Genomic DNA, 57,671 nt, shown 5'->3' with positions numbered 1-57,671 from the left:
TACTTTGGTTAGTGCGCGTTGGTCTGCGGCCAATAATATTGAACAGCATAAGTTCATCGCATTAATTGCTGCTGAAGAGTTAATATGCTCCATAATTTGTTTAGCAAGTAAATTGGTTGTTGGTGTTAACCAACTAGGGCGCTGTGTACCAGTTGGTTCAATTTCATTTCGCCAATCAGGAACTTGTTGGTTTAAAAATTGATTCAAAGGTATAGGTTGGCCAAAATTAACATAGCCAAACCCTAATTTTTTTAATTTGAAAAATGCTTTAATTGTGCGTCCTAAACTCTCTTTTTCTTTTTTTGCACCACGGAGTTCATTAGCATAAGTTGCAACTTCTAAAACATGTTCATAACCAATATAAACAGGAACAACAGTAATTGGTCGTGAATCACCACGCAATAATGTTTGGATTGTCATCATCAACATGCCTGTTTTAGGATCGAGTAACCGACCTGTGCGTGAGCGTCCACCTTCAATAAAATACTCAACAGAATAACCACGGATAAATAGTTCAGCCAAATATTCACGAAAAACGGCAGTATAGAGCTTATTTCCTCTAAATGAGCGGCGAATAAAAAATGCACCTAATCGCCTAAAAATAGGACCTGCTGGCCAAAAGTTTAAATTAATGCCAGCAGCAATATGAGGAGGAACTAAACCTTGTCGATAAAGCACATAGGATAATAAAAGGTAATCCATATGACTACGATGACAAGGAGCATACACAATTTCGTGTCCGTTTTGCGCAAGCTCACGAACTGGATCTGCGTTTGTCACTTTAAGACCTTGATAGAGCCTATTCCATGCCCAAGTGAGCACAAAATCAGTTATTCTTAACATACGATAAGAAAAATTAGCGGCAATTTCGTTTAGCATTACTAAAGCATTTTTTTTCGCTTTATCAATATCAATATTTTTGCTTTTAGCCTCTTCTTGTATTGCTTCTGACAGTCCAGGATTATTTAATAATTTATTAAGCATTTCTTGGCGAATGGGTAGTTTGGGGCCGACAGAAGCTATCCTTTGCTTTGCAAAATGAATACGCGCAACGCGAGCCAATTTATGTGCTAACACTGAAAGATCTTGTTTATCGACATGAATATCTTTAAACGAAACAGTACGAGAAAAGCGTGTATAACAGTCTCTGCCTGATGTCATTATTTTTAATAATTTACTGGGTGCACCAAGTACTTGCAGTGAAAGTTTTTTTTCTCCTTCTTTATCAGGGCGGCGACCAAACATGACCGAAATAGGTAGCATCTGAATATCAAGATCATGATTTTGTTGATGTGCAGAAATATAATCCCTTAAAATTTCAATCGCTTTACTTTTTTGTTGATTGGATGCAAAAATACCAGGTCCTTTATCAATATAGATATAAGCTGGAATAACTTTACCATTAATATCTATGCCAACTAATGGATCAGGTAAACTATATTGCAAACAAAGAGATCGAACCACCATCAAATCGATTTGAGAGTTATAAGGAAGTACGTATAAAATTGGCTTGTTGGTATCGAGGTCTAATTCTGTTATTGGATCGGTAGGAATTGGTTTGCTTTTAACAAAAAGCTTCACCAAAATTTGGATTAGAAAAAAATAAACTTTAGTCCACCAAGAAAACATAAAAAAATAAACCTCATACGTTTTTATTAATTATCCATTTAACTAACTTAGATTCTGCACTTTCTAACTAAACTGAGAAATGAATGTTTAAATTAAAAATTTAAAGCAGTTTTGTTTTTAGTCTGCAAAAGCACTTAATACTTAGTGAAGTATATACTTCTTACTGCTTGACTGTTAGTAAATTTGCACAATCTTTAGTCCATGTAAGTAGCTGATAAAAACAACTTATATAACAATATTAAAGTCTAATATAAAGGTTTATTGATATCAACTAAATGGATCTCTCTGTTTTTTCTTCTTTAGCTAATTGATTAATAAAATAGTTTCAGTTGAATTAACTACGACTTTGGTATAATGCGTCTAAAATATATCGTAATTGTTTAACATCTAATTGACCTGGTGCCGATGGATTTTTAGCCGCTCCAAAAGTCATTGCTGAACCAAATGTCGAACCAGCAATACGACTAACAGTTCCAAGTCCAGCCATTGACATGGTAATAATCGGCGTAGTTGAATGTTTTGTGTTCATTTCTGTGGTGGCAGCCAACAAAGTTAATACGTCATCCTCGGTGTTAGGCATAACAGCAATTTTGGGAATGTCTGCGCCAAGTTCTTGCATTTTTTTTAGTCGATAGACAATATCGCTCTTAGATGGCGTTTTTTCAAAATCATGATTTGATACCACAACAAATACCTGATGTTTGTGTGCGACATCGATAATATCTTTTACATAGTCATCACCAATAAACATCTCAACATCAATCAGATCGATAAGCCCACTACAAGCCATTTCTTTATTCAATTGGACATAAGATGTTAATGGCCATGGCTTAGCTCCACCTTCGTTTGCGGTTCTAAAAGTGAATAAAATAGGTTTATTTGGTAGTAAATCTGCTATTTTTTTAGCGACTAACTTTACAGTATTAAGATTATCAACGTGGATAAAGTGATCAACACGCCACTCTAAAACGTCAAAATCAATTGATTGTAAAAATTGTACTTCATCAATTAATTCTGCTTCAGTTTTACCGATAATTGGCACAATAATTTTGGGTGCGCCTGAACCGATTTCAAGTTTTTTGATGGTTAGTGTTTTCATTTTGTATCCTGTTAGCTAAAAATTCCGTTAATAGACCATAATTTTATCTGGTTTTAATTTTGTATTAAATAAAACAGTAGCATGAAGTCATTAGCATAAGAAATTATTTATTAATCATTAAAACCCATTTGCTCTTTCACATAATCAATAGGGGCATCTTCGCCTGTCCAAATTTTTATTTGAGCTGCACCTTGCCATAACATCATGCCAATACCATTTAATATTTTACAACCTTGTTGCTCAGCTATTTCAAGTAGTTTTGTTTTACGCGGACTATAAATACAATCTGTAACAACAAGATCGGGGGGTAACATTGTTGGATCTGTAATTAAGCTTTTTCCTTCTAACGGTTTCATTCCGACACCTGTTGCATTGCAAAGTACAACACTATCTGAAATTTCTTTGCGTAGCTTATCTTTATCGGCCAGATCGATAACGCGTACATAACATTGAGTATTTTGATTTAATTTTTTCGAAATAGCTTCTATTTTTGTATAGCACTCATCCTTTTGATTAAAGACAGTGATCTCTTTTACGCCATCAAGAGCAGCTTGCACAACAATGGCTGTTGCAGCCCCTCCAGCGCCTAGGATGGTTATTTTTTTGCCTATCACATCAATGTTGGCTTCTTTGAGCATGCGCATGTAGCCCATTCCATCTGTGTTATAGCCTGTTAAAACACCATTATCGTTTGAAATAGTATTACACGCACCACTCATTTCCACTGCAGGTGTTAACTTATCAAGGTATTGGCAGACTAGTTGCTTGTTGGGCATAGACACGGCACTGCCACGTAATCCTAATGCTCGAATTCCTTTAATTGCGTCAGGGAGTTTTTTTTGGTCAACTTCAAATGCTAAATAAACATAAGGCACCTTTAGTTTAGAATAAATGGTATTTTGCATTTGAGGGGATAAGCTATGGCGAATAGGGTAAGCCATTAAACCAATCAATAGAAAATGTCCGTCGATGTTATTTCTCATTAGCAACTCTCCATAATAGCCCTACTGATTAGTAAGGGGGTATTTTTAGAATTCTTTATTAGAATATTTTTAATTTTATATATATTTATATATAGATGAAAGAGTGAGTATACACTATCGATTGCACTTTCAACATCTATCGCCTAGAATAATAAGTTTTCTTCTTAAATAAGAATTTATTTTATGAATACAGTGCTTGATTTGTTTTCTTCAATAAATGCGGTTGTAGTTGCGGTAATTTGCATGTTAATTTTATCTCTTTGCCGTGTTCATGTCGTTATTAGCTTAATAATTGGCGCATTTGTTGGTGGACTATTTAGCCATTTATCGTTAAAAGAAACCATTGATGCATTTAATACTGGGATCAGCAATGGAGCTAATATTGCACTTTCTTATGCTATGTTAGGGGCGTTTGCAGTGGCAATATCAAAATCTGGCTTACCCGAATTATTGGCTGATAAAGCTATTAAGCAACTTACATCAAGCGATGCAAAAAAACGTATCAAGTGGATTTTGATTGTTATTATTGGGTTAGTAAGTATTTCATCGCAAAATGTTATTCCTATTCATATTGCTTTTATTCCGCTTTTAATTCCACCGCTTTTATACGTAATGTCCCGTTTACAGCTTGATAGAAGAATGATTGCTTGTATTATGACATTTGGATTAATTACGCCTTATATGTTTTTACCAGTAGGATTTGGGAATATCTTTTTAAATCAAATTTTATTAAAAAATATTACCGCATCAGGAATGGATGTTAGCCATGTAAATGTAATGCATGCAATGGCAATTCCTGCATTAGGCATGTTTGCTGGTCTATTATGGGCTATTTTTGTTAGTTATCGTAAGCCTAGAGAATATAAAATTATTCGTGGAGAGGCAAATCAAGAAGCTTTAAAAGATGTGAATAAGCGTTCTCTTATTGTTTCATTATTGGCGATTGTTCTATCTTTTACTGTTCAACTTTATACTGGTTCAATGATTTTAGGTGCCTTAATTGGTTTTATTTGCTTTATTGTGTCGGGTTCGATTAAATGGGGCGAAGCTGATGGCGTTTTTACGGACGGCATCAAAATGATGGCTATGATTGGGTTTGTAATGATTTCAGCGCAAGGTTTTGCCGAAGTGTTAAAGCAGACTCATGAAATAGAACCTTTAGTTAACAACAGTGCAGCATTATTTGCTGGTAATAAAGTGATTGCCGCTTTTGTGATGATGCTAATTGGTCTGGTTATTACATTAGGTATTGGATCTTCATTTTCGACAGTCCCTATCATTGCCGCAGTATATGTACCACTTTGTGTACAACTCGGTTTTTCACCAATTGCCACCGTATGCTTAATTGGTGCATCAGGTGCGATAGGTGATGCGGGATCGCCACCATCAGATACTATTTTAGCGACCTCTTCTGGGCTAAATAGTGATGGGCAACATGATCATATTCGTGATAGTGTTATTCCAACATTTACCCATTTTAATATTCCATTATTTATTGCTGGTTGGATTGGCTCGTTAATTTTATAAGTTAATCCAATTAAATGAATTAAGGTCGTTATTCATTATGAATAAAAAATCATCCCAAAATATTAGAGCCATTTGTGCGCAAGCTATTTTTAATGTGCTAGAAGAAGGACAGTCATTAAGCGCTACATTGACAACTTTAAACCACAAAATAGCCGATAAAGATAAGGCGTTAGTACAAGAAATCTGTTTTGGTGTGATGCGAGTATTACCAGAACTCAACTTTTATATTCATACCTTGATGAGTAAAGTGTTAACGGGTAAAAATAGAATTTTACATGACCTATTGTTAGTGGGTATTTACCAGATTCTTTATACCCGTATTCCTGCACATGCTGCAGTTGGTGAGACAGTTAATGCGGTCAATACTCTCAAAAAAACACAGCTTAAAGGGGTTGTAAATGGTGTATTGCGTGAGTTTTTGCGCCAACAAACATCATTACAACAACAATTTATGCAAGACAGCAAGCAACAAAACCAGCAGACATTACACCCAAGTTGGTTGTTAACACGCCTTAAGCAAGCCTATCCAGAGCAGTGGCAAGCCATTGTTCATGCTAATAATCAAAAGCCACCAATGTGGTTGCGAGTTAATCTTAACCAATATTCAGTAAGTGATTACCAACAATTACTTGCTGAACAACAAATTGAGTCTGATAGCTTTCCAGAGTTACCTAGTGCTCTGCGATTATTGTCGCCTGTCAATGTAAATAAATTACCCTATTTTGATGAGGGTGCTGTCACGGTACAAGATCTGTCTGCGCAATATGCCGCTTATTTGTTAGCACCGCAAAATGGCGAGCTCATTTTGGATATGTGCGCAGCACCTGGTGGTAAAACCACACATATTTTAGAAGTTGCTCCAAAAGCACAAGTTTTAGCGGTGGACATTGAGCCTAGCCGAGTGAAGCGCATTCACGAAAATTTAACTCGATTAAACTTACATGCCGAAGTTAAAGTTGGTGATGGATTAACCCCAGAACGATGGTGTAAAGGGCAACAATTTGATCGCATTTTACTTGATGCGCCTTGCTCAGCAACAGGCGTTATCCGCCGTCATCCCGATATAAAATGGTTACGCCGAGATAGTGATATCATGCAGTTGACCGAATTACAATACGCTATTTTAACTAAAATCTGGGTTTATTTAAAAACTGGTGGTACTTTGGTTTATGCCACTTGTTCAATCCTACCAGACGAAAATAAATTACAAATTGAACGTTTTTTGCATGAAAACACCAGCGCCAAATTACAAGGTGAAATTAAACAATTTTTACCTACTGAAAATGGTGGTGATGGTTTCTTTTATGCAGTATTAAAGAAAGTATAATTTTCCCTTTTATTTTTGTTAAAAAGTTTCAGGTAACTATGTGTTTAAGTATAAAAAACTAAAAAAATCACACAATCCTGATTTGGACAATCTTTAGTAGTTGTGATAAATTTTGGGCTTGTTTTATCTTATAAAGATGTTCAGATATGGCTTATACTCTCACCTACAATGATTTACCTGAAAATATCCAACATTGGCAAGGTTTACCACTGTCATTAAATGGCTGTGAAGTGGTTCCTTTAGATTATAATGCAGGTAAAACAGGCTGGATTATTTATGGTAAAAAGTTAAATAAAACAGTCTTATCAAAATTCCAAGATCAACTTGCTATGCCAATGGTGATTGTTTCATCATGGAAAATCAAAACTTATCAGATTGTTCGTATTGCAGGGGTGATACCTAAAAAAGCTAAATCGATATCATTAGCATTAGGTATTGATGTTGCCCCAATCGATAATTTACCCACGCTACGCTCCCCGGGGTTACTTGTTATGGACATGGATTCGACAGCGATTGGCATTGAATGTATTGATGAACTGGCCAAATTGCATGGTGTAGGGCAGCAAGTTGCAGCGGTAACTGAACAAGCTATGCGTGGTGAACTTGATTTTGCCACAAGTTTGCGAAAACGTGTGGCAACCTTAAAAGGGGCGCATCAAGCTATTTTAGATCAAGTTAAAGATAATTTACCACTTACTCCTGGGCTTACTTATATAGTAAAAGAACTGCATAAAAAAAATTGGCATGTTGCTATTGCCTCAGGCGGTTTTACCTATTTTGCGGATCATTTAAAGCAAAAGTTAAAATTAGTTGACGTTTATGCTAATGAATTAGAAGTCAAACATGGAAAATTAACTGGTAAAGTTTCTGGTCAAATTGTTGATGCAAAATATAAAGCAAGGACATTACAACAACTAGCAGCATCGTTGGAAATTCCCATTGAACAAACTGTCGCAATTGGTGATGGAGCCAATGATTTGATGATGATTCGTATTGCTGGTCTAGGTGTTGCTTATCATGGTAAACCTAAAGTTGTCGAAAAAGCACGAATTAGTATTAATTATGCAGATTTAACAGGTTTATGGTGTATTTTATCCACTAGTTTATTAAGTGAAGGTTAGGAGATTAAATTGGCAAAAGCAGTGAAACGTGCTTATGTTTGTAATGATTGTGGAGCAGATTACCCACGTTGGCAAGGGCAATGTAGTTCATGCCATGCTTGGAACACCATTACCGAAGTTAGGCTTGCAAGTACCTCTTCACGTAACGACAGATTAACGGGTTATGCAGGTAGCGGGATTGGGCAAGCTAAAATTCAAAAATTGTCCGAGATCAGTTTAGAGGCACTGCCAAGATTTTCAACCGGTTTTTCAGAATTTGATCGTGTGCTTGGTGGTGGTGTCGTACCGGGGAGTGCCATTCTCATAGGAGGGAATCCCGGAGCAGGTAAAAGTACGTTGTTACTGCAAACCATGAGTAAACTCTCATCACAAATGAATACACTTTATGTTACTGGTGAGGAATCCCTCCAACAAGTTGCGATGCGTGCCCATCGATTAGGCTTACCTGCGGATAATATCAATATGTTGTCCGAAACCAGTATTGAGCAAATCTGTTTATTGGCTGAGCAGTCCCAACCTAAATTAATGGTGATTGACTCTATCCAAGTGATGCACCTTACTGATATCCAATCTTCGCCAGGTAGTGTTGCACAAGTACGCGAAACAGCGGCTTATTTAACTCGTTTTGCTAAAACAAAAGGCATTGCCATTATCATGGTGGGGCATGTTACTAAAGATGGCTCTCTTGCTGGTCCAAAAGTACTTGAGCACTGTATTGACTGCTCAATTTTATTAGATGGCGATGCCGACTCACGTTTTAGAACTCTACGTAGTCATAAAAACCGTTTTGGAGCAGTAAATGAGCTGGGTGTATTTGCTATGACAGAACAAGGTTTAAAAGAGGTTAGCAACCCATCAGCAATCTTTTTAAGCCGTGGAGATGAAATGCTACCAGGTAGTTCGGTAATGGTATTGTGGGAAGGTACTCGCCCATTACTGGTCGAAATCCAAGCACTAGTCGATCACTCGATGTATGGTAATCCAAGACGAGTGACTGTAGGATTAGATCAAAATCGGCTTGCATTATTGCTTGCAGTATTGCATAGGCATGGGGGATTGCAAATGGCCGATCAAGATATTTTTGTTAATGTTGTTGGTGGTGTAAAAGTTACCGAAACAAGTGCGGATTTGGCATTGATTGCAGCACTTGTATCAAGTTTTCGCAATCGCCCGTTGCCACAAGATATCGTTATTTTTGGTGAAATTGGTCTTGGTGGCGAAATTCGACCAGTACCAAGCGGACAAGAACGAATCTCTGAAGCGGCTAAACATGGTTTTAAAAAAGCAATTGTACCTATTGCCAATATGCCGAAGAAGAAGCCCGAAAATATGCAGATTTTTGCAGTTAAAAAAGTGTCAGAAGCACTAGATATTTTAGGTGATTTTTAAAAACCATATAAAATAGTAATAGTTAAAATTAATCCGCCAATAAGATTATCGACGGATTAAAGTTGGATTCAATTTTATTAAATGGGTTAATATTATTGTTTAATAACAAATTTCATAACAAGGTTGATAAGCGCTTCCTCCTGGCAATTTCATTCGGTTTTGTTTAACAAAACTACGCAATAAATTATCAAGTTGCTGCATAATTTCAATATCACCTTGTAATTTGTATCGACCTTTTTCGGCAATTTGCTTCATGCCAAACTCTTTAACATTTCCTGCAACAATACCAGAAAACGCACGACGCAAATCAGCGGCTAACAGCTCGACAGGTTGCTCACGATGAAGATTTAACGAGGCCATATTAGCGTGAGTAGGTTCGAAAGTATGTTGTAACGATTCATCGATTTTTAATAGCCAATTAAACCCATAAGCATCGCCTGTTTTTAAGCGTGAAGCTTTAACATGCTTAACACCCTCTTTCATAATACGAGCTACTTGTTCAGGTGAATCGATAATAATTTGATAAAGTTTAGTTGCCTCATCGCCTAATGTGCTACGAATAAAATTATCTATTGAAGCAAAATAATCTTCGCATTCTTTAGGTCCAGTCAGAATAAGAGGTAGGGTTTGGTGTTTATTTGCAGGGTTTAATAAAATACCCAGAATATAAAGCAACTCCTCAGCGGTGCCTGGTCCACCAGGGAAGATAATAATGCCATGAGCCATTCGCACAAACGCTTCAAGGCGTTTTTCGATATCGGGCATAATAATCAATTCATTGACTAATGCATTAGGCGGTTCTGCTGCAATAATTGACGGTTCGGTCATACCAATAAAACGGCTTTCTTTATAACGCTGTTGCGCATGACCAACGGCAGCTCCTTTCATTGGTGCTTCCATAACACCTGGACCACAACCAGTACAAATATTAAGTTCACGCAAACCAAGTTGCATACCTACTTGACGGGCATAATAGTATTCATTTTCGTTAATCGAATGTCCACCCCAGCAGACAACCAAATTTGGCTCTTCACCCACATGGAGCGCATTGGCATTGCGTAAAATAGAAAAAACAAGGTTTGTAATATAAAACGAATGATCCCTTTCAAATTTGAAATCGGAAATAAGCTCTTTAACTGCACTGATTTGACTATTCAAAAAAAGGATATCGCGTAACACTGCAAACAAATTAGCTTGAATTGAACGAATAATTCGACCATCAACAAAAGCGCTTTCTGGAGCATTAACCAACTCCAACTTGACACCTCGCTCTTTACTAATCACATTAATTTCGAAAGACTGGAATCTATCTAACAGATCTTTTGTATTATCGGTTTTACTACCTGCATTTAGTGTTGCTAACGAACAATTTCTATATAATTTATAAAGTTCGCTATTGGCAGATTTTTTCAGGATATCGACTTCTGCCTGAGCAAGTAAATCCATTGATCCTAATGGGCTAATATGAGTGATCATTACAACCTCCATTTGACTATTTTATCAGCAAGGCGACTATTATATACTTAAACTGACTGAATATGTAAAGTTGATAAATCTTCTTGATAACAGATTAAATTAGACTACCTAAAAGATAGAATAAAGAAAGAGACTTTCATCTTATATCCTTATTAATTTTTTACTAAAACACATAGTAACCTGAAACTTTTTGACAAAAAGTCAATTTATATTTATCCAATGTTTATTATTAATCAATTCGTTTAATAAAGTGTTTTATCTTAAATCCCATGGCAATCAATGATGCAAAATAGACTAAAATGCCCACAATAACCAATAAAAATAATCGCCCGATACGGATCAACATTGAACCAGTCGACCAGTCAGGTAATAACTGTGAACCGAACCACAATACCGCAGACATTAAAATTACTGCAATGACGATTTTACTTAAAAAGCAACGCCAACCAGGTTGGAGTTGATAAAGCTGTTTTTTACGCAATTGCCAATATAATAATCCAGCATTAAAGCAAGCGGCTAAGCCAATTGATAATGAAAGACCTGCATGTTGTAATGGACCAATAAAAGCAAGATTCATTAGCTGTGTTAAAATTAATGTAATAATTGCAATTTTAACTGGTGTTTTAATATCCTGACGTGAATAAAAGGCTGGAGCTAGCACTTTAATCAAAATCAACCCAAGTAGACCTATAGAATAAGCAACTAAGGCTCGCTGTGTCATTAAGGTATCATTTAAGGTAAATTGTCCATATTCAAATAGCGTTGATATAAGTGGGCGAGAAATAACCCCTAATGCAATTGTACTCGGTAGAGCCAATAAAAAACAAAGGCGTAACCCCCAATCTAACAATTCACAATATTGTTTATGATCACCTTTAGAAAAGCTTTTTGCTAATGATGGCAATAAAATGGTGCCTAATGCTACACCAAGCACCCCAGCAGGAAACTCCATTAAGCGATCAGCATAATACATCCACGAAACCGAGCCTGAAACTAGAAAAGAAGCAAAAATAGTATTAATAATTAAAGAGATTTGCCCTACAGACACCCCTAAAATTGCTGGTCCCATTTGTTTTAAAACCCGCCAAACACCACTATCTTTTAAGCTAATACGCGGTAATACTAGCATGCCAATTTTCTTTAAATAAGGTAGCTGGTAAAGCAATTGTAAAATCCCACCAACACCAACAGATACAGCAAGTGCCAATACTGGTGGATTAAAGTAAGGTGTTAAAAATAGGGTAAATACAATCATACTCACATTGAGTAGTGTTGGAACAAAAGCAGGGACAGAAAACCGATTCCATGTATTAAGGATGGCTCCAACAAGTGATGCCAATGATATAAAAAAGATATAAGGAAAGGTTATGCGTAGCATGGTAGTTGCAAGTTCAAATTTTTCAGTTGATTCTTGCATAAATCCAGGCGCAGTTAGCATAATGATAAAAGGTGCAGTGATAACTCCAATTAGCGTGACTAAAGCCAAGACTAAAGTTAATAATCCAGCAATATAAGCAATAAATGTGCGAGTTGCCTCAGTCCCTTGTTGATTTTTATATTCAGCTAAAATTGGTACAAACGCTTGTGAAAATGCCCCTTCTGCAAAAATACGGCGGAGTAAATTAGGAAGTTTAAAAGCAACAAAAAATGCATCGGTGGCCATACCTGCACCGAAAAAGCGTGCAATAATGGCATCACGCACAAAACCTAATACACGAGACACCATCGTCATTGAGCTGACAGTAGCTAAAGATTTTAAAAGATTCATATTCAAATTATATACAAAGTATACAGCCTAAAACTGATAATGAAGCATAGTCTACAAACTATTACTTTAAATAACCATGCTTTTTTAATAAACTTAATTTTATACATGCCGCCAGCAAATACTGGCGAATGTTTAGTTTAACGATCTTCATAAGGTGTAAACAGCACGAATTCAACGATATCTTTATAGGCAGGGCGAATAACTAACAATCATCAAAATTGAGTTCTTCAATTCGATAAGCTAATACAAGACATTACTAATAATGTCGCATAAACATCTTTTGGTAAGCCAATCACGTCATAAACAAAGCCTGTATAGCAATCAATTGACACAAACGAGAATAAACTAATAAAGCGCTATTTGAATATATTGAAATCTATTATAATCAAGTTAATCGACATTCCGCCAATGGTTGAATATCGTCACACAAAAATGAAATTAAGTTATATAAGGTAAATACTGCTTAATATTTATTTTGGCGAAAATCTGAAAAAAGAGCATATACCAATTATGAAGATACCAAAAATAGTTATTCTAACCGGTGCCGGTATTTCGGCCGAATCGGGTTTATCAACCTTTCGAGCTCAAAATGGATTATGGGAAGGTTATGATGTTAATGATGTAGCAACTTACGAAGGCTATATACGCAATCCAACAGCGGTACATGATTTTTATAATATGTTACGTCGTAAATTACAAAATCCAGATGTTAAGCCTAATGCTGCCCACTTTGCGCTGGCTGAATTAGAACAGAAATTAGGTAGTGATAACCTCTTAATTGTGACACAAAATGTGGATAACTTACATGAACAAGCTGGATCTAAAAATATTATTCACATGCATGGTGAATTATTAAAAGTGCGTAATGAAAAAACAGGACAGATAATTGATTGCTTTAACGATGTGAATTATCAACAAAACAAATTCATTCGCCCACATATAGTCTGGTTTGGTGAAATTCCGCTACAAATGGAACAAATTTATGATGCGCTTTCACAAGCTGATTATTTTATATCCATTGGCACATCAGGTAATGTCTATCCTGCTGCTGGTTTTGTACAAATCGCTAACCAAACAAGTGCTAAAACGGTTGAACTTAATTTAGAGCCCAGCTTAGGTGAAAGTCTGTTTCAAACCAAAATTTACGGACCAGCAAGTAAAATTGTTCCTGAATTTATCAAAAAATTCATCTAAAGCAAATTGCTACTTTAGTTGTTTAAGATAATTTTTGTTGCCTAAATTACTCATTTGGGCATGAATCCATTTGGTTCTCTTTTTTACTCGTTCACTTGGTTTAATTGGGCTCCAGCGTCTAGGATTAGGTAATACTGCCGCAAGTAAACTTGCTTGCTGTGAAGTTAATTGATTGGCACTTACATTAAAATAATACTGAGAAGCAGCTTCAATGCCAAAAATACCTTCTCCCCATTCTGCACAGTTTAAATAGACCTCAAGAATACGCTCTTTTGACCAAAAAAGTTCTATCCATAATGTAAACCAAGACTCCATTCCTTTGCGAATCCAACTACGAGTTGGCCATAAAAAGATATTTTTAGCGACTTGCTGAGTAATTGTGCTAGCACCTTTAATCTTTTTGCTATTTTGATTATGATTTAGCGCTAGGCGGATAGCGTTAAAATCAAATCCCCAGTGCACAGAAAAATTTTGATCTTCTGAAGCGATTACCGCAATTTTTATATTATCTGAAATTTCGTCCAAATCTTTCCAGATTCGTTGCTGTGGTGTATTCCAATGCATTATCTTACGTTCTATCATTAGCATAGAACCGAAAGGTGGATTCACCCAACGCATTACTAAGGTCGAAAAGATAGATAATAGCATAAATCCAATTATCGCTTTTTTAGTTATATTTAAAAATTTCCTGAATAAAAGCCTCATGCTGATTTAGATAAAATAACGTAAAAAATTAGCAAATAAGATACGATATATTATTGATTAAATAAATAACTTTTTATAAATTCAATAAGTTGAAGTGGGTTGTTTATATCCAAAATGGGTAAAAAAGCATCTAACGGCTCATCACTAGCAATAGCCAAGGTAAAATCATCAATAAAAAACGGTTTTTTAACGGAACTTCGGTGACAAATAATTTTAGGAATTTGCTCATCTTTAAAGCCCTCAACTAAAATAATATCAACATCAGAAAATTGATTAATTAAAGTCTGCAAATCGGCAGGTTTATTGGGTGTTTCACAAATTAAAGCGTAACGGTTATCACAAGCTACAATTGTTTGTAATGATCCAGCTTTACGCAATTTATAGCTATCTTTTCCTGGAATATCCAATTCAACATCGTGATGCGTATGTTTTAAAGTTGCCACCTTAAAGCCCTGCTCAACAAGTAGCGGAATAACCTTTGCCAACAAGGTAGTTTTACCACTACCACTGTAACCACAAATAGCGAGCGTTTTTTTTATATTCATTATTTCTTGGTTCAAAATGGTTATACTCAATTAAACCTAATATACACTATTTTCTACCTCGAAAGAGATAAAACCACTGCAAAAGCCACTAAAATTACAACTCAAACAACACCACAGTCAACTATAATCGTTTGATTTGATTGAAAAACTTAAATAAAATCAATAGTCTACCTGAGCTTTTTTAGAGTAAAAACACACTTATAGCACCACAATGCTAATATGCTTGTCTTATCACAGCATCAAAATATACCGATAACCAAGTAAAGTTAGTACGTCAAACTGGGCTGTTGGGTGTGTTTGTGTTTTAGATGTTATCAGCAATATTAATTATTCCGCAAAAATCAAAAAGCCCTAAAGCTAATACCCTATTTTAATTATAAAATTCACCTATCTCTAAAGCTGAACCGTTTTCATCTTTACATTTCTTTACAAAAAAGTTCGCTAAAAAACTAGTCAATCATCCCTTAAACGGCTATACTTTCATCGTTTTAGAAAAATGAGCTTATTAAATAAGCGAATAAACATAAAAATTCAAATAAAACAAAATATTACTTGACAGGTGGAACGAAATGCAGTACCCTTTTAGGCACAAGGCACAAGGCACAAGGCACAAGCACTGGCAAACCTATGTCTTAAATTTATTAAATAATCCTATTCGACAAGTTTTTACTCGAAACTTATTTATATTTTCGAAATTATCTCTCGAATTATTTTCGAAATTATCCACAAAACTATCTTTAAAAATTTCATTGGCATTAGCGCCGTTGTTGTTATTGCCGTACTCTTTAGAATCGCAGGCATTATCGGCCACGACTTCTGAGCGCATTCATGGTACTGCGCCTTATTTAACTATTGATGGTGGTACTACTAAATTGACTACCACAGATGACTTATTAAGTATTAAGTTATCGGACGGTCGAACATTCACACCGCAAAATAATCCTTCATCATCGACAGCGCCAATCGAGTTATCTAATGTAGGGGATACTTTGGCTGATATTGAAATGATAGTTCCGTCATCAAGCGACTCAATAAATATAAATGACTTAGTGACACAAGGTAAATGGGGCGATGATGATGGGGATGGACAGGGAGCAGATGGAGTCACCGCATCAGGAAGTATATCGTTAGTAATAAAAGATAAAGATGGCAATACCGTTAATCGTAGTGATGCATTAAGTCTATGTAAAGCACCTTATAAGGTAACCTTAGATAGTTCAGGGGGTGCTTTAGAGACTCGTTATGGCATGCCGAATAGTAGTAGGCTTTACGGAGGAGCAGCGGAGTATTATATCACTTTGCCGCCACATCCTATTATTTGTGCAGCCAGGCCGAATCTAAGTCTAGGTACAGGCATCTATGCCGGTCCATCTAACATATGGAGTCCTACTAAGGGCTTTCTAACTCAATCAACAACCCCATCATCTTACGACCGAAATTTCCCAACAACAGGTTCAGATGGATTGTATTTTGATTTGGATATAGGTGGAATAGATGCAAGTCAGTTGAGTTGGACAATTAACACAAGTGGTAGTCTAAATGCAACAGTGAGTTGGACAAGGCCGCTAACAGGGTCATTCACAACCCCATGGGGAGGAACGATGCCAGCTGATGACTGGATTAAAGATAAATCCAAGAATGTAACACGGGTAACGTTGCATGGTCCAAGGGCAAGTAGTGGTCAAATAAACTCAAGTAATCCTAGTTCACTAACACGTCCATCTTTACCGCAAACCTTTGAGTTAGTCGGAAGGGATAGAAGTGGTAATGAGGTTCGTTATGGATTTGTATTAAGGCAGTGGTTCGTCAATCGGGGGACTCAATATCAACTTCATAGTGACCATTTAGCATGGTGTAATAGTTTGGGTTATCGAATGCCACGGGTAAGAGATTTAACCAATGCAGACTATAATAATTTAGGCGCCACACCTAGCTCATCAACTAATAATTACCAGCGTAACATAGGCGCTGGCTTTTTCACGGAGTGGGGCCGCATGTACAACTACGGCACTGATGCGGGCTTCGCCAACTACGGCTACTCGACGAGCGACGCAACAGGTAGCGACCAGTTCGGTGTCAGCTCGAACGGCGGCAACGTCTACAGCAACAGTGCCAGCCCCTCCCGCTATGGCCTTTGCACCGCACCTTAGCTTTTAGCGTTTATTTCTTAATCCTTAGGGCGCGGAAGGGGGTTACGGTGCTTGAGGGGATAATATAACAAAGAATAAAGCCCCCGCGTAGTTGGGGCGCTGAGCAGGCAAAGCCTGCGAGCCTTGCGCTTTAATGACTGAAAGTAAAAACAATGCTCCGACTGATACAATTTTCAAGCTTGCGCTTTTGCTATCAACTGGCTGTTATTAACAAATTATTATTAAATAGCTATTATCAAATAACAAAAGCGCTTTTATTAAAAAGTCAAATTCAATGTAATAAAAAACTAGCCTATAAGTGTTTGATTTTATTTAAAAATGCAAATAAAAACTTCAATAAAATCAATGGTCTACCTGAACGATTTTAGAGCAAAAAACACACTTATAGCACCACAATGCTAATATGCTTACCTTATCAGAGCGCCAAAATATACCGATAACCAAGTAAAGCTAGCACGCCAAACTTGGCTGTTTGGTGTGTTTGTGTTTTAGATGTTATCAGCAATATTAATTATTCCGTAAAAATCAAAAAGTCCTAAAGCTAATACCCTATTTTAATTATAAAATTAACCTATCTATAAAACCGAATCGTTTTCATCTTTACATTTCTTTACAAAAAAGTCCGCCAAAAAACTAGTCAATCATCCCTTAAACGGTTATACTTTCATCGTTTAAGAAAAATGAGCTTATTAAATAAGCGAATAAACATAAAAAAATCAAATAAAACAAAATATTACTTGACAGGTGGAACGAAATGCAGTACCCTTTTAGGCACAAGGCACAAGGCACAAGCACTGGCAAACCTATGTCTTAAATTTATCAAATAATCCTATTCGACAAGTTTTTACTCGAAACTTATTTATATTTTCGAAATTATCTCTCGAATTATTATCGAAATTATCCACAAAACTATCTTTAAAAATTTCATTGGCAGTAGTGCCTTTGTTGTTATTGCCGTACTCTTTAGAATCGCAGGCATTATCGGCCACGACTTCTGAGCGCATTCACGGTACTGCGCCTTATTTAACTATTGATGGTGGTACTACTAAATTGACTACCACAGATGACTTATTAAGTATTAAGTTATCGGATGGTCGAACATTCGCACCGCAAGATAATCCTTCATCACCAACCTCGCCAATCGAGTTACCTAATGTAGGGGATACTTTTGCTGATATTGAAATGATAGTTCCGTCATCAAGCGACTCAATAAATATAAATGACTTAGTAACACAAGGTAAATGGAGAGACGATGATGGGGATGGACAGGAAGCGGGTGAAGTTACTGCATCAGGAAGTATATCGTTAGTAATAAAGGATAAAGATGGCAATACCGTTAATCGTAGTGATACATTAAGTCTATGTAAGGCACCTTATAAGGTAACCTTAGATAGTTCAGGGGGAACTTTAGAGACTCGTTATGGCATGCCGAATAGTAGTACGTTTAGTGGAGGAACAGCGGAGTATTATATCACTCCGCCATCAGCGCCGGTTATTTGTGCGGTCAGGCCGAATTTGTTGGTGGGTGGAACAACTGGCATTATTTCTTGGGACGCCCCAAGCTATGCCGGTCCTGCTAACATATGGAGTCCTACTAAGGGTTTTTTAGTTCAGTCAACAACCCCATCATCTTACGGTTTAAATTTCCCAACGACAGGTTCAGATGGATTGTATTTTGATTTGGATATAGGTGGAATAGATGCAAGTCAGTTGCGTTGGACAGTTAACACAAGTGGTAGTCTAAATGCAACAGTGAGTTGGAGAAGGCCGCTAACAGGAACATTCAGATCCCCAAATGGGAGTATTGTCCAAGCTGATGAATGGATTACGGATAAATCCAAGAATGTAACACGGGTAACGTTGCATGGTCCAGAGGCAAGAAGCCAGAGGGAGAATCCTAGTCCTAGTCAAATTACCGTGCCATCTTTGCCGCAGACATTTGAGTTGGTTGGTAGGGATAGAAGTGGTAATGAGGTGAGGTATGGATTTATGTTGAGGCAGTGGTTCGTCAATCGTGGTGGTCAATTTAAATTTTATAGTGAGCATTTAGCATGGTGTAATAGTTTGGGTTATCGGGTGCCACGGGTAAGGGATTTAACCAATGCAAAGTGTGGTGTAGATAGTAATAATTTCCCATGTATAAATGGCATAAATGGCGCCACACCTAGCTCATCAGATAATCATTACCTGCGTCACATAGGCGCTGGCTTTTTCACGGAGTGGGGCTACATGTACGACTACACTGATGCGGGCTTCGTCAGCGGCTACTACTGGACGAGCGTCGCTACAGGTAGCGAGTTTCTTGTCTCCTCGGCCAACGGCTACGTCTACAGCCCCAGTGCCTTCAACTCCCACTATGGCCTTTGCACCGCACCTTAGTTTTTAGCGTTTATTTCTTAATCCTTAGGGCGCGGAAGGGGGTTACGGTGCTTGAGGGGATAATATAACAAAGAATAAAGCCCCCGCGTAAGTTGGGGCGCTGAGCAGGCAAAGCTTGCGAGCCTTGCGCTTTAATGACTGAAAGTCAAAAACAATGCTTCGACCGATACAATTTTCAAGCTTGCGCTTTTGCTATTAACTGACTGTTATTAACAAGCTGTTATTAATAGCTATTATCAAATAACAAAAGCGCTTTTATTAAAAAGCCAAATTCAATGTAATAAAAAACTAGCCTATAAGTGTTTGATTTCATTTAGAAATGAAAATAAAAACTTCAATAAAATCAATAGCCTACCTGAACGATTTTAAAGTAAAAAACACACTTATAGCACCACAATGCTAATCAGTCTGCCTTATCACAGCATCAAAATATACCGATAACGAAATAAAGCTAGCACGCCAAACAGGGCTGTTGGGTGTGTTTGTGTTTTAGATGTTATTAGCAATATTAATCATTCCGCAAAAGCCAAAATGTCCTAAAGCTAACACCCTATTTTTTATGAAAATAAATGATTATTTATCTTCTTTCTGATTAAATGAATTAAGCACCTCTAGCGTATTGATATTGCTAAAACAAACTGCTTTATCGCTAAAATCAACCGATTTAGCACTGATTTGTTCTAAAAACAGCATCAGCTTGCGTTCGCCTTGCTCTAAATAGATTTTTAGTTGTTGAGTAACTGTTTTATGAATAAGTAGAATGGTTGGATGGTAGTATTGTCCATCATGTGGATAAATAGCGCTGTTATTTGCCGTATAAACAGCTAAACGGTCAATTAAATCAGCTGGCAAAAAAGGCGTGTCACAACTGACAAATAAGTTCCAATCGGTTTTGCTGCGTAATAAACCACTGTAAATCCCCGATAATGGTCCACAAAATCCTGCTAGGTCATCACTAAATATAGGATAACCTGCTTTTTGGTATTGTTCTGTGTGACGATTGCAATTAATCATGATTGCATCAACGTGAGGTTTGATGCAATCAATGACATGTTGATAAAGTGGTTTTTGATGTAATAATAATAGTCCTTTGTCGTTGCCATTCATACGGGTACTTTTACCTCCAGCTAGAATGATTGCAGTAATTGAGGGTTTTTCCATAAATTATTTCTCTTTTACGTTGCGAAAAAACAAAATAACATTACTATATAGTAATGTTATTGCAAGTCGTAGCGTATCATTTTTAATGATTGCTTAATTATCATTATCTTCGAAAGGTTTGAAGATTTACTAAAGGTAACAATTATGAAATGTCATCGTATTGATGAAGTAATGGAATTATTGCAACCCGCATGGGAAGGGGATTCTGATCTTAATTTATTACAATTTTTAGCTAAATTAGGTCAAGAGGCTGGTTTTGAAGGTGAATTAAAAGATTTGAGTGATGAAGTTTTAATTTATCATTTAAAAATGCGAGGTTCGGATAAGAATGATGTTATTCCGGGTCTAAAAAAAGATTATGAAGAAGATTTTAAAACCGCATTGTTAAAAGCTCGTGGGATTATAAAAGAATAAGGAGAATCATTAAAATGAAAAAAACACTTATCGCAATTAGTATTTTGCTTTTTTCTGTAAACTGTTTTGCAAATGAAAGCCCAACTATTACTAAGGCCGACACCTCAGCGAATGCATTTGAGCCGATTGAATTAGGTAAACAATATGCCGCGCTACCAACTAATCCATCGCCAGATAAAGAAGTTATTGAGTTCTTTTCGTTTAATTGCCCAAGCTGTTTTAGATTTGAAATTCAAAATCAAGGTCCTCAAACTATTAGCAAGGCTTTACCAGAAGGTGTTAAATTCAAACGTTACCATTTAGAAGATTTTGGACCATTAGCTAAAGATCTTGCGCAAGCATGGGCTGTGGCTAATGTACTAGGTATAGAAGATAAAGCTTCAGATGCACTTTATAATGCGGTTCAAAAAGATAAAACGATAAAAACAGCAGATGACATTAAAGCTGTTTTTGAAAAATTAGGTGTTAGTAATGAAGTGTATGATAAAACAAAAGATAGCTTTTTGGTTAAATCATTTATGGTACAACAAGCAGATGCGATTAAAGAGATGAAACCAGATTCAATCCCTACGGTTATTGTTAATCGTAAGTTTTTTATCATAGCAAATCAACTTAATGTAACTAGTGATGATGCATTTATTAATGATTATGCAAGAGTTACTGCATTTGTTGCAGGGTTAGATCCTAATGCAAAAATAGAAGAAAAAGCGCATTCTGATAAAAAATAAATGGTTAACAAGTTTAAAAACAACATAAGTTAATCACTTATTTTTGACGTTTTAAGTCCCATTGTATCATTTTGTACAATGGGATTTTTTATTATAGTAAAATTGCTATTCTCGTTCTAAAGCATAAATTGGATCGAGTTTAGCTGCCCGTCTAGCAGGGAAATAACCAAAAATAATACCAATTATACTTGAGAAACTAAATGCCGCTATAATAGCTATTGCCGAGAAATTCATTGCAAATGATGTAACAACAGAATTAAAAATAAAGCCAATGGCAAACGAGAGTACAATACCTATTGTTCCGCCAATTAAACATACTAATACAGCTTCAATTAAAAATTGCTGTAATATGTCGCTTGACCGAGCACCAACGGCCATGCGTACGCCAATTTCTCGAGTTCTTTCTGTGACTGATACTAACATGATATTCATCACACCAATACCGCCAACAACGAGTGAAATCAGCGCAATAGCCGAAACTAATAACGTCATTACCCAAGCGGATGAGTTGATTGTTTCTCGTATATTATCGGAATTAAAGATGAAAAAATCTTTTGTACCATGTCGTTGTAACATAATTCGATTAATAGCTTGTTCAGCAACAGATAAATTAACATTATCTTTAACACGTACTGTAATGCTTTTTAACGAAGTTTGACCTACCATGCGGTTAATCACGGTAGTATAAGGTAACCAAACATTCAGGCTTTCATTGCTACCAAATCCTTGCTGTTGTTTAGTTGCAACACCAATTATTCTTACTGGTAACTGTCCAACCATTAAAATTTTTCCAATTGGGTTTTGATTTGCAAATAACCGTTTAACAGTATTGTCATCAATCACTGCATCTTGTGCTGAGGCAATAATACTTGCTTCATCAAAAGATTTTCCTTGAGAAATAGTGTAACCACGAACCGCAAAAAATTGCTCCCCTACACCATTTACTGTTCCAGTTACTGCTAAATTATTAATTCGGAAATAAACACTGGTTGCAAGGTTAGGAGTCGTACTGTGGACAAAATTTTGTTGCGCCAAAAAATCTGCGTCTGATGAGCGTAATGTAGTAATTTTATCCGCATTACGATCACCAAAGCCCGATCCTGCATAGATTTCTAACGTGCTAGTTCCTAATGAGTTAATGTTAGATAAAATTTTCTGCTTTGTACCTTGTCCTAATGCAACAACAGAGACTACCGAGGCAATGCCAATAATTATGCCTAACATGGTTAAAAATGTCCGTAATCGCTGCGAAAGCATTGATAGCATGGCCATTTTAAAAGCATCTCGAAAACGGTAATATTTTGCCAGTAGATTATCTTGAGTTCTGGTTGCTTCGATTTGCTTAACTTGCCGATTATCATTTTGTTTAGATTGATAATTAGGGTTAATAGAATCAGAAATAATATTACCGTCACTAATTTCAACAATCCTTTGGGCACTTTGGGCAATGTTTGAATCGTGGGTAACAATAATAACAGTGTGACCTTGTTGATGTAATTCTTGTAATATAGCCATTACTTCTAAACCGCTTTTACGATCGAGTGCTCCCGTTGGTTCATCAGCTAAAATGATTTGTCCACCGTTAATTAAGGCTCTGGCAATACTGACCCGCTGTTGTTGCCCTCCAGATAACTGGTTAGGTTTATTGTGGATTTTCTCGGCAAGTCCTAAACGTGTTAAAATTTCGTTCGCTCTTTTTTGACGTTGTTCATTGGTAACACCAGCATAAATAGCAGGGATTTCTACATTGCCTTGTGCGGTTAGTGCATTTAATAAATGGTAACGTTGAAAGATAAAACCAAAATGCTCACGGCGTAATTGAGCTAACTCATCAGGTGACAATTCACTTGTTGTGCGTCCTCCAATAGAATAAGTGCCTGAGGTCGGTTTATCTAAACAGCCTAAAATATTCATCAAAGTGGATTTACCCGATCCTGATGCGCCAATAATCGCCACCATTTCACCAGCATTAATTGTTAGATTTATGCTTTTAAGAACCTGTATAGTTGTATCGCCTGCTGGAAATTCACGAACAATATTCTCAAGCTTAATAAGAGGTATATTATTGACCATATTAGAATCGAATCCTTGGGGCTCTTGCATTATTACCACCTAGTGAAGCGCCATTAGTACTACTGACCACAACCATATCACCCTCTTTAATCCCCGATTTTATCTCAACATTGACATTATTATCGATACCCAAAGTAACTTCGTGTTCTTCGATCTCATTATGTTTATCTAACAGGTAAATAATGGCTTTATTATTGCCCAATTTTTTTTGAATTGCTTGAGATGGAATGGTTAGTACATCTTTTGCTTCAGACAAGACAATATAAACTTGCGCTGTCATTGAAATTCTTAATACATGGTCGGGATTATCTACATCAAATAATCCATTATAATAAATTGCGCTTTTTGTTGTTGATGATGAGTTTGACGAGGTTGTTTCAGTGTTAATTGAGTCTGGTGCAGGCTCTATAGCCCTTAGTGTTAAACCATCAAAACGTCTATTCGGTTGGCCTAAAATGGTAAAGTAAACAGGCATTCCTTTTTTTACATTGATCACATCAGCTTCAGAAATTTGCGCTTCAATGGTCATTTTATCAAGTTGAGCTACTTTAACAATGGTTGGTGCACTTTGAACAGAGTTAACAGTTTGTCCTTCATTGACTGGAATGGCAACAATCACTCCATCAATAGGGGAGCGAATTTTAGTATATCCCAAATTAACTTTGGCGGTATCGACTGCAATTTGTGCTTTAACGATATCAGCATCAAGTGCTGCAATATCGGCTTTGATTGCATCGAGTTCAGCTTTTGCCGCATCTAACTCCGATTGAACGCCAACGCCTTTATGAACGAGTTTATACTGGCGATCATAGGTTAATTGATTGTTAACTAATCTCGCTTTTTTTGCTTCACGTTGTGCCTCTAAACTATTAAGTGACGCTTCAGATTGTTTTAAATCATTGCTTTGTTTAAGATCGTCAATCTCAGCAATCATATCGCCTTGTTTAACTTCATCGCCCAACTCAACATAGAGTTTTTTAATTTGTCCAGAAACCTGTGCACCAACACTAACTTGTTTAAAAGCACTAATTGTTCCATCAGCTAGTACGGTTTTTTCAATATTACCTTTGGTAACTGGTGAGGTAATATAATTAGCTGTAGGCTCTGAATGAGATATGATTAAACATACAATATAAATAATTGTAAAGAAGATGGTAGCTATAACTAAATATTTAATTTTCATCAATTTTAACAATGTTTTTCACCCTTTATTTTCTTATTGTAATTTTAACATTTTATCGTAATAACGAAAATGATATTGATAATTATTATTAATAAATTGTAATAATTATGAAATTTTAAATTTTAAACTAATTTATAGAAATTCTTCGTGTTGTTTATTGTAATTTGAGGAACTATTGTAATAAACATGAATAAAAAAAGTAAAATTGATCAAACCTACCTATCCACAAATAAGTGGAAAAGTAAAAAGAGTGATACGTACTCAAATGAAGATGTGGTATTGTCAATAAACATTTAGCAACTCAAAAATAAAAAACAAATTTTTAAGTGATTTATTAACTATTATAATATGGCTAAACTGCATAAAATGATTGCGAGGAAAATACTTTATGAGTTTTTATAGGATTATTTTAACTTGAAGTGTAAACAACCTAGTGTTTTTCTACATTTTGTAATTAGAAAAAAATCTGACAAAAGAACAAGAATGGTCTCTTTTATTGAATACATTGGGCTTTATTCTAAAATAAGATAAAATGATCTTAGAAAATGTTATGGGATAAATTATTTATGGTTGAACAAAAAAAAGAAGGGTTTTTCTCTCGTTTAAAAAAAGGTCTTTTTAAGACTAAACAAAATATTGGTTCAGGTTTTCTTAGTTTATTTAAAGGGAAAAGGATCGATGATGCTTTATTTGAAGAATTAGAAGAGCAGTTACTTATTGCTGATGTAGGTTTTGACACAACCCAAAAAATTATTGATTCCTTAACTAAACAAGCATCAAGAAAAGAGCTAAAAGATGCTGATGCATTACATGATCTTTTAAAACAGGAAATGAAATCTATTTTAGATGGAGTAGATAAGCCCCTTGATATAGAAAGCCATAAACCATTTGTAATATTGATGGTTGGTGTTAATGGTGTTGGAAAAACAACAACAATTGGCAAATTGGCCCGTCAATTTCAACAACAAGGTAAATCGGTTATGCTTGCGGCGGGTGATACCTTTCGGGCAGCGGCTGTTGAGCAATTACAAGTCTGGGGAGAACGGAATAATATCCCTGTTATTGCTCAGCATACTAATGCAGATTCCGCTTCTGTCATTTATGATGCAATACAAGCAGCAAAAGCCAAAAAAATAGATATATTAATAGCCGATACTGCAGGGCGCTTACAAAATAAATCTCATTTAATGGATGAGTTAAAAAAAATAGTACGCGTAATTAAGAAACACGATGAAACAGCACCCCATGAAATTATGTTGACTATTGATGCTGGTACTGGTCAAAATGCGGTTAGCCAAACCAAACTATTTAATGAGGCTGTTGGTGTCACTGGGATGACATTAACTAAATTAGATGGTACTGCAAAAGGGGGTATTATCTTTAGTATTGCCGATCAGTTTAATATTCCTATTCGTTATATTGGTGTCGGGGAGAAAATTGAAGATTTAAGGCCTTTTGTTGCTGATGATTTTATCAATGCTTTGTTTGATGAAACAGATGGTTAGAGAGTGTCATGATTCAATTTCAGCGCGTAAGTAAAGTGTATTCTGGCGGTAAACCAGCACTACAAAATATTAGCTTCACTTTATTACCTGGTGAAATGGCTTTTTTAACTGGACACTCAGGGGCTGGTAAAAGTACGTTAATGCGATTAATTTGTGGGTTAGAAAGAGCGAATGATGGCAAAGTGTTGTTAAATGGCGTTGATGTTTCAAGTTTAAGACGCCAAGAGATGCCATTTCTACGTCGCACAATTGGTATGATTTTTCAAGATCACCAATTACTGATGGATCACACTGTTTATGATAATGTAGCTATTCCATTAATTATTTTAGGTAAACCAGCTGAAGAAATTAAAAGAAGAGTTTCCGCTTCACTGGATAAAGTTGGATTACTTAATAAGATGGAATTTTATCCAATACAGTTATCTGGTGGTGAACAGCAGCGAGTAGGTATCGCTCGCGCTATTGTTAATCGTCCTAGTGTTTTGCTTGCTGATGAACCCACAGGTAATTTAGATGATAAACTATCAAAAGATATCTTAAAGCTTTTTGAAGAATTTAATCAAGCTGGTGTAACGATTTTGATGGCAACGCATAATATGGGACTGATACGACGCAAGCACCATCGAATATTGCATTTAAATCAGGGACGTTTAGAGATTAAAAATTAATGAGCTTAACTAATATCAAACCTAGTAAATCGAAGAAGAATGAAAATAGCTTTTTCTCTCGCTGGATAAGACAAATCGGTTATGCATGGCGTAACACGTTTAATGACTTTTCTCAGCATATTATTGCTTCATTACTGACCATTTTTGTTATTGCTATTTCAATTACTATACCAACTATCAGCTATTTACTTTGGAAAAACGCTAGTCAAACTGCACAGCAATGGAATCCAACTCCCAGTTTGACTGTTTATATCAATAAAGAATTAACATCAGAACAAACAACTGAATTGATTGCTAAAATTAAATTTTATGATGAAGTTGATCAGGTTGAATATCTTTCCAAAGATGAAACAAAAGAAGAATTCGAAACGTGGTCTGGGTTTAGTGATGCACTCGATTTGCTAGATGAAAATCCATTACCTGCAGTAGCAATTGTTATTCCTAAAAATGAGGCAAAAAAGACAGTTGTGTTACATCGATTACAAAAGGAATTGCTTACCATTGATGGTATTGATGATATAAAATTAGATGATAGTTGGTTTACTCGTTTAACAGCACTAACTGATATGGTTAAATCTATCGTATGGATTATTTCTATATTTATGATTATAGCTGTATCTCTTGTGATTGGTAATAGCATCCGTTTAAATATATTCTCTAGAAAACAGACGATTATGGTTATGCAATTAATTGGGGCAACAGAAGGATTTATTTTGCGTCCTTTTCTTTATAGTGGAATGTTTATTAGTTTTATTAGCGCTATTATAGCGTTAGTGTTATCGGAAATATTTATTTATCAAATAGAGTTAATTATGTTGAATGTTTCTGATACATTTGGAACAATAATCCATATTGAAGGGCTATTATGGGATGAGAGTTTATTGATTGTCCTTATAACAGCTAGTATTGGGTGGCTTTCATCGTTGATTGCGACTAAGAAATACTTAAAAATAGCACAAATTGTCTAGTTATTTTGCTATAAATTGCCAAGATATATATCAATTTAATAAAAGGCTAATATTAAGTAAAACATTTTAAGTATTTTAGCTAAAATAGTGAACTAATTTATAATTCATTGGTCTAATATTGTAATAAACGCTAGTTTAACGTTTTTATTGTTACATATTTAATGTAACGAAATTTATTATTTAAGGGGGAATTAAATGAGTACTGATTTAAAAATGCAAGTAGGTGCTTTAATCCCACAAGGAAATATAGAATCATACCTTCGCATGATTAACACCTATCCAATGTTAACTGCAGAAGAAGAAAAATCATTAGGTGAAAAACTCTATTATCACGATGATGTAGATGCTGCTCGCCAGTTAATTTTATCTCATTTACGATTTGTAGCGCATATTGCCCGTGGTTATTCGGGTTATGGTTTACCACAAGCTGACTTAATTCAAGAAGGTAATATTGGCTTGATGAAAGCAGTACGCCGTTTCAATCCTGAAATGGGTGTTCGTTTGGTCTCATTTGCTGTGCATTGGATAAAAGCTGAGATCCATGAATATGTATTAAAAAATTGGCGTATTGTTAAAGTTGCAACAACAAAGGCGCAAAGAAAGCTATTTTTTAATCTAAGAAAAACTAAACAACGTTTAGGTTGGTTCAGTAATGCAGAAGTGGATATGGTAGCAGATGAATTAGGTGTAAGTCGTAAAGATGTACTTGAAATGGAATCACGTATGTCGGCACAAGATATGTCATTTGATATAGATAGTGATGACGATGATAATTCAATTATTGCACCAGCACTTTACTTAGAAGATAGCAATTCTGATTTCTCAAAATCAATTGAAAATGATAATTGGGAAAATGATGCGACAGATAGGCTACATGATGCATTATTAAAATTAGATGAACGTAGCCAAGATATTATTAAAGCACGTTGGTTAGATTCTGATGAAAGTAAATCAACTTTACAGGTCTTAGCCGATAAATATAGTGTTTCAGCAGAGCGTATCCGACAGCTTGAAAAAAATGCAATGAAAAAGTTAAGAGTTGCTATTGAAGCATAATTTTTTCATTTATAATTTTTTAATTAGTGTTAACTTCCTAAACCTTACTTTTTAAAAAAGTAAGGTTTTTTTTATAACTTAAACTTATGAAATAAGAAAAAAATCATTGTTTATATTTTGACTATTTATTATTTTTTATTTGATACTATGCTGTGTTCGCTTTTTATAAAATAAAAGGATATAAAATAAACACAGATATGATTAAGTTATATTTTCGATTGAGTCAATCTGTAAATATAGTAGTGATTTAATTTTTAAACAGAAAAGAGACCTAAAAAAACAATCAAACCAACATAATTATTATTCATAAATGCGCTAAAACATTTGTTTCTTTCTCGATCTTTTATCAACCATTGTTGGTAAATAAATAATGCTGTAACTAATAATAAAGCAATATAAACTATCAACGATAGTTGGTTGATTAAACTAATCAATAATAAACCAATAACAGAAGCTATCTGTAATAATCCAATGATTAATTTATCATAACGTCCAAATAAGATGGCAGTGGATTTTATACCTATTTTTACATCATCGTTGCGATCAACCATCGCATATTCGGTGTCATAGGAAATTGTCCAACAAATATTAACAAAGAAAAGCAACCAACAGGTTAATGGGAACTGCTCAATAGTTGCTGCATATACCATCGGAATGCTCCAACTAAATGCGATACCTAAGATGATCTGAGGTAAATGGGTATAACGCTTCATAAAAGGATAAATCAGCGCAGTTAATAACGCAAAACAACCTATCAACCATGATAGTTTATTTAAAGTTAGCAATAAGCAAAGAGCAATAAATAATAATACAAATAACGTCCATAATGCATTCTTTTCTGTCAATGCTCCACGAGCCAGTGGGCGATTTTTAGTCCGTTCAACATGTGCATCAAAATGACGATCAGCATAATCATTCACTACGCAACCTGCCGAGCGCATTACAAATACGCCAAGTATAAAAATAATTGTTATGTAAATAGAAGGGTGTCCCGCAAGCCAAATTGCCCAAAGGGTAGGCCAGAGTAAAAGCAATGAGCCAATAGGTCTATCTAATCGCATTAGTTGTAAATAGGCTAGCATTAATATTATTTACCTTGAAAAAGCATAGCATGGATTATACCGATTAAGATAAAAGCTGCAATGTTACAGTATGACAAGTTATAATCTAGCATTAAGTAAAATAATCATTCACCTGAAATAACTTTTTTCAAAAAATAGAAAATACAATTAAAGCATCTGCAAATATTGATCAGCAATCATAGCTAATGCCCGATAAAATGGACTTATCTCATTTTGCTTTAGTCTTTTTAAATAGGTTGAAGACCAGATCAATAAATGTTCATTGATTAACTGTTTTGCTGCTGTATAGTTATTATTTTCAAGCAACATGGCATACGCCATTAGCATTAATCCAAATTGATCTTCGGGTTCGTTCATTCCTGTATTGAGTGTCAAACCATGTTGCTGCAGAAATTGGCGGTAGCATTCTTGTGATTGGCCTAGTAATAAATGTTCTTTATCAAGGTAAAATGATCCCCATGGTGGTGCAGGCATTGTTCCTTGACCTTCAAATAGTAACGAAAATTGATAATTAAGCTCAGAGTCATCGATGTGATTTGCTAATATATTGCACTGTTCAGAAATAATACAAGGATTTAACCATTCGACTAAATCATCAATATGCAATAATGCCTGTATTAATGGTGTAGTAACTTTATTATTTGGTGGATAATAAAAAAAAGTACCAAGTAGTTTTGCTAATGTGATTCTGGTTATGTTATCCAAATAAATATCCTTGAAGGTTTGGTTTTTGCGCCTAAAAACGATCCTAAAAACGATCCTAAAAACAATAAAGAGACAAAAGCTGTTGACCTTTTGTATTAATGATAACCCTCCTTTATGTTTTTAGCCATATCAAACAATGGTTAATGCAACCATATTGTAGAAATTAATCGTATTATTTGCAGTAATTTGAGAAACGGTGGTAATGAATATACATAAAAAAATTAATTTCTTCTCAATTGGTAAGAGATATGGCAATTATATCATTAAGAAAAAATAACTTTCACTAATTTGGTTAGACGCTTTATGGTCAGTTGTCTAACTGCCTTATAAATTTTTATACTTAAACGTAGTGTTACCTGAAACTTTTTTATATTAATATAATTTTTCACCATATTAAACATAAATTAAGCTGTCATTATTTTATTTTTTGACATATGTCAAAGTTTATAAATTCATATCTGTTTATCCCTTTATTTCCATTTGATTAAAGATTATCATTACAGCTAGTAAGGATGTTAATCGCTTCCAATATAATAAATTAAAACGTAATGTCAGCTTTTTAAGGAGTCCATATGCTATTTAACCGTAGGCAGTTCTTTAAGATCTGTGCTGGTGGTATGGCTGGAACAACGGTAGCTACGCTTGGTTTTTCTCCAAATGTAGCGCTTGCTCAAACTCGCCAATATAAATTATTGAAATCAAAAGAAACTCGAAATAATTGTACTTACTGCTCTGTTGGCTGTGGTATGTTGCTATATAGCCGTGGCGATGGGGCTAAAAATGCCGAATCGTCTATTTTCCATGTAGAAGGAGATCCCGATCATCCTGTTAGTCGTGGTTCTCTTTGTCCTAAAGGTGCAGGTGTTCTGGATTATATAAAAAGCGAACAACGAGTTAAATATCCTGAATATCGTGCCCCTGGTTCAGATAAATGGCAACAAATAAGTTGGGATGAAGCCATTGATCGTATTGCTCGTTTAATGAAAGCTGATCGAGATAAAAATTTTGTTGAAAAAAATGCGGAAGGCATAACAGTCAATCGCTGGACAACAACAGGCTGGCTTGTTACTTCAGCGGCTAGTAATGAAACAGGGTGGTTAGCGTTCAAAGTTGCACGTGCATTAGGTATGTTAAGCCTTGAAACCCAAGCTAGAGTTTGTCATGGTCCTTCTGTATCTAGCTTAGCGGCTACTTTTGGTCGCGGCGCTATGACTAACAACTGGAATGATATCAAGAATGCTAATGTTGTTATCGTAATGGGGGGAAATGCAGCTGAAGCTCATCCGGTTGGTTTTAAATGGGCTATAGAAGCAAAAATTAATAATGGCGCTGAACTGATTGCCATTGACCCTCGTTTTCATCGAACAGCCTCGGTGGCTGATTTGTATGTACCTATTCGCTCAGGTTCTGATATTGCTTTTCTACTTGGTATTATCAATTATCTTATTACCAATAACGAAGTTAATTTTGACTACTTAGTTACTCATAGTAATGCAAGCCTAATTGTTCGTGATGATTTTAATTTTGATGAAGTTACAGGGCTATTTAGTGGTTATGAAGCTGATACCAAACAGTATGATCAGACAAGTTGGGCATATCAAAAGGATGACAACGGTTATGCTCTTCGGGATAAAACATTAAGTCATCCCCGTTGTGTATGGAATCTATTAAAACAGCATGTCAAACGTTATACACCCGAAATGGTAAATAAAATAACGGGAAGCCCTATTGAAGGTTTTTTGCATGTTTGTCGCTCACTTGCTAGCACTAGAACTAACGATAGAGCAGCCACATTTTTATATGCATTAGGTTGGACTCAGCATACTTATGGATCACAAATTATCCGTACTGCTGCCATGATTCAGCTTATTTTAGGCAATATTGGCGTAATGGGCGGAGGTATTAACGCACTACGTGGACATTCAAATATTCAAGGCTTAACTGATGTTGGTTTATTATCAAATCGCCTGCCTGCTTATCTTGATTTACCAAAAGACTCTCAAGTTTCACTTACTCAGTACCTAGATGAAAAAACACCAAAACCACTTGGTCCAAGCGAAGTGAATTTTTGGGGGAATTATCCAAAATTCTTTGTCAGCTTTATGAAATCAATGTACGGTGATAAATCGACTAAAGATAACGATTGGGGATTTGATTGGTTACCTAAATGGGATAAAACCTACGATGTTTTAAGATTTAGCAAAATGATGCGTGATGGTCAAGCCAATGGCTTTATTTGTCAGGGCTTTAACCCACTTGCTGCACTTCCCGATAAAAATAGTATTCGCGAAGGTTTGTCTAACTTAAAATTCTTGGTGAGCATTGATCCAATGCCAACAGAAACAGCTGAGTTTTGGAAAAACCATGGCGAATCTAATGATGTAGATTCTAGCAAAATTCAGACCGAAGTATTTAGATTGCCATCAAACTGTTTTGCAGAAGAAAATGGTACAATAGTTAACTCATCTCGCTGGCTACAATGGCACTGGGCAGCAGCAAGACCGCCTTATGAAGCTTTATATGATCCTGAAATTATTGCGCGTATCTTTTTGAGAATAAAAGAGCTGTATGCTGAAGAAGGTGGTGCTTATTACGAGCCAATTGAAAACTTAGTTTGGGATTATAAGGAGCCAGAAGGCCCAGCGGCTGAGGAATTAGCCAAAGATTATAATGGACGAGCACTTGCTGATATAACCGACGAAAATGGCAATGTTATTCTTAAAAAAGGTCAATTACTAAGTGGTTTTTCACAATTAAAAGCAGATGGTACAACCTCATCGGGTATTTGGATATTCTGTGGTTGTTGGACAGAACAAGGTAACCAAATGGCAAGGCGTGATCCAAGCGATCCATCTGGTAAAGGTGTTCATGCTGGTTGGGCATGGTCGTGGCCGATGAATCGACGAGTACTTTATAACCGAGCTTCAACAGATGAAAATGGTAAACCATGGGATCCTAAACGAGTTTTAGTAAAATGGAATGGCTCAAGTTGGGTAGGCAATGATGTACCTGATTTTACAGCAACATTACCACCAAGTAGTGGGGCAGGTGCTTTTATCATGAATAATGATGGTTTAGGTGGGTTATTTTGTTTAAATCGGTTAGTCGATGGGCCATTCCCAGAGCACTATGAACCGTTTGAAACACCTATTAGTAATAATCCATTGCATCCAAATCAAGTCAGCAGCCCTGTAGCTCGCGCATTTAAAGAAGATTTGGCTCGCTTAGGGAATGCTAGCGAATTTCCTTATGTTGGTACCACTTATAGTATCACTGAACATTTCCATTTTTGGACGCAACATGCAAGGCTAGCTTCAATTACTCAACCTGAGCAATTTGTTGAGTTAAGTGAAAATCTTGCCCTTAAAAAAGGAATCAAATTAGGTGATATGGTTAAAATCACTTCACATCGAGGTTATATTAAAGCTAAAGCAGTTGTGACTAAACGTCTTCCAACTTTAACAGTTGATGGTAAAGAGATCGAAACCATTGGAATCCCAATAGTATGGGGATTCACAGGTCAGACAAAGAAAGGTTTTTTGGTTAATGAATTGACGCCACATTTAGGTGATGCAAATTCACAAACACCAGAATATAAATCATTCTTAGTCAATATCGAAAAAGTTACTACAGCGGCATAAGGTGGGAGGATAAATTATGTCATTACAAACTCAAGATATTATACGCCGCTCAGCAACTAATGCTTTAACTCCAGCGCCACGAGCTAGGGACTATCAACAAGAAGTTGCAAAACTTATTGATGTGACCACCTGTATAGGTTGTAAAGCATGTCAGGTTGCTTGTAGTGAATGGAATGACCTTCGAGCAGAAGTTGGCAATACTGTTGGTGTTTATGATAATCCTGCTGATTTAGAGCCAAAAGCATGGACTGTAATGCGGTATTCAGAAGTCGAGATAAATGGAAAATTTGAATGGTTAATTCGTAAAGATGGCTGTATGCACTGTTCTGATCCTGGCTGTTTGAAAGCATGCCCATCAGAAGGTGCTATTATTCAATATGCTAATGGTATTGTTGATTTTCAATCGGAACACTGTATTGGTTGTGGCTACTGTGTAGCAGGTTGTCCGTTCAATATTCCACGAATTAGTAAAGAAGATAATCACTCCTATAAATGTACATTATGTGTTGATCGCGTTGCTGTTGGTCAAGAACCCGCCTGCGTTAAAACTTGTCCTACTGGCGCTATACACTTTGGTACTAAACAAGATATGATTCGCCATGCTGAACACAGAATTATAGATTTGAAAAAACGTGGTTTTGAACATGCTGGTCTTTATAACCCGCAAGGGGTTGGGGGAACACATGTTATGTATGTTCTTCATCATGCAGATCAGCCAGAATTGTATCACGGCTTACCAAAAGACCCTAAAATTAGTGAAATTGTTAGATTTTGGAAGGGTATTTGGAAACCGTTATCTGCAGCTGCATTTGTGGCAACTTTTGGCGGTTTGCTGTTCCATTACATGGGTGTTGGTGCAATTGAAGTTGATGAAGAAGACATTGAAGAAGAAAAAGAAGCAGATAAACAAGCTCGAAAGCGTTTAGGTTTGCCTGTTTTAGAACAGAAAATTGACTCTAATTCATCACAACTGGAGAATCATCATGGATAAGAAAAGCATGATATTAAGAACACCACTTATTGTTCGCTTCTGTCATTGGTGTATGGTCTGTCTGTTTATCTTGACTGCGCTATCTGGCTTATCTTTATTTTTTCCATCTATAAAACTGTTTGGATTATTTCTTGGTACGCCACAATTAGTAAGAGCATTGCATCCATTTTTAGGGTGCATTGTTTTTGTTTTACTCATGTTTATGTTTATAAAACTTGCTCACCATAATATTCCAAATAAAAATGATCTTTTATGGATTAAAAACTTTAAACATGTCATTTTGGGCAAAGAAAGAGGCATTCCAATAGGCAAATATAATGTAGGACAAAAGTTTTTATTTTGGTGCATTATGGGGTTAATTTTAGTTTTATTTGTTACAGGCCTCATCATGTGGCGCCGTTATTTTGCGGATAATTTTTCTGTTCCAGTTGTCCGTATTGCGATATTTTTTCATTCTCTTGCTGCAATTGGCTTAATCCTGCTTGCAATTGGTCATGCTTATATGGCAATTTGGGTTAAAGGTTCCATTAAAGGGATGATAACTGGCTATGTTTCGCGTGCTTGGGCACAAAAAAATCATTCAACTTGGTATGAAGAAGAAATGGAAAAGATCTATCAAAATGAACTAAAGTTAAAGGCTAAATCTGAAGAAGAATCTACAGATATTAAGCATAAACCAGCATAGTAACTTGCCTGCATCTATAATGGTATTTTCCGCTGATAGTAACTATCAGCGGTGTCATTTTAATAGTAAAAAAATAAAAAGCAGTGATGAATAAAATCACAATCAATGAGCATTTATAATGAGTATAAAAATTATCCCCCAAGAACAACTTGAACAACAAGCTACAAACTCAGTTATTAGACAAATCCCGTTACTATTTTATCCATCACCTAAAACACTTTATGCTCATCGAGCAGAACGTTTAAAAACTCTTGCAAACAATAATCCAATTAGTGATTATTTGAATTTTTGTGCAATTATAGCTGAACAACAAGCCAATTTAGTTAAACATAAGCCTATAGATATTGATGTATCGTGTTTATTAAATAGCGAATATTCTCCACTTAGTTTAGATAATTTACCTCTTAAAGATACTTGGCAAGATTACTTTACTTCATTACTCGACTCATTTTCTGATACCACGCAGCAAATCGCTATAGTCATTGAACAGCTTAAAAAAAATAGCACTTTAGAATTACAAAATAAAGCATTACATTTGCTTAAAGGAGAATTTGATAAAGTTGATGGTAATGAAGCAATATTTATTTGGTCATCATTATCTGTTTATTATTGCCAACTGGCTAGTCAAATTAAAAGTAAAGCTATCGCAGAAAATACAGATAAACTCTGGTTATGTCCAGTTTGTAATAGTATGCCTACTGCTAGCATTATTCAATTAGGCGGTAACAACGGATTACGCTATTTACATTGTAGTTTATGTGAAAGTGAATGGTATGTACCTAGAATTAAATGTACCTGTTGCGATAATATGAAGGACATACAATACCTCTCCTTAGAAAAAGAACTCGCTGCAATTAAAACCGAGTGTTGTGATGCTTGCCATAGCTATTTAAAAATATTTGATCAAGATAAAGATCCTCATATTGAAGTCATCGCGGATGATATTGCTTCGCTGATATTAGATATCAAAACCGAAGAAGAAGGGTTTGCTAAAAGTGGGATAAATCCTTTTATATTTGCTCAATAAAAAACAAAGATACTGATAATATAGTTTTATAGGCATTATATCGAATATGAAATAATTCATTCAAAGCTCATTAATTATTTAACTATTTTGCAATAACGATTATTTTGTAACATGATCATCAATTAAATAAAATACAACTTCACATTTTTGATTAATAAAGCTAGAATTAAACTAATGTACTAGTTTGAGAGTTTAATTCATGAAACGTTTTATTTTATTGGTAACAATATTATTGCTTACACCTTTTTTAAGTTTTGCAGATACAATTAAAAATGTGGCGATTACGGCAATTGTTGAGCATCCTTCATTAGATCAAATCCGTGATGGTGTTAAAGATGAATTGGCAGACAGCGGTTATACGTTAAACAAGAATTTAACTGTCCAATACAAAAGTGCACAAGGAAGTAGCGCTACTGCCGCTCAAATTGCAAGGCAATTTGTAGCAGCAAAACCTGATGTTATTGTGGCAATTGCGACACCAAGTGCACAGGCAGCAGCTGCAGCGACCAAACAAATTCCTATTGTATTTGCTGGAATTACCGATCCTATCGCCGCTAAATTAATTAAAGATTGGCAACCTGCTGGCACAAACATTACTGGTGTATCAGATTATCAAGAAATTGGTCCACAAATTGAATTTATGAAAAAAATTGTACCTAATGTTAAATCAGTAGGATATATTTATAGTCCAAGTGAAATTAATTCAACCGTGGTATTAAAAAATCTACAAACTCTTTTATCTCAACAAAATATTAATTTTATTGCGGTACCTGCTCAACGAACTGCTGATATTTCAACTGCTGCCAATACATTAAAAGGTAAAGTAGACTTAATTTACACGACAACCGATAACAATGTTGTTTCAGCCTATGAGTCATTAGTCAAATTTGCAAATGAAAATAAAATTCCTCTTTTAGCATCGTTCCCTGATGCGATTGAACGAGGAGCCGTTGCTGCATACGGCATGAGCTACTATGATGTAGGACGCCAATCAGGTAAGCTTGTTGTGCGTATATTAAAAGGTGAAAAACCAGGAAGTATAACTCCAGAAATAGGGAAAGCATTACGCCTTGTTGTTAATACTGATGCAGCTAAAAAACAAGGGGTTGCTTTGCCTCCTGAGGTAATTCAATCTGCTGACAAAGTCATAGGAAAATAATCAAGCCCTACTTCACTAAAATTAATTAACAATTTTGCTCACTTAGTAGTTAGGTGAGCAAAAAATATAACCTACAGTAATCCAATAACTGGATTAACATCAAATCACCGACAATGTGTAATAAAAAATTTACACTCATAGCTGTTTTTATACTAGAAAATTATCTTTTTTTGTTTTATAGTAACTTAATATTTAGCTTGATTGTAAAAAAAACATTACAGGAGTGCTCTATGCGTAATTCTATCATTAAACTTTGTATGTTACTTAGTTTATCGTTAGCAACATTTTATTCTTTCGCTGAGTCTAAAACCGAACAAAAATTTGTTGCCATTACAGCAATTGTTGAACATCCCGCATTAGATAATGTGCGTAAAGGTGTTGAGGATGAGTTAAAAGATAGCGGTTATATTGCTGGAAAAAATTTAAAGTTACAATTTTTAAGCGCACAAGGTAGTAGTGCAAATGCAGCCCAAATTGCTAAACAATTTGTAGCAAATAAACCAGATGTTATTGTAGGAATTGCCACGCCAAGTTCGCAAGCATTAGTTGCTACAACAAAACTTATTCCTATTGTTTTCACTGCCGTTACCGATCCCGTAGCAGCAAAATTAACCCCGAGTTGGGATGCATCAAAAACAAACGTAACAGGTGTATCTGACGCCTTATCACTAGATTCTCAAATCGATATGATGTTAAAAATAAAACCTGAGGCTAAAAACATTGGTTATGTTTATAGTCCTAGCGAAGTTAACTCAACAATCATACTAAAACAATTACAAAATGAGCTAGAAAAACGAGGTATGAAAATTATTGCCGCTCCTGCGCAACGCACTTCTGATATATCTACCGCAGCTAGAAGTTTAAAAGGTAAGGTCGATATGATTTATACTACTACCGATAATAATGTGGTTTCTGCTTATGAAGCTTTAGCAAAAGTGGCTAATGAAAGTAAAATTCCTCTTATTGCATCCAACCCAGAATCGGCAGAACGTGGTGCTATTGCCGCTTTAGGCATGAGTTATTATGATCTTGGTCGCCAAGCTGGTAAAATTGTTATCCGTATACTTAACGGCGAAAATCCTGGTGATATTCCACCACAAGTGGGTAATGTTACTCAATTAACAATTAATAAAAAAGCGGCCGAACGCCAAAGTGTTATATTATCTGAAAATGTATTAAAATCAGCTACCAAAATTGTTGAAAAATAATTTTTACTTTTTTTATAACTAAGCCGCCAACTTTGGCGGTTAACTTTTATGGATTTTTTTCATGTCTTCTGAATTTTTATTAGGCTCAATTGGAATTGGGCTTATTTATGCGTTGGTGAGTTTGGGTGTATTTATTTCGTTTCGTTTACTTGATTTCCCAGATCTTACTGCTGATGCAAGTTTTCCTCTTGGTGGAGCGATATGTGGATTATGCATTTATATCGGTATCGATCCATGGATTGCAACGTTATTAGGTATGTTTGCTGGCTGTCTTGCTGGAGCAATGACAGGAATACTGTATGTTAAACTCAATATTCTTCAATTATTATCAAGTATTATTGTAATGATAGGACTCTACTCTATCAATTTAAGAATATTAGGTGTTGGTCCGTATATTATGGATGAAACATCAAGAATGGCAGGATCCCCTAATCTTTCTTTACTTGATGCCAAAACTATATTTTCACCATTTATTTCTGAAGATTACAGCAACCAATATATTGTACAACCTCTCATGGCACTAGGATTTGTCATTGTGTTTTGGGCTTTACTCAATGCGTTTTTAAATACCCAAATGGGATTGGCTTTAAGAGCAACTGGCACCAACCAACGAATGGCAAAATCGCAAGGTATTCCAACTGGAAGAGTCACAATTCTTGGTATGGCTATATCAAATGGTTTAATTGCTCTCGGTGGTTCATTATTTGTACAAACACAAGGTGGGGCTGATATCACCATTGGTGTTGGCACAATTGTAATTGGCCTTGCATCAATTATTATTGGCGAAAGCTTATTCCCCGCTAAACGAATTTGGGCTGTGATGCTAGCAGTTATTGTTGGTTCTATTTTATATCGTTTATTTATTGCATTTGCACTTAGTAATGAGTTTTTACAAGAAATCGGTGTTGGAACAGAAGATTTAAATCTAATTACGGCGATACTAGTTGTGCTAGCTCTTGTTGTGCCTAAGCAATTTAAAAAACACGCAAAAATAAGAGGTAAGTAAGCATGATTAAAGTTGAACAATTACAATTAACTTTTAATCAGGGTACACCAATTGAAAATCATGTATTACGAGGACTAAACCTGAATATTAGTGAAGGTGAATTTGTTACCATAATTGGTAGTAACGGAGCAGGTAAAAGTTCTTTATTGAATGTGATTAGTGGTGATTTACTTCCTGATTCAGGAAAAATTGCTATTAATGGTAAAAATGTCACTCGCTGGCCAGCATGGAAGCGGGCGGGTATGGTTGCTCGAGTATTTCAAGATCCAATGGTTGGCACATGTGAAAACTTAACTATTGAAGAAAATCTCGCTATAGCTTATAACCGAGGATATCGTTTTACCTTATCTTCAGCTCTTAATAGCAATATCAGATCAATATTTAAAGAAAAACTTGCTACTTTAAATTTAGGTCTTGAAAATCGATTATCGGATATGATGGGATTACTCTCTGGAGGTCAAAGGCAAGCTATTAGTTTGTTAATGTCAACTTTACAGCCATCTAAAATATTATTGCTTGATGAACATACCGCAGCGCTTGATCCTAAAACTGCACAATTTGTTTTAGAGCTAACCAATGAAATTGTTTCAAAAAACCAATTAACAACAATGATGGTGACTCATTCTATGAAACAAGCCTTAGAATATGGCACCCGAACGGTAATGCTTCATCAAGGACAAGTTGTGCTTGATGTATCTGGAGAACAACGAGCTAAATTAACTGTAACGGATTTATTAGATATGTTTGAAAGAACACGTGGTGAAAAAGTTACCGATGATGCATTACTTTTAGGTTAACAATAAATCAAAAAGCAATATTTCTATCAAAAATATTGCTTTTCCAAACTTATTGATGCAAATTTTATTCTGGTCATATCTTGCTATTCATAGAGCCATTATATTTACTTGTTAATACAAATTGTAATAAAGCTACTGATGTTTACGTATAAAATATTCTATAACATCAAAGAAATAATATTAAGTTAACAATCATTTAATCTTAAAACAAATTCAAAAATTCTAATTGGCTATTTTAATAACACATTTTTAATTTTTGTCGAACTGCCATTAAAGCAAACCCTAATAAATTTTTACCTTGCCATGTCAATGGGTTATCTATATTCGGAGCATCTTGAGCTAAACCAATTCCCCAAATTTTATCAGTGGGACTAGCTTCAACTAAAACTCTTTGTTGAGTGGATAATAAAAAATCAGCTAATTGTCGATTTTGAGAAAATTTTGCGAAGTTACCCTCTATAACAATAGATAAACATTGTTCATCCCATATTTTTTCAACAAATCCTCTGACTTGGCGTCCCAATGATTTAGCAAGGCCTGGATTGTTAGCTTTAAGGATCTCTTGTAATATTTCTTTATCCTCAAATAATCTTGCTTTTGCTGCCATCATATAATGTTCAGCTGTAGCATAATAAATATCATTAACAGTAAATCCGCTAGGGTACCATTGGCTAAAGCAAGATTTTGTAATTATAGACGAAGGCTCTCTTTGGTTATGTCCCCAAAAATATACATATTTAAATCTTTCTCCTGTTTTATAACGTTGGCATAACTCATCAATATCTACAATTTTTAGAAAAACATCGGGTTGATTATATTTCATAGTTAAAATAGTCCTTTAAAAATTCATAAGATATTTTTTCCGAAATCGCTTTATGTAGGAGTATTGTATTATAGATGATTTAATTAAACTTTTTCTGAAAAAAATTTACAAAAAAAGACGATTATTTTTATAACGCTCTTTTATTTTTTTTAAAAAAGATTATCTTATTAAGAATTCAAGTCAACATCTCTTTAATTACAAACAATGAAATTATATGGTCTTTCTGGTACAAAAATTAGCTGTGCATTTATATCTGCATGTATAAGTACCCCTTACAACACAACTCGTTTTATCAAAGATTTAATAGCTGGAATAACTGTTGGGATTATTGCTATACCACTAGCAATGGCACTAGCTATTGCTAGTGGTGTACCACCACAGCATGGTCTATACACAGCAATTATAGGTGGTTTTATCATTGCATTAACGGGTGGTTCAAGGTTTAGTGTTTCTGGACCTACAGCAGCATTTGTAGTTATTTTATACCCTGTATCATTACAATACGGATTATCTGGACTACTAATTGCAACATTGCTATCCGGTATATTTCTTGTATTAATGGGATTAATTCGATTAGGTAGATTAATCGAATATATTCCTTTACCCGTTGTATTAGGTTTCACATCGGGTATTGCCATAACTATAGCAACCATGCAAATTAAAGATTTTTTTGGTTTAACACTTGAGCATATGCCAGAAAGTTATATTGGTAAAGTTACGGAACTAGCTAAAACACTACCAACCATTAATATTGCTGACACTTTAGTCGGTGTAGTAACACTGATTGTGTTAATAGTATGGCCAAAACTTAGACTTAAAATATCAGGACACCTACCAGCTCTAATTGCTGGTATTGCTGTCATGTTTATTTTTAATCAATTTGGCTATCAAATTGAAACAATTGGTTCACGATTTACCTATACACTAGCTGATAATACGATAGGTCATGGCATACCCTCTGTTCTACCAGAGTTTATTTTACCTTGGCAGCACGCTGATTTTACTTGGGATTGGTCAACATTTACTGCCTTACTGCCAATTTCACTGACCATGGCAATGTTATGCGCAATTGAGTCATTACTCTGTGCTGTGGTATTAGATGAAATGACACACACTAAACACCACTCAAATAGTGAACTCATTGGCCAAGGTTTAGGTAATATTATTGCACCATTTTTTGGTGGCATTTCAGCAACAGCGGCTATTGCACGTTCAGCGGCAAATGTCAAAGCAGGTGCAACCTCGCCTATTGCAGCCGTTTTGCATTCTTTAGTTGTTTTACTTGCTCTTATTTGCTTCGCACCAGCATTATCATTTATCCCACTTTCTGCTATGGCGGCATTATTACTTATCGTGGCATGGAATATGAGTGCAGTTCAACGCGTCATTTATATTATCAAATGTGCTCCTAAAGATGATATCTTGATTATGCTTATTTGCATGTCGTTAACAGTGCTATTTGATATGGTGATTGCAATTACACTTGGGATTATACTTGCTTCAATCCTATTTATGCGCCGTATCGCCCGCATGACTCGCTTAGTTGAACTTAATCGCAGTAACGATAAAACCTTAGTGCTACGTATTAACGGGCCACTATTTTTTGCTGCCGCTGAACGTACATTTTTAGAAATCTATCAAAAGATTAATGGATATGAACACATAGTGCTACAATGGGATGCGGTACCTATTCTTGATGCTGGTGGGCTCAATGCTTTAATTCATTTTATTGATGAACTACCTGAACAAGTTGATCTATCAATTTGTGAGTTACAGTTTCAACCATTAAAAACATTAGCTCGCGCAAAAATTGTTCCAATTTCTAACAAACTAATGTTCTATTCAACGCTAGAAGAAGCACTGAAAGATAAAGATTAATTCTAAAATTAGATTTATTATATTAACTAATTTATATGCACAGTAACAGTTTGAACAGAAACTAATTACTGTGCAATAAATTGTACCTTCACTACCTTTCTTTTCATTTACTAAATCACCATTGACAAACTATAAGTCTTAAAAAGTGATTTTAATTTGAAATCCAAAATTAACTTATAAAAATAGGTAAATAACATGATATCTAACGAAAACAAAGTCTACAATCTTAAAGAAAAATCAAGCTGGTTTATTTTAGTTGGTGTTATTTTAATTATATTGGGGGGCTTAGCATTAGGTTATCAGTTCATGGCAACCGTCTTTTCTGTTTATTTTATTGGTTCATTAATTTTAATTGCAGGTATTGCCCAAGCGCTACATTCATTTCGTATTAAAGATTTTGGTCAGTCAGCATTATGGGCAGTAATGGGAATTTTATACATTTTTATTGGTCTAATGTCATTTTTCCAACCTGTTGCGGTTTCATCAGCCTTAACATTGGTGATTTCATTCTTGCTAATTATGAGCGGCTTTACACAAATATTTGCGGCTATGAATAACCGCAATTTACCTCGTTGGGGATGGGTTTTAACTTCAGGGATTATTACATTAATTTTAGGATTTATGATTATTGCAGGTTGGCCATATGACAGTCTTTGGGTATTAGGTATGTTTCTAGGTATTGACCTTATTTTCCAAGGTTGGGCATATGTAGCTATTGGTTTTGCATTAAAAAAATAGATGTTAAATAACATATTCGTTGCTCACAATCTAGCAATGACTTTCAAGAAGGTTACCACTAATTGTGAGCAGCAAGTAATTACAGTAATGACTCGAACACAAATACAACTTATTTAATTTTTGTTATACATGAATTAAGCTGATTATTTATAGATTTTGTTAGTTTTTGCCTTAACTTCTTGCATTGTCTGTAAAATCCGATGATAGTTATCAAGCCTTGATGGTGCAATTTTACCGTCTTGTACTGCTTTTTGTAGTAAACAACCTGGCGTATCAAAGTGATTACAATCGCGAAAGTGGCAACCGCCTAAATAATTATCAAATTCTTTAAAACCACTAATCACTTGTTCAGGCTCTAAGTGCCATAAACCGAATTCGCGGATCCCTGGTGAGTCAATAATATCTCCACCATTTGGTAAGTGGTAAAGCCGAGAGGAAGTAGTTGTATGTTGACCAAGTCCGGATATTTCTGAAATACCTCCAGTCATAACTGATTGTGATTGATGAGGTAACAGTAAATTAATAATACTTGATTTTCCCACACCAGACTGCCCAACTAAAATGGAAATCTTACCTTGCAAAACTTCTTGTAATACAGCAATGCCTTGTTGATTTTGACATGAGACATACAAAACTTGATAACCGATATGAGTATAAATCGTCAACTTTTTTTCAACTTCAGTGCGTTGATCATCATTAAGTAAATCAATTTTGTTTAAAACAATAATAGGTTTTATATCCGTGCATTCACAAGCAACTAAATAACGATCGATAATATTTAGTGATAATTCTGGCAAGACAGCCGAAATAATCACGATTTGATCAACATTTGCGGCAACGGGTTTAACGCCATCATAAAAATCAGGCCGGACAAGTTCAGAATGTCTCGGGTGAACCGCTTCAATAATACCATTGGTGTTTGGCTCTACACTTTCGCGCCATACTACTTTATCACCAGTGACTATCGAAGGTAACGTGCGACGAATACTACAACGATAAATAAGACCTGCACTATCTTCAACATCAGCAGACTTACCAAAACGACTTATTACTACACCGTCACGAGGTGACGAAAAATTTGCTAGACTCTCATCTTGCTTTATTGCTAATCGTTGCTGATGTTTTGCTGCTACACGTCTTTTTTGATTATTGGATAGTTTATTTTTTGCCATAGTACTCATTTTTTACTAAAACAGATTGTCAGTTATGCTACACTACTCAGTATCAAAAAGAAAATCTCTATAGCAAATTATGAACAAACAATCTCAAATTAATAGTAACAATCTTATTTGGATAGATCTTGAAATGACTGGACTCAATCCAATAACTGATCGCATTATTGAGATCGCAACCATTGTTACCGATTCTAACTTAAATATTCTTGCTGAAGGACCTGTGATTGCAGTTCATCAATCTGATGAGCAATTAGCATTAATGGATGAGTGGAACCAAAACACCCATGGCAAATCAGGACTTATTGAGCGTGTTCGCAAAAGTACTATTAGTGAACAACAGGCCGAGCAACAAACCATCGAATTTTTAAAACAATGGGTACCAGAAAACAGCTCTCCAATTTGTGGTAATACTATTGGGCAAGATCGTCGTTTTTTATTTAACTATATGCCTAATTTAGAAAGTTATTTTCATTATCGCTATTTAGATGTCAGCACAATTAAAGAATTAGCTAAACGTTGGAAACCTGAAATACTAAAAGGGATTAGCAAACAGAGTTCTCATCAAGCTCTTGATGATATTCGTGACTCAATTGCTGAACTTGTTTATTATCGTGAACACTTTTTTGATCTAACCAACTTATAATTAGTATGCAAATTTTATATACTTTTTTATTATATTTGATTCAACCACTGGTTTGGCTAAGACTGCTTTGGCGTAGTCGTAAAGCACCAGCTTATCGAAAGCGTTGGCTTGAACGCTATGGTTTTTGCAAAAATAAAGTTAAATCTAACGGTATTTTAGTGCATGCCGTATCGGTGGGTGAAACGATAGCAGCCATCCCACTAATCAAAGCACTTAAACAACAGTATCCTAGTTTACCTATCACAGTTACCACCATGACGCCAACAGGCTCAGAGCAAGTTAAGTCATTACTTGGTGATAGCGTCAGCCATGTATATTTACCTTATGATTTGCCCTGCGCGATAAATCGTTTTTTAAATACGGTTAAGCCCAAATTAGTGATCATTATGGAAACTGAGCTTTGGCCTAATTTTATCTGTCAGTGTTATAAACGAAATATTCAGCTAATTATTGCCAATGCCAGATTATCAGAACGTTCAGCTAATCGATACAGTAAACTAGGGCGATCCATTAGCAATTTACTATCAAAAATTAGTGCAATTGCCGCACAAAATAAGCAAGATGGGGAACGTTTTATTTCACTGGGTTTACCTCGTGATCGCTTAACAATAACCGGTAGTATTAAATTTGATATTGATTTAACAGATCAACAACAGCAAAAAATCAAAACGCTAAAACAGCGGTGGCAATTAGACCGCCCTATCTTTATTGCCGCAAGTACACATAATGGAGAAGATGAAATCATCTTATCTGCCTTTAAGCGGTTATTACAAAAATATCCCAATTTATTATTGATTATTGTCCCCCGCCACCCAGAACGCTTTAAAACCGTCGAAAAATTAATTAATGATTGCGGATTAAATTATATAAACCGCAGTAGCGGCCAAATTCCTGCTAAACAAACCCAAGTCATTTTGGGTGATACGATGGGAGAATTAATAGAACTTTATGGTATTGCCGATATCGCCTTCGTTGGTGGCAGTTTAGTGAAACATGGAGGGCATAATCCATTAGAACCCGCACTTCACCACATCCCAATCATTAGTGGCGAACATTTTTTCAATTTTAAAGTGATTTGTGAGCAACTTATTTCAGCTGATGGCATGATCATTTGTGCTAGCACAGCCGATTCCCTTTATTCAGCGATTAATGGGCTTTTAGAAAATAAAACGCGTAGTCAACAAATTGGCGAACAAGCGTATCAAGTATTAAAACAAAATCAAGGCGCACTACATAGGCTTTTTAACATTATCAACTATTATCTTTGCTCAAAATAAGGATTACTTGTGAATAAAAAACAAGGGTTATTGCTTATTAATCTAGGTACACCAAACGCGGCAACACCAGATGCAATAAAACGGTATTTAACCGAGTTCTTACTCGATCGCCATGTCGTTGATTTACCGAAACTGTTTTGGTATCCGATTTTAAAGTACCTTGTAATACCTAAGCGAGTGCCTTATATTATTCATCATTACCAAAAAATTTGGATAAATGGCTCATCACCTTTACTTCATTACAGCCAATTATTATGTGATAAATTACAACACCACTTACCAAATATTCAATGTGAATTAGCCATGACCTATGGTGAACCCAATATTCAATCTGCATTGAACAAGCTTCAATCATGTTCAAAAATTACGGTATTGCCACTTTTCCCACAATACTCAACGACCACAACACTCGCTGTACTTGATAAACTTAAACAAGTTATAGCAACCGACAAAATCATAAATAGTATTGACTATATTCGTGATTATGCCGATCATCCAAGCTATATCAATGCACTTTATTTACAAATTAAGCAAGCATTTCAATGCCAAGGCGAGCCTGAAGTGCTTATACTTTCTTATCATGGTATTCCTGAGCGTTATATTTACAAACGAAAAGAGGATTATATTCAACGTTGTGAAATGACCACACAGTTATTAATCGAAAAATGCCGAACAAATAACATAAATATACCAATTCAAATGGCTTATCAATCGAAATTTGGAAAAGGCAAATGGGTTACACCAAGTACCAGCGATACACTACAAACATTAGCAAAAAGTGGTGTTAACAATGTGCACGTCATCTGTCCCGGATTTTCGGTAGATTGTATTGAAACTATTTACGAAATTGACGAAGAAAATCGAGAAATCTTTTTAAATGCAGGTGGAAAATCATTTTATTATATTCCCACATTAAATGACACAGACTTACAAATTAATTTAATCATGGCATTAATCAACCAAACTCAGCCACCTATACTTAATAATTTATACTGAAACACATAGTTACCTGAAACTTTTTGACAAAAATGATACGACTTAAAAATTACACTAAATAGGTAAATGTTGATTTTTAAACGAATGAAATTTTAAATTAACGAATATTAGTGCTAACTATCTATCACCTAAGTAATCTATGGCGTATGATAAGGCATTATTTTATAATTCAGTATCTGAGCACTGAGGAGAAAATTAAGTGAAAATAATCATCATTGGCGCTCAAGCTGCAGGCGCAAGTGCTGCTGCAAAGGCTAAAAGAATGAACCCTGAGGCAACCATCCGTATTTATGAAAAATCAGATATTGTTTCGTTTGGTGCTTGCGGTTTACCTTATTTTATTGGTAACCACTTTACTGACGCCAACGAAATGATATCCCGAACGCCTGAGCAATTTCAAAAAGATAATATTGAAATAAAAACTTTACATGAAGTCATTGCTATTGATACTAATCAAAAAAAATTAACTGTTAAAGATCTCAATACTGGCAATTGCTTTGATGATAGCTATGACAAGTTACTACTTGCAGTTGGTGCAAGTCCCATCATTCCCCCTTTTGAAAATAGCCAACTAAAAAATATCTTCACATTACGCAACCTGCATGACGGGTTAGCTATCAAACAGACATTATCCAACTCAAATATCAAAAATTTGATTGTTATCGGTGCTGGCTATATTGGGCTTGAAATAGCTGAATCGCTTGTTGCTTTACAAAAAAACGTCAAATTGATTCAATTGGATGACAGAATTCTTATCGATGCATTTGATAGGCAAGTTACTGAACTAATTGAAGAAAATATTAAACAACATTGTGATCTACATTTGCAAGAGCGAGTACTTGGCTTTGAAGGATCACACAATGTCACACATGTAATTACTGATAAATCACGATATCCAGCCGATGTTGTCATTATTGCAACCGGTGTTAAGCCAAACAATGATATCTATAAAAACCTTGGTATCAAGACACTTGCAAATGGTGCCATAATCACCAACAGCTTTGGACAAACTAATATGGCAGATATTTATGCTGCTGGAGATTGTGTTGCCCTTCACCATAGAGTTAGTCATTCAATGGTATATATTCCACTTGCTACAGGGGCGAACAAGCTAGGCAAAATTGTAGGCGAAAATTTAGGTGGCGGAAATTGTGAATATCCTGGCACTATTGGTACCTCAGCCTTAAAAGTCTTTGATATTGAAGCAGGACGAACAGGTTTAACTGAAAGCGAAGCCGAAAAAGCTGGAATTCCTTATAAAACTGTCATAGTTAAAGATAAAAATCACAGCAACTATGTTGCCGGTCAAACAAGTGTAACAGCAAAACTTATCTATCATGCCGACACTCGAGTGATTTTAGGTGGTCAAATAGCTGGAGGACGAGGTGCGGCATTAAGGGTCAACACCCTTGCAACCGCAATATGGACGAATTTGAAAATTGATGAATTAGCCATGATAGATTTTCTTTATGCTCCACCATTTTCCAGACCATGGGATATTTTAAATATTGCAGGCTCAATTGCAAAATAAGATAGGTATTAATAAACCTATCAATAAATATTTTACTAGATAATTAAATTTATTATTAAAGGGTGAGGATTAAATATGCCAGATGCTATTTTTCAAGGAGTCTTTTTTGAAAAGTTCTTATCTATTACTCATTACCAGACATTAATTGGTATTGGGTTACTGCTCATCTGTTTTTTTGCAGTAATGAGGCCATTACAAAAGCAAAAGGTTAATTTTTCAATACGTATGTTAGTTGGATTAATCCTTGGTGCCGTGCTTGGTTTAAGTATTCAAGCTGTAGCAGGATTTCCTGACACATCAACAATCTGGATGCAAGAAACCGCAACTTGGTATGGACTATTTGGTCGAGCATTTATTGCTTTTATCCGAATGTTAGTGATACCACTCATATTTGTATCTATTGTTAAAGTAATTATTGATTTCTCTGGTAAAAAAAATCTACCCCAAATCGCATTCAGAGGAATTTTTTGGTTACTGTTTACAACAGCAATTGCCTGTATTGTTGGTATTTTGTTAGCTAATCTATTTGCATTAGGTGAAATAAGCTCAAGTTCTGTACATCAAGCTCAGGCAAAACAATACACTAATATTATTGATACCTTTATAAATCTAATTCCAAGCAATATTATTGCATCAATGGTAAACGAAAATATTGTTGGATTGGTCATTTTCTCTGCCTTAATGGGGATTGCCGCCAACAGAATGGAAAAGAAAAACTCACAACCGATTGCCCTATTTAAAACGTTTATTGAAGCACTTTATAAGATCATCATGTCGATTGCGATGACAGTCATAAAATACATGCCTTATGCAGTAATTGCTTTACTTGCTCGCACCATCATTTCTAACGGAATACCCGCAATTATTCAGGTTTCAAGTTTTGTTGCTGCGATCTACATCGCCACATTGATTATGTTGATTGTACATGTTGCCATTATTGTGATTCATGGTATTTCACCAATCATGTTTATAAAAAAAGCGCTAGGAACATGGTTATTAGCCTTTACAAGTCGCTCCTCTGTCGGTTCATTACCAATGACTATTTCAACACTAACCGTCCGAATGGGTGTTAATACAGGTACCGCAAATTTAGTTGGCTCTCTAGGTAGTACCATGGGAATGAATGGATGTGCCGGTTTCTTTCCTGCTTTACTTGCTGTTATGGTAGCTCATATGGTTGGCATTGATACTAATATCCAATTTTATATTATGCTTGTCATTGTAGTGGTTATTGGTTCAATTGGTATAGCTGGAATTCCTGGCACGGCAACAGTTGCCGCAACCGTCGTTTTATCAGGTATGGGCATGGCCGAATACTTCCCATTAATTGGTATGGTTTTAGCTGTTGATCCAATTATTGATATGGCAAGAACTTTAGCTAATGTATCTGGCGCTATGACAGCCGCTGTCGCAACCGATAAAGAAATTGGTCTTATGAATATGGCAGTGTACAACGACCCCGATATCACTCTTGAAAACGATCAGCCAGAAGCTTAACTGTAATGGCTGTTGTTATGAGTGAAATAGAACAACAAATTTCAAGATAATAATCAAATTTTTGTTTTGCTATTATTGGTGTTGAACGATTTTTTTGGGGAAACAGATTTTCTGAATATTGGTTTGAATTTGATGCTAAATTTTTTGCCTATGATATTTGTCCCGCTATGATTTGTATTTATGTCATAGCGGTAACTTCTGCCTTTTTTTTGTGAGGATCACTACATATAAATCAATTTAAAGGCAGTTATTTTTTTAATTTATGCGAACCGATAAGAGCCAAAATTAAATGTATAGAATCTTGATAAGTTCGGTAGTTTTAATTTTGGATATAGCATAAGTGCATAGATTAATAATAGCGGTAAATTAGAATGTAGTTTACGTGATTGTATTTGTATAGATGCCGTAATTTGGTAAAACAAGCAGGTAAACTTATAAAAGTTAATAATGCAACAATCGAAAGAATAAAAAATTAAGATTTAAAGATAGGTATATTGACATGCGGTGTTGTAGGAATGTTTTTTTCTCTAAAATCGTTCAGGTTGGTTATTGATTTTATTGAATTTTTTGGTAAATCAAATGGTAATAGAAAATTTTGGGGATCGGTGAGGTTTCAAACATTTTATCTATTAGTGAGTAGAATAGCTACAATAGCTACTTCCAATTTAGGGGATTAGCCGATAAACTGCACCGAAAAAGCCAAAACGTCCGCTCCTAAGTCTAATTCTAAAAAACATAACTATTTGACTTAAATTAAGAGCAAAAAACATTAATAAAATAAATGAACTATATAAAAGGTTTTTATAAAACAATAATTATTTTAACCGCACCGAAAGGTTTGAATATTGCTTTTTTTCCCAACGTCGGTATTTATCCAACAACTGAGTAAGACTAAAATTTATTTTGCACCCATATAATTTAACTGACGCCATGATTCATAAACCACAACGGCAACAGAATTAGATAAATTCATACTACGGCTAGTGGCGAGCATGGGAATGCGGATCTTTTTCTCTTGTGGTAGTGCATCAAGTATGTTTTTTGGTAAGCCTCGGGTTTCTGGCCCAAACATTAAGAAGTCATTTTGCTGGTAATCGACTTCACTGTGTGGTTTTTGTCCTTTTGTGGTTAAAGCATAAACTTGTGTTGATAGGTCTATTTGATTGGCATCTAAAAAATGGTTGAGATTTTTATAGCGTTTTACATCAACAAATTCTTGATAATCAAGCCCAGCTCGTCTTAACTTTTTGTCATCCCAGAAAAAACCCATAGGTTCAATAATATGTAAATTGAAACCAGTGTTAGCACAAAGACGGATAATATTTCCTGTATTAGCAGGAATTTCGGGTTCAAATAAAACGATGTTTAAGGCTGAATTTGACACAACTTTTCTCATTTATTATTTATTGATGTTTATGAATTGGCAATATTATCACAATTCTAAGCCCACCAAGATGACTTTTTTCTGCTTTTACAGTACCGTGATCACGTATGATAGCGTTAGCTACAATAGCGAGCCCTAATCCCGTTCCGCCAGATTCACGATCTCGAGCTTCGCTTGTACGATAAAAAGGTCTAAAAATTTGTTCTAGTTCACTTTCAGCAACTCCTGGACCATCATCATCAATTGTAATTGTTAGCTTTTGTTGTTGTGCTACAAAATTAATATCGATCTGTTTATTTGAATAGCGAAATGCGTTGCGTATAACGTTTTCAAGTGCGCTACACAAAGCAATTGGATAGCATAATATGGTATGGTTGGTTGGAAAATTTGTCACGGTTAACTTTTTGCCTATTTGTTCTGCTTCAAAAGCGGCATTATCAAGCACCTGTTTAAATAGAATATTAATTTTATTAAATTCACGAATTTCATTATTGTCATATTGTTGCCTTGCCAATGACAATAAATCACCAATCATAGAATCTAATTTTATCGCTTCATTATTAATACGTATAACTTCACTGCTTTCACCTTGTTTGCGTCGCAATAGCGATGTGGCAAGTTGCAAACGAGTCAAGGGAGTGCGTAATTCATGAGAAATATCTGAAAACAAACGTTGCTGTACTTCTTGCATTCGTTTAAGCTCTCTTAGCATATGGTTAAAACTAGCCCCAGTAGCTTTATATTCAGACGATCCTATTTGTTCTAGCTCAGGCCACTCTTGTAAATTTCCTTTCGCAACCTGATCTGCTGCTTTTTTTAGCCCTCGAGCAGGTTTTGCAATACTCCAAGATAGCCATAGTAAAAAAGGAGAACTTGCTAGCATGGTCAAAGTTAATAGTAAAAGAGGATGATCAAATATAAAGTTGACTAATTGAGATTGAATATCTGTAGTTTGTTGTAGGATATATAATTGATATTCAGCATTAGCATAATGAATGAGAAAAGGTCCTATAATTTCTTGAGAATCATAAATTTTTTTTGCAGGATCTTTGACATCATGGGATTTTTCACTAAAGTTTTTGATTAAATCAATATTTTTTGTTTCAGCGGTAATGATTTGTTCATTAGGGGTAACAATAAATAAAAATTGACCTGGTTTTTGATGACTATCCATAACAACAATAAAACGCATCCACCACCGAAAACTATCTTTTGGTACATTAATAAGATCATTTTCAATCTGATGCGCAAGCATATTACCAGCTTCTTTATCTTTGTTTGCTAAGTAGGTTAGGTTTCGAGCATCAAGACTCGGCAAAACCATTATTAACATTAAAAAAAAAGCTATGGTTAATAAAAATATTGTGAAAATTCTTATTGTTAGTTTATCAAAAAGCCACATACCATATTATCTGATATTAATTATAAAGTTATTCATATAACAAATCGTCATTTCGATCAATTACAAATAAGTAACCTTTTGAACGTAATGTTTTAATCCATGGTAAACCATCACTCCTAGGCGGTAGTTTTTTCCGTAATCTAGATACATGTACATCAATTGAGCGAGCAAGTGGAGTTAAATCTTTACCCAAAACAAATTCGCTTAGTTTTTCGCGTGTAATTATCTTTCCCGAATTTTCTAGAAAGGTAAGCAACACTTGAAACTCAGTACCCGTTAAATCTATATACTTGTTATCAAAAAAAGCAGATCCCTGTTTTCGATTTACATTAAGTTTATCAATTGTATATTTAATTGGTTGTTCAGCTTCATCGTTTGCTACATTATCCCAATGCGCTCTACGCAAAAGTGCATTGATTCGGGCAATAAGCTCTCTATCATTAAATGGTTTTAGAATGTAATCATCAGCACCAAGCTCAAGCCCAATAACTTTATCATATTCATTATCTTTAGCCGTTAAAAAAATAACAGGTACCGTAAATTTACCTCTAAGTTGAGATAAGAATTTAAGTCCATTCATTTCAGGCATCATAATATCAAGTAAAATAAGATCTATCGTACTATCAAACTTTTCTAAAGCTTGAATACCATTATTCGCTGTTTCAACAAGAAATCCTTCTAACTCAAGAAGTTCTCGTAATAATAAAGTAATTTCTGGATCATCATCAACTACAAGTAATTTACTGCTCATTACAATCCTCTTTATTTCATTCATTCTTGATATTAATTTTTATACCAAATATAGTTTTATCCAAAAATTTACTATATATGTAAAAATCACGAACAATATAGTAAATTATTGTTAATTTTTATATAGAAAATATTTTTACATTATTATAGCCTTGGTCAATTAAATAAAGCGCTTGCAACTTACTCATGACTCCACGATCGCAATATAGTAAATATTGCTTCGATTGATCCAAATTCCCAAATTGCGTTGCTAACTTATAAAATGGAATATGCTTAACTTCAATATCACTCAATATAAGAGGGTTATCTTCCTGCTCTTCTAAAGATCGAATATCAATAACCACGTGATTGGTACTCAGAGTTGTGACAGTTTCAACATGAGCAATTTTGGTATCAGTTTGTTTTGCTATTTCACGAATATCAATATTTTCAGCCTCGGCAACTGCTTTATCCAAAATCGTGAAATCAAAATTCATTTCTTCTGCTTCAATTTTTTCTTTCACGGCTTTAACCGTTGGGCTTTTAGATATTACGCCACAAAATTCTGGCATTGTTTTAGCTATATCTTCAGTACCAATTTGACGCGCAATATTGATAATGGTTTCTTTATCGTGTGTGATTAAAGGACGTAAAATTAATGTATCACTAGCATTATCAATTAAACGTAAATTGGTAAGTGTTTGGCTTGATACTTGCCCCAATGCTTCTCCAGTAACGAGAGCTTCCACTTTATAACGTTGCGCAATTTTTGATGCCGCACGAATCATCATCCGTTTTAGAATAACTCCCATTTGCCCATCATCAATTTTTTCAAGAATCTCACCAACAACATCCGAAAAATCAATAGCAATAAAACGTACTTTATGTGAGCTACCAAAACGCTTCCATAGGTAATGGGCCATTTGTTTAACGCCAATTTCGTGAGTTTTTCCACCAAGATTAAAGAAACAATAATGCACTCGGCTTCCGCGTCGCATTAGCATATAACTTGATACACCAGAATCAAAACCACCCGATATGAGCGAAAGAACATCTTCTTGTGTACCAGTTGGAAAACCGCCAATGCCAGCATGTCGACCTTTTACCAGCAGTAACTTTTCTTTGTCGATTTCAAGATGAACGGTGATTTCTGGATGAGTTAATTTAACCTTAGCCGAAGACACATGTTGATTAAGCCCACCACCAACATAACGTTCAACATCAATTGAAGTAAATTCATGTTTACCTCGACGCTTAACGCGTACACAAAACGTTTTGTTTTCAATTAATGGAGCATAATAATCCAATGCTTTTTCAAAAATATCATGCATATCAACAAAAGTGATTTCATCGACAGCAAGAATATGATGTATACCAGGGATTCGCATTAATAATTCAAGTATCTTAGCTTCACTATTTTCAACTTTTGGGCGAACTTCAATAAAATCCCAATGACGAATAACCGCAACATCTTCAATATGATGCTTTAAAATATTACGAATGTTACTTGCTAGTATTTTAATAAATCGTAAACGAACAGAATCACTTTTGATGGTAATTTCGGGAAAGAGCTTAACAATAAATTTCATAAATACAATTTGTCATAATACAAATGGCGATATTATACCGTTTTTTTAGATAGAAACGTACCATTGATTATCACAACTAACTTGTAATACTTATAGACACATTATGTTTGACACTAAATAAGCCAAAAAATCATCATAGAGCGTTACTTAAACGTTATGGAACGTTAATTTCGTGCAATAATTTAGTATTTTGAAGTTAATAGATTTTGTTTTCTCTACTACTTTACATCATAACAATATTATGAAGTTAGTTATCAATAATTGTAATAACGAAATTAATGGCTATGGTATTAACCTTCAAAAGGAAACTAGTTAAAAATGTTTTATCTGAGTTAGCTGATTCCACATGGCAAAACCGTAATCATCTTCATATTGTGTATATCACAAGTATCCTCTCTATCGACTAAATTGATTGTTTATAACGATCAATAAGATAACAACTGATCGTTATAAACGATATGACAAGGCATAATATATTATTTAATAATAATGATTAAATTTTATCCAATAATAATTTAATGAGTTAAAATGGTTAAACTTGATAACAATATTTTACGTTTAAATAGAAAGAAATTAATACCGTTATTGCTATGTTAGCATGTTGTATGATGTGACTAAAAAGGTAAGAGAGGCTTATGATTAATACAATAGTTCAACAAT

Annotated in this window: 45 protein-coding genes and 1 pseudogene (1 of these 46 running past the window's edge); 28 read left to right on the top strand and 18 right to left on the bottom strand. The window is 35.1% G+C overall.

What is annotated here, in order from left to right:
• The 3 genes from plsB to A9G44_RS01510 all read right to left on the bottom strand — a co-directional run.
• A protein-coding gene (gene plsB, locus A9G44_RS01520) for a glycerol-3-phosphate 1-O-acyltransferase PlsB (protein WP_065608968.1) crosses the window boundary here: on the bottom strand, positions 1-1,629 show its 5' portion. 786 nt of this gene lie to the left of the window's left edge; 1,629 of the gene's 2,415 nt are visible here — the first part of the coding sequence; it begins with the start codon at positions 1,627-1,629; the stop codon falls past the left edge of the window.
• Between the two features lie 334 nt (positions 1,630-1,963).
• The gene (gene aroD / locus A9G44_RS01515) at positions 1,964-2,728 is read right to left on the bottom strand and encodes a type I 3-dehydroquinate dehydratase (protein WP_065608967.1); all 765 of its coding nucleotides are present in this window, start codon (positions 2,726-2,728) and stop codon (positions 1,964-1,966) included.
• A gap of 110 nt (positions 2,729-2,838) precedes the next feature.
• Positions 2,839-3,711, bottom strand: a complete 873-nt coding sequence (locus A9G44_RS01510) for a shikimate dehydrogenase (protein WP_065608966.1) — start codon at positions 3,709-3,711, stop codon at positions 2,839-2,841.
• 183 nt (positions 3,712-3,894) lie between these two features.
• On the opposite strand from A9G44_RS01510, the gene A9G44_RS01505 reads away from it, so the two are divergent.
• The 4 genes from A9G44_RS01505 (at position 3,895) to radA (ending at position 9,075) form a co-directional block, all read left to right on the top strand.
• Positions 3,895-5,238, top strand: a complete 1,344-nt coding sequence (locus A9G44_RS01505) for a Na+/H+ antiporter family protein (protein WP_065608965.1) — start codon at positions 3,895-3,897, stop codon at positions 5,236-5,238.
• A gap of 37 nt (positions 5,239-5,275) precedes the next feature.
• Positions 5,276-6,565 (top strand): 16S rRNA (cytosine(967)-C(5))-methyltransferase RsmB, encoded by a 1,290-nt coding sequence (gene rsmB, locus A9G44_RS01500; RefSeq protein WP_065608964.1) that lies wholly within the window; start codon positions 5,276-5,278, stop codon positions 6,563-6,565.
• A 146-nt stretch (positions 6,566-6,711) separates the two neighbouring features.
• A complete protein-coding gene (gene serB / locus A9G44_RS01495; RefSeq protein ID WP_065608963.1) occupies positions 6,712-7,686 on the top strand; it encodes a phosphoserine phosphatase in 975 nt (324 codons plus the stop codon).
• 9 nt (positions 7,687-7,695) lie between these two features.
• Complete coding sequence (radA, locus tag A9G44_RS01490; RefSeq protein WP_065560869.1) at positions 7,696-9,075, top strand: DNA repair protein RadA; 1,380 nt, start codon at positions 7,696-7,698, stop codon at positions 9,073-9,075.
• Between the two features lie 99 nt (positions 9,076-9,174).
• Here radA and ppnN read toward each other — a convergent pair whose 3' ends face one another.
• Complete coding sequence (gene ppnN, locus A9G44_RS01485; protein WP_065608962.1) at positions 9,175-10,551, bottom strand: nucleotide 5'-monophosphate nucleosidase PpnN; 1,377 nt, start codon at positions 10,549-10,551, stop codon at positions 9,175-9,177.
• A gap of 229 nt (positions 10,552-10,780) precedes the next feature.
• Positions 10,781-12,319, bottom strand: a complete 1,539-nt coding sequence (murJ, locus tag A9G44_RS01480) for a murein biosynthesis integral membrane protein MurJ (protein ID WP_065608961.1) — start codon at positions 12,317-12,319, stop codon at positions 10,781-10,783.
• A gap of 510 nt (positions 12,320-12,829) precedes the next feature.
• On the opposite strand from murJ, the gene cobB reads away from it, so the two are divergent.
• A complete protein-coding gene (gene cobB / locus A9G44_RS01475; RefSeq protein WP_034913504.1) occupies positions 12,830-13,513 on the top strand; it encodes a Sir2 family NAD+-dependent deacetylase in 684 nt (227 codons plus the stop codon).
• 9 nt (positions 13,514-13,522) lie between these two features.
• On the opposite strand, the gene mtgA is transcribed toward cobB, so the two are convergent.
• Together mtgA and mobB are read right to left on the bottom strand one after the other, a co-directional pair.
• Positions 13,523-14,218 (bottom strand): monofunctional biosynthetic peptidoglycan transglycosylase, encoded by a 696-nt coding sequence (gene mtgA / locus A9G44_RS01470; protein ID WP_034913501.1) that lies wholly within the window; start codon positions 14,216-14,218, stop codon positions 13,523-13,525.
• 50 nt (positions 14,219-14,268) lie between these two features.
• The gene (mobB, locus tag A9G44_RS01465; protein WP_065575363.1) at positions 14,269-14,763 is read right to left on the bottom strand and encodes a molybdopterin-guanine dinucleotide biosynthesis protein B; all 495 of its coding nucleotides are present in this window, start codon (positions 14,761-14,763) and stop codon (positions 14,269-14,271) included.
• A gap of 569 nt (positions 14,764-15,332) precedes the next feature.
• Between mobB and A9G44_RS01460 the strand changes: the two genes are divergently transcribed.
• Both A9G44_RS01460 and A9G44_RS01445 read left to right on the top strand, forming a co-directional pair.
• A complete protein-coding gene (locus A9G44_RS01460; RefSeq protein WP_065608960.1) occupies positions 15,333-16,913 on the top strand; it encodes a hypothetical protein in 1,581 nt (526 codons plus the stop codon).
• Positions 16,914-17,840: 927 nt separating this feature from the next.
• Positions 17,841-19,292, top strand: coding sequence for a hypothetical protein (locus tag A9G44_RS01445; RefSeq protein WP_143426277.1), 1,452 nt, complete (start codon positions 17,841-17,843; stop codon positions 19,290-19,292).
• Between the two features lie 573 nt (positions 19,293-19,865).
• Here the strand turns inward: A9G44_RS01445 and mobA are convergent.
• Positions 19,866-20,453 carry a molybdenum cofactor guanylyltransferase MobA gene (gene mobA / locus A9G44_RS01440; RefSeq protein ID WP_065608956.1) on the bottom strand — a complete coding sequence of 196 codons (588 nt, stop codon included), beginning with the start codon at positions 20,451-20,453 and terminating at the stop codon, positions 19,866-19,868.
• Positions 20,454-20,597: 144 nt separating this feature from the next.
• On the opposite strand from mobA, the gene A9G44_RS01435 reads away from it, so the two are divergent.
• Complete coding sequence (locus A9G44_RS01435; RefSeq protein ID WP_034911797.1) at positions 20,598-20,867, top strand: YihD family protein; 270 nt, start codon at positions 20,598-20,600, stop codon at positions 20,865-20,867.
• Positions 20,868-20,881: 14 nt separating this feature from the next.
• The gene (locus A9G44_RS01430) at positions 20,882-21,595 is read left to right on the top strand and encodes a DsbA family protein (protein WP_051634209.1); all 714 of its coding nucleotides are present in this window, start codon (positions 20,882-20,884) and stop codon (positions 21,593-21,595) included.
• A 105-nt stretch (positions 21,596-21,700) separates the two neighbouring features.
• On the opposite strand, the gene A9G44_RS01425 is transcribed toward A9G44_RS01430, so the two are convergent.
• Positions 21,701-23,698 carry a MacB family efflux pump subunit gene (locus A9G44_RS01425; RefSeq protein WP_257006564.1) on the bottom strand — a complete coding sequence of 666 codons (1,998 nt, stop codon included), beginning with the start codon at positions 23,696-23,698 and terminating at the stop codon, positions 21,701-21,703.
• Entirely contained in the window at positions 23,670-24,851 is a 1,182-nt protein-coding gene (locus tag A9G44_RS01420) for an efflux RND transporter periplasmic adaptor subunit (protein WP_065608955.1), read from the bottom strand. Before A9G44_RS01420 ends, A9G44_RS01425 begins: the two co-directional genes overlap by 29 nt.
• Before the next feature lie 581 nt (positions 24,852-25,432).
• On the opposite strand from A9G44_RS01420, the pseudogene ftsY reads away from it, so the two are divergent.
• From ftsY to rpoH, 4 genes and pseudogenes are all read left to right on the top strand, one after another.
• Positions 25,433-26,356: pseudogene (gene ftsY, locus A9G44_RS01415) on the top strand (signal recognition particle-docking protein FtsY); the annotation flags it as partial.
• 8 nt (positions 26,357-26,364) lie between these two features.
• On the top strand, positions 26,365-27,024 hold the full coding sequence (gene ftsE / locus A9G44_RS01410; RefSeq protein WP_034911799.1) for a cell division ATP-binding protein FtsE: 660 nt from the start codon (positions 26,365-26,367) through the stop codon (positions 27,022-27,024).
• Positions 27,024-27,992 (top strand): permease-like cell division protein FtsX, encoded by a 969-nt coding sequence (gene ftsX / locus A9G44_RS01405; RefSeq protein ID WP_065608954.1) that lies wholly within the window; start codon positions 27,024-27,026, stop codon positions 27,990-27,992. The genes ftsE and ftsX overlap by 1 nt, the downstream gene beginning before the upstream one ends.
• Before the next feature lie 195 nt (positions 27,993-28,187).
• Complete coding sequence (rpoH, locus tag A9G44_RS01400; RefSeq protein ID WP_034911804.1) at positions 28,188-29,048, top strand: RNA polymerase sigma factor RpoH; 861 nt, start codon at positions 28,188-28,190, stop codon at positions 29,046-29,048.
• A gap of 254 nt (positions 29,049-29,302) precedes the next feature.
• Here the strand turns inward: rpoH and ubiA are convergent, their stop codons facing one another.
• Positions 29,303-30,130, bottom strand: a complete 828-nt coding sequence (gene ubiA, locus A9G44_RS01395) for a 4-hydroxybenzoate octaprenyltransferase (RefSeq protein WP_065608953.1) — start codon at positions 30,128-30,130, stop codon at positions 29,303-29,305.
• 147 nt (positions 30,131-30,277) lie between these two features.
• Positions 30,278-30,835: a TorD/DmsD family molecular chaperone gene (locus A9G44_RS01390; protein ID WP_179854782.1), complete on the bottom strand. Its 558-nt coding sequence runs from the start codon at positions 30,833-30,835 to the stop codon at positions 30,278-30,280.
• Positions 30,836-31,407: 572 nt separating this feature from the next.
• Here A9G44_RS01390 and fdnG point away from each other — a divergent pair.
• The 8 genes from fdnG (at position 31,408) to A9G44_RS01350 (ending at position 41,349) form a co-directional block, all read left to right on the top strand.
• Positions 31,408-34,476, top strand: coding sequence for a formate dehydrogenase-N subunit alpha (gene fdnG, locus A9G44_RS01385; RefSeq protein WP_081298217.1), 3,069 nt, complete (start codon positions 31,408-31,410; stop codon positions 34,474-34,476).
• 16 nt (positions 34,477-34,492) lie between these two features.
• Positions 34,493-35,467 carry a formate dehydrogenase subunit beta gene (gene fdxH / locus A9G44_RS01380; RefSeq protein WP_065608952.1) on the top strand — a complete coding sequence of 325 codons (975 nt, stop codon included), beginning with the start codon at positions 34,493-34,495 and terminating at the stop codon, positions 35,465-35,467.
• Positions 35,460-36,152, top strand: a complete 693-nt coding sequence (locus tag A9G44_RS01375; protein WP_065608951.1) for a formate dehydrogenase subunit gamma — start codon at positions 35,460-35,462, stop codon at positions 36,150-36,152. Before fdxH ends, A9G44_RS01375 begins: the two co-directional genes overlap by 8 nt.
• Positions 36,153-36,270: 118 nt before the next feature.
• Positions 36,271-37,179, top strand: a complete 909-nt coding sequence (fdhE, locus tag A9G44_RS01370; RefSeq protein WP_065608950.1) for a formate dehydrogenase accessory protein FdhE — start codon at positions 36,271-36,273, stop codon at positions 37,177-37,179.
• Positions 37,180-37,378: 199 nt separating this feature from the next.
• A complete protein-coding gene (locus A9G44_RS01365) occupies positions 37,379-38,338 on the top strand; it encodes an ABC transporter substrate-binding protein (RefSeq protein ID WP_065608949.1) in 960 nt (319 codons plus the stop codon).
• 230 nt (positions 38,339-38,568) lie between these two features.
• Positions 38,569-39,546 carry an ABC transporter substrate-binding protein gene (locus A9G44_RS01360; protein WP_065608948.1) on the top strand — a complete coding sequence of 326 codons (978 nt, stop codon included), beginning with the start codon at positions 38,569-38,571 and terminating at the stop codon, positions 39,544-39,546.
• Positions 39,547-39,607: 61 nt separating this feature from the next.
• A complete protein-coding gene (locus tag A9G44_RS01355) occupies positions 39,608-40,552 on the top strand; it encodes an ABC transporter permease (protein ID WP_065608947.1) in 945 nt (314 codons plus the stop codon).
• Between the two features lie 2 nt (positions 40,553-40,554).
• Positions 40,555-41,349 carry an ABC transporter ATP-binding protein gene (locus tag A9G44_RS01350; RefSeq protein WP_065608946.1) on the top strand — a complete coding sequence of 265 codons (795 nt, stop codon included), beginning with the start codon at positions 40,555-40,557 and terminating at the stop codon, positions 41,347-41,349.
• A 235-nt stretch (positions 41,350-41,584) separates the two neighbouring features.
• On the opposite strand, the gene A9G44_RS01345 is transcribed toward A9G44_RS01350, so the two are convergent.
• The gene (locus tag A9G44_RS01345) at positions 41,585-42,172 is read right to left on the bottom strand and encodes an NADAR family protein (protein WP_065608945.1); all 588 of its coding nucleotides are present in this window, start codon (positions 42,170-42,172) and stop codon (positions 41,585-41,587) included.
• A 204-nt stretch (positions 42,173-42,376) separates the two neighbouring features.
• Between A9G44_RS01345 and dauA the strand changes: the two genes are divergently transcribed.
• Both dauA and A9G44_RS01335 read left to right on the top strand, forming a co-directional pair.
• Positions 42,377-44,050 carry a C4-dicarboxylic acid transporter DauA gene (gene dauA, locus A9G44_RS01340; protein WP_065606159.1) on the top strand — a complete coding sequence of 558 codons (1,674 nt, stop codon included), beginning with the start codon at positions 42,377-42,379 and terminating at the stop codon, positions 44,048-44,050.
• Positions 44,051-44,245: 195 nt separating this feature from the next.
• The gene (locus A9G44_RS01335; RefSeq protein WP_065560853.1) at positions 44,246-44,788 is read left to right on the top strand and encodes an HdeD family acid-resistance protein; all 543 of its coding nucleotides are present in this window, start codon (positions 44,246-44,248) and stop codon (positions 44,786-44,788) included.
• A gap of 143 nt (positions 44,789-44,931) precedes the next feature.
• On the opposite strand, the gene rsgA is transcribed toward A9G44_RS01335, so the two are convergent.
• On the bottom strand, positions 44,932-45,960 hold the full coding sequence (rsgA, locus tag A9G44_RS01330; protein WP_065608944.1) for a small ribosomal subunit biogenesis GTPase RsgA: 1,029 nt from the start codon (positions 45,958-45,960) through the stop codon (positions 44,932-44,934).
• Positions 45,961-46,039: 79 nt separating this feature from the next.
• Here rsgA and orn point away from each other — a divergent pair, with 79 nt between their 5' ends.
• The 5 genes from orn to A9G44_RS01305 all read left to right on the top strand — a co-directional run bounded on the left by orn (position 46,040) and on the right by A9G44_RS01305 (position 51,907).
• Positions 46,040-46,606 (top strand): oligoribonuclease, encoded by a 567-nt coding sequence (gene orn / locus A9G44_RS01325; RefSeq protein WP_034911832.1) that lies wholly within the window; start codon positions 46,040-46,042, stop codon positions 46,604-46,606.
• 5 nt (positions 46,607-46,611) lie between these two features.
• Entirely contained in the window at positions 46,612-47,883 is a 1,272-nt protein-coding gene (gene waaA / locus A9G44_RS01320; protein ID WP_065608943.1) for a lipid IV(A) 3-deoxy-D-manno-octulosonic acid transferase, read from the top strand.
• 9 nt (positions 47,884-47,892) lie between these two features.
• Positions 47,893-48,879, top strand: a complete 987-nt coding sequence (gene hemH / locus A9G44_RS01315) for a ferrochelatase (RefSeq protein ID WP_065608942.1) — start codon at positions 47,893-47,895, stop codon at positions 48,877-48,879.
• Between the two features lie 199 nt (positions 48,880-49,078).
• Positions 49,079-50,410, top strand: a complete 1,332-nt coding sequence (locus A9G44_RS01310) for a CoA-disulfide reductase (RefSeq protein WP_065608941.1) — start codon at positions 49,079-49,081, stop codon at positions 50,408-50,410.
• Positions 50,411-50,485: 75 nt separating this feature from the next.
• Positions 50,486-51,907: a cation:dicarboxylate symporter family transporter gene (locus tag A9G44_RS01305; RefSeq protein WP_065608940.1), complete on the top strand. Its 1,422-nt coding sequence runs from the start codon at positions 50,486-50,488 to the stop codon at positions 51,905-51,907.
• 898 nt (positions 51,908-52,805) lie between these two features.
• Here A9G44_RS01305 and trmL read toward each other — a convergent pair.
• The 4 genes from trmL to thiI form a co-directional block, all read right to left on the bottom strand.
• Positions 52,806-53,291 carry a tRNA (uridine(34)/cytosine(34)/5-carboxymethylaminomethyluridine(34)-2'-O)-methyltransferase TrmL gene (gene trmL, locus A9G44_RS01300; protein WP_244178553.1) on the bottom strand — a complete coding sequence of 162 codons (486 nt, stop codon included), beginning with the start codon at positions 53,289-53,291 and terminating at the stop codon, positions 52,806-52,808.
• 19 nt (positions 53,292-53,310) lie between these two features.
• Positions 53,311-54,693 (bottom strand): envelope stress sensor histidine kinase CpxA, encoded by a 1,383-nt coding sequence (cpxA, locus tag A9G44_RS01295; RefSeq protein WP_065608939.1) that lies wholly within the window; start codon positions 54,691-54,693, stop codon positions 53,311-53,313.
• 28 nt (positions 54,694-54,721) lie between these two features.
• Positions 54,722-55,444, bottom strand: a complete 723-nt coding sequence (locus tag A9G44_RS01290) for a response regulator (RefSeq protein ID WP_065608938.1) — start codon at positions 55,442-55,444, stop codon at positions 54,722-54,724.
• 118 nt (positions 55,445-55,562) lie between these two features.
• A complete protein-coding gene (thiI, locus tag A9G44_RS01285) occupies positions 55,563-57,011 on the bottom strand; it encodes a tRNA uracil 4-sulfurtransferase ThiI (RefSeq protein ID WP_065608937.1) in 1,449 nt (482 codons plus the stop codon).
• Positions 57,012-57,671 lie beyond the last annotated feature (660 nt).

Source organism: Gilliamella sp. Occ4-3 (genome assembly GCF_001690675.1).
In the GTDB taxonomy this organism is placed as follows: Bacteria; Pseudomonadota; Gammaproteobacteria; order Enterobacterales; family Orbaceae; genus Gilliamella; species Gilliamella bombi.
The sequence above is the reverse complement of the archived record's forward strand: the minus strand, read 5'-3'. Positions and strand labels throughout refer to the sequence as shown.

Coding starts and splice junctions, on each gene's coding strand:
- A9G44_RS01460 (WP_065608960.1), top strand. CDS start 15,333: ATGCAGTACCCTTTTAGGCACAAGGCACAAGGCACAAGGCACAAGCAC.
- A9G44_RS01355 (WP_065608947.1), top strand. CDS start 39,608: ATGTCTTCTGAATTTTTATTAGGCTCAATTGGAATTGGGCTTATTTAT.
- dauA (WP_065606159.1), top strand. CDS start 42,377: ATGAAATTATATGGTCTTTCTGGTACAAAAATTAGCTGTGCATTTATA.
- A9G44_RS01435 (WP_034911797.1), top strand. CDS start 20,598: ATGAAATGTCATCGTATTGATGAAGTAATGGAATTATTGCAACCCGCA.
- thiI (WP_065608937.1), bottom strand. CDS start 57,011: ATGAAATTTATTGTTAAGCTCTTTCCCGAAATTACCATCAAAAGTGAT.
- mobA (WP_065608956.1), bottom strand. CDS start 20,453: ATGGAAAAACCCTCAATTACTGCAATCATTCTAGCTGGAGGTAAAAGT.
- A9G44_RS01290 (WP_065608938.1), bottom strand. CDS start 55,444: ATGAGCAGTAAATTACTTGTAGTTGATGATGATCCAGAAATTACTTTA.
- A9G44_RS01335 (WP_065560853.1), top strand. CDS start 44,246: ATGATATCTAACGAAAACAAAGTCTACAATCTTAAAGAAAAATCAAGC.
- rsgA (WP_065608944.1), bottom strand. CDS start 45,960: ATGGCAAAAAATAAACTATCCAATAATCAAAAAAGACGTGTAGCAGCA.
- rsmB (WP_065608964.1), top strand. CDS start 5,276: ATGAATAAAAAATCATCCCAAAATATTAGAGCCATTTGTGCGCAAGCT.
- A9G44_RS01365 (WP_065608949.1), top strand. CDS start 37,379: ATGAAACGTTTTATTTTATTGGTAACAATATTATTGCTTACACCTTTT.
- A9G44_RS01425 (WP_257006564.1), bottom strand. CDS start 23,698: ATGCAAGAGCCCCAAGGATTCGATTCTAATATGGTCAATAATATACCT.
- rpoH (WP_034911804.1), top strand. CDS start 28,188: ATGAGTACTGATTTAAAAATGCAAGTAGGTGCTTTAATCCCACAAGGA.
- waaA (WP_065608943.1), top strand. CDS start 46,612: ATGCAAATTTTATATACTTTTTTATTATATTTGATTCAACCACTGGTT.
- A9G44_RS01430 (WP_051634209.1), top strand. CDS start 20,882: ATGAAAAAAACACTTATCGCAATTAGTATTTTGCTTTTTTCTGTAAAC.
- ftsX (WP_065608954.1), top strand. CDS start 27,024: ATGAGCTTAACTAATATCAAACCTAGTAAATCGAAGAAGAATGAAAAT.
- fdxH (WP_065608952.1), top strand. CDS start 34,493: ATGTCATTACAAACTCAAGATATTATACGCCGCTCAGCAACTAATGCT.
- mtgA (WP_034913501.1), bottom strand. CDS start 14,218: ATGAGGCTTTTATTCAGGAAATTTTTAAATATAACTAAAAAAGCGATA.
- murJ (WP_065608961.1), bottom strand. CDS start 12,319: ATGAATCTTTTAAAATCTTTAGCTACTGTCAGCTCAATGACGATGGTG.
- mobB (WP_065575363.1), bottom strand. CDS start 14,763: ATGAATATAAAAAAAACGCTCGCTATTTGTGGTTACAGTGGTAGTGGT.
- ppnN (WP_065608962.1), bottom strand. CDS start 10,551: ATGATCACTCATATTAGCCCATTAGGATCAATGGATTTACTTGCTCAG.
- A9G44_RS01375 (WP_065608951.1), top strand. CDS start 35,460: ATGGATAAGAAAAGCATGATATTAAGAACACCACTTATTGTTCGCTTC.
- serB (WP_065608963.1), top strand. CDS start 6,712: ATGGCTTATACTCTCACCTACAATGATTTACCTGAAAATATCCAACAT.
- A9G44_RS01305 (WP_065608940.1), top strand. CDS start 50,486: ATGCCAGATGCTATTTTTCAAGGAGTCTTTTTTGAAAAGTTCTTATCT.
- fdnG (WP_081298217.1), top strand. CDS start 31,408: ATGCTATTTAACCGTAGGCAGTTCTTTAAGATCTGTGCTGGTGGTATG.
- A9G44_RS01420 (WP_065608955.1), bottom strand. CDS start 24,851: ATGAAAATTAAATATTTAGTTATAGCTACCATCTTCTTTACAATTATT.
- A9G44_RS01505 (WP_065608965.1), top strand. CDS start 3,895: ATGAATACAGTGCTTGATTTGTTTTCTTCAATAAATGCGGTTGTAGTT.
- aroD (WP_065608967.1), bottom strand. CDS start 2,728: ATGAAAACACTAACCATCAAAAAACTTGAAATCGGTTCAGGCGCACCC.
- ubiA (WP_065608953.1), bottom strand. CDS start 30,130: ATGCTAGCCTATTTACAACTAATGCGATTAGATAGACCTATTGGCTCA.
- ftsE (WP_034911799.1), top strand. CDS start 26,365: ATGATTCAATTTCAGCGCGTAAGTAAAGTGTATTCTGGCGGTAAACCA.
- fdhE (WP_065608950.1), top strand. CDS start 36,271: ATGAGTATAAAAATTATCCCCCAAGAACAACTTGAACAACAAGCTACA.
- A9G44_RS01350 (WP_065608946.1), top strand. CDS start 40,555: ATGATTAAAGTTGAACAATTACAATTAACTTTTAATCAGGGTACACCA.
- orn (WP_034911832.1), top strand. CDS start 46,040: ATGAACAAACAATCTCAAATTAATAGTAACAATCTTATTTGGATAGAT.
- cpxA (WP_065608939.1), bottom strand. CDS start 54,693: ATGTGGCTTTTTGATAAACTAACAATAAGAATTTTCACAATATTTTTA.
- cobB (WP_034913504.1), top strand. CDS start 12,830: ATGAAGATACCAAAAATAGTTATTCTAACCGGTGCCGGTATTTCGGCC.
- A9G44_RS01345 (WP_065608945.1), bottom strand. CDS start 42,172: ATGAAATATAATCAACCCGATGTTTTTCTAAAAATTGTAGATATTGAT.
- A9G44_RS01360 (WP_065608948.1), top strand. CDS start 38,569: ATGCGTAATTCTATCATTAAACTTTGTATGTTACTTAGTTTATCGTTA.
- A9G44_RS01510 (WP_065608966.1), bottom strand. CDS start 3,711: ATGAGAAATAACATCGACGGACATTTTCTATTGATTGGTTTAATGGCT.